Here is a 56,042-nt window from a genome sequence, read left to right as displayed (position 1 = left end):
GGCTGTCGTCCGGCGCCTCACCGGCACCGGCAGCGTCGCCGAGGCGGCCGCGCTGCTCGCCGCCCGTGAGCGGGGCGGGGGCGAGCTCGTCGTGCCCAAGCAGCGCGGGCGGGGCGTGACGGTGGCCGTCGCGCGCTGAGCGCACGCCGGCGCCGTCACCCTGCCGCGTCCAGCAGGATGTCGCGGAGCTCGCCGGGGACGTCGCGCATGAGGTTGTGGGCGGAGTCGAGCTCGTGGACCGACCACGCGGGGTCGTTGCGCAGGCGTGCCAGGGTGCCGACGAACGGTGAGGTCAGCTCGCCCCAGTCCTTCGCGTAGACGTAGACCCGCTTGCCGAAGCACTCGAGTCCGCGGGTGAGCGCGGCGGGCTGCTCGAGGGTCGCGAGCGGGTGGTCGGTGGCCCGCGCGTCGAAGAACGGCAGCGTCGGGACGAGGCCGGTCGGGCGGCCCTCGTCGTACCAGGCGCGCTCGCGGTCGTCGGTCATCGTCCGGGCGGTGTCGCCGTCGCGCGGCACGAAGGCGTCGAGGTAGACCAGCGCGTCGACGCGGTCGGGACGGCGGTCGGCGGCGACGGTCATCGGCAGGCCGCCGTAGCTGTGGCCGGCGAGCACCACCGGCCCGTCGCTCGCGTCGAGGGCCCGGACGACGTCGGTGACGTGGGTCTCGAGGTCGACCGCGGGGTCGGGCGGGGTGGCGGGGTCGCCGACGGAGGTCAGAGTGAGGGCCCGGACCCGGTGGCCCGCGGCGCGCAGGTCGGCGGCGAGGTCGTCGAAGCACCAGCCGCCGTGGCACATCCCGGGCACGAGCACGAAGGTCGTCATGGGACGAGCCTGGCGGGCGGCGAACCATACGTCGAAGACATGCTTCGTCTGTTCGCCAGCAGCATTGCTTCTGGATGTGTCGCGCGTCCGGCGTGCCGCCCGCCTCGGGGCTCACGCGCGGGGTCGGGACGCGCGAGGATGGCGGTCATGAGCGAGCAGCCCCGGTACGGCGCCCCGTCGCCCGCCGACGGGCCGACCACGCCCGGGTCGGGGGCGGTGTCACGGGCCGAGCTGGACGCGGCCCGGGACGGGTCCTCGGTCCGGTCGTCGGCGGGGCCCGTGGACCACCCGACGACACCGGCGGGCGGGGTGCCGGCGGCCGGACCCGTGGAGCACCCGACGGTCCCCGACGGGGCGGCCGCGGCGCGCCCGCGCGTCCGGACGTCGCCGGGACGGACGCGGATCGGGGGCGCCTGGATCGGGCTGATCCTCGGCGCCGTGGTGCTCGTGTTCCTGCTGATCTTCATCCTCCAGAACCTCGACCCGGCGCGCGTCGTGTTCCTGGGTCTGGAGGCGACCCTGCCGCTCGGCATCTGGCTGCTGTTCGCCGCGATCGCCGGGATGCTCCTGCTCGCCATCCCCGGTCTCGGGCGGATGGTGCAGTGGCGTCGGGCGGCCCAGCGCACCGGGAGGACCCGTTGACCACCCCGTCGCTGCGCCTCGCCGGCGCGCCCCTGCCGCTGGTGGGACGCGCCCGGGCCTACGTCTGCGGCATCACGCCCTACGACACGACCCACCTCGGTCACGCCTCGACCTTCGTGTGGGCCGACGTCGCGGCCCGCGTGCTGCGGCGCGTCGGCACCGAGGTGGTGAGCTGCCGCAACGTCACCGACGTCGACGACGTGCTCGACGCCGCGGCCGAGCGGGCGGGGGCGCGGTTCGACAGCTTCGCCGCGGTCGGGCAGTTCCGCTTCGACCACGACATGGCCGCGCTCGGCGTGCGCCCGCCGACCCACGAGCCGCGCGCCCACAACCACGTCGACGGCGTCGTCGCCCTGGCCGCGGCGCTGCTCGAGCGCAGTGCGGCCTACGAGCGGGACGGTGCGGTGCTGTTCCGGGCGTCCGGGCTGCCCGCGGTGGAACCCGCGGGCGACGACACCTCGGCCGAGGCGCCCTGGCCCGACGCCGACGAACCGGCCGACGCCCTCGTCTGGCGCCCGGCCCAGCCCGGCGAGGCGGCCTGGCCGAGCCCGTGGGGCGACGGGCGCCCGGGCTGGCACGCCGAGTGCGCGGCGATGGCGCTCACCGTGCTCGGTCCCGCCGTCGACCTGCACGTCGGCGGCGCCGACCTGCGCCACCCGCACCACACCACCCAGGCCGCAATGGCCGAGGCCGTCACCGGCGTCGCGCCCTTCGCGCGGGCACGCCTACACGTCGGGACGGTGCGCGTCGACGGCGAGAAGATGGCCAAGTCGGCGGGGAACCTGCTGCTCGTCGGCGAGCTGCTCGAGACCCACCCCGCCGCCGCGGTGCGCCTGCTGCTGCTCGACCGCCACTGGGCGGAGCCGTGGGACGTCACCCGCGGCGCCCTCGACGACGCCGCCGCGCGCCTCGAGCGGCTCTACGCCGCCGCGGCGCGCCACGCCGGTGGTGGCGAGGCGGCGAGCGAGGCCGTGCTGGTGCGACTGCTCGACGATCTCGACGTCCCCGGCGCGCTCGACCTCGCGGAGTCCGAGGGCGGCGACGCGGCCCGGACCACGCTCGCGGTGCTCGGGCTGGCCTGAGCTCGCCCACCGCCGGGGTTTGCCGCGGTGCTGGGGTTCTGAGCGAAGGGCACCTTCGTTCGGATAGACCGGCGAGGGGCGCCCCTCGCCGGAATCACGCTGGCCGGCGCTGGGGTTCTGAGCGAAGGGCACCTTGGCTCGGCTAGACCGGGGAGGGGCGCCTTTCGCCGGAATCGGGGCGTCGCTCAGGGAGCGAGGGTGGAGCCCGGTCACCGAGGTTGTGAGCGAAGGGCACCTTCGGTCGGATAGACCGGCGAGGGGCGCCTTCCGCCGGAATCGCTGCGCCTGCGCGGCGGGGCGAGCGGCACGTTCGGCATGATCAACAGGCCGCAAGGCATGCGGTTCGTGCCGGTCGCCGAACTCGCGGAAACTCGTCGAAAGAATCTTGTGGGAGTTGTCCGGAACCGCCTGGGACTGTCGGGGGTCGGGGCTAGATTCGAACACATGGGCGAACGGGTGGGTGGTGTCGAGCGGGAGGTCCTGGACCGCGCTGACGCTGCCGTGCGCGCTCACCGCCGGGGGTACTACCAGCGCCTCGAAGCCATCGCCGAGCTCGACGAGTCGGGTGTGGCCGCCCGGGCCGGGTACCGCACCACCCACGGGCTGATCGCCGATCGCGACCACCTCGGCCAGACGGAGGCGAAACGGTTGGTCGCCGAGGCCCAGGACGTGTGCCCACGCCGGAGCATGGCGGGAGAGCCGTTGCCGGCGCGGTTGCCGGCCACTGGCGACGCGCTGCAGGCGGGGTTGATCGACCCGGGACACGTGAAGATCATCCGGGAGACGATGCGGAAGCTGGCCGGGCTGGCGGGGCTGTCGGGGCGGTCGGGGGTGGCGGCGCCGTCGTTGCCGGATCTGGTGGTGATCGAGGCGTCGCTGGCCCAGGCCGCGCAGGCGATGGCGCCGCACATGCTGGACAAGCTTGCCAAGCAGATCATCGACCGCTGCGACCCGGACGGCGCGGCCCCACCGGAGGGCGGGGCTTCCCGCGACGAGTTGCTGGTGGTGCGCCGCCGGGACGGGTCGTTGGTGTTGAAGGGTGCGATGCACGATCCGATGGATGCCGAGGCGTTCGTCAACGTGATCGCTGTGCTCTCCGCCCCGGCGGGTGCGGAGGATCAGCGTCCGTTGGCGCGGCGGCAGATGGAGGCGTTGCACGAGCTGGTCCGCGACGCCTGCCGCCCCCACGGGCTCGCCACCGAAGCCGGCGGCGGGCAGGCCGACACCACCGCAGACGCCGAAGCCGCCGCCAGCGAGCCCGCCGCGGCTGACGACTCGGGGGAGAGCGACTCGGGCGAGAGCAACGCGGGCGAGAGCAACGCGGGCGAGAGCAACGCGGGCGAGAACGACTCGGGCGAGAGCGACTCGGGCGACGCGAGCGGCGCGAGTGACTCGGGCGAGCGCGAGAGCGCGGGCCCCGGCGCCGAGGCTGCTGGTGACGCTGTCGGTGGTGACGAGCCGTGGGCGTTGATCCCCGAACCCCGCCGCCCCGGGGGCAGTGCACCGGCCCCGGCGAAGCGGGGCTGGCTCTGGGGACCGGGGCGGGCGCTGCTCACGGTCACCATCGACCACCGCTGGCTCTGCGAAGCCCTCGCCGAACAGAACGGCGGGTTCGGGACGTTGGACTCGGGCTACGCCGTCGATGCCGCCACCGTGCGCCGCTGGGCCTGTGACGCCGAGATCGTCCCGGTCGTGCTCGGGTCGAAATCCGAACCGCTGGATGTCGGGCGGCGTCAGCGCACCGCCACCGACGCGATCCGCCGCGCGCTGCACCTCCGGGACGGGGGATGCGCGTTCCCCGGCTGCGACCGCACACCCCGCCGCTGCGAAGCCCACCACGTGCGCGAGTGGTACCGGCACCGCGGTGACACCGCGCTGGAGAACATGGTGCTGCTGTGCCGCTATCACCACCAGCTGCTCCACCACCGGCACTGGACGATGGAGATGATCGACGGCCGGCCCTGGTTCACCCCGCCCTGGATCGTCGACACCGAACAGACACCCCGACCCGGCGGCCGACCCCACGTCCCCCTCTGACGAGCTGCTGCGGGGTGTGCGAAGCGTCGCGGGCGGTGCGTCTCGGGTCGCCGACGCAGCGTGAGTTCTGCCCGGTCGTGGGCGTGGCGCGCCGAACACCTCTCCGCGTGTCATGGCGCGGCGCGCCGCATCTGCTCGGGCGTCCCCCTACCGTGGGCCGCGCGCGCCGTGGGAGGCCCCGTGCCCCGGCGGCGGAGGGGAGGTGGCCTCGTGGGGGTGGGCACCCGATGGTGGCGTCGCACCGACGCCGAGATCGCGCTCGACGAAGCCTGGGGTGGCCCGGACGAGGTGACCCTCGCGCCCGCTCCTCGAGCCTCGCTCGACGACACCGGGCGTGGGACCCGCGAACTCGCCGAGCGCGAGGCTCGTGAGCAGGCCGAACGCGAGGCCCGTGAGCAGGCCGAACGCGAGGCCCGCGAGCAGGCCGAACGCGAGGCCCGTGAGCAGGCCGAACGCGAGGCCCGTGAGCAGGCCGAACGCGAGGCCCGCGAGCAGGCCGAACGCGAGGCCCGTGAGCAGGCCGAACGCGAGGCCCGCGAGCAGGCCGAACGCGAAGCGCGTGAGCAGGCCGAACGCGAAGCACGCGAGCAGGCCGAACGCGAAGCACGCGAGCAGGCCGAACGCGAAGCACGCGAGCAGGCCGAACGCGAAGCACGCGAGCAGGCCGAACGCGAAGCACGCGAACAGGCCGAACGCGAAGCACGCGAACAGGCCGAACGCGAAGCACGCGAACAGGCCGAACGCGAAGCACGCGAACAGGCCGAACGCGAAGCACGCGAACAGGCTGAACGCGACGCCCGGGACAAGGCCGAACGCGACGCCCGGGACAAGGCCGAACGCGAGGCCCGGGTCCAGGAGGCCCGGGAGAAGGCCGAGCAGGACCGGGTGTCGACGCTCCCCGGCGAGGCGGTGTCGCCGTCCGTCGCCCGTGACGCCGCGGCGCGGGAGGAGGCCGCACGGGCCGCGGCGAAGGCCAACCGGAAACGCCGTCGTCGGCGGGTCCTGATGATCTTCCTGGTGGCCATCCTCGCGGTCGCCGCGGTGTGGATCGTCCCGCGACTGATCGCGATGGCGTTGGCGGTGATCACGGCGCTGGGTCTGGGGCCGGCACCGGACACGACGACGAGCGCCCCAGAGACGCCGGTGGCGGCGGCGTCGGCACCCGGCCCGGCCGCCGCGCCCGCGGCCGTGACGCCCCAGGAACTGCCCCGCGGGGGCACGACGATCGCTCCCGACCAGAGGGTGGTCGTGGTCCGCGCGACCCCGGGCGTCCCGGCGGAACAGACGGCCGACCTGGCCGAGACCACCGCGACATCCTTCGGCAGCACCGGGCGGTCGGCCCTCCCGGCGCTCGAGCTGCCGGTCGGCGACCCGGCCGGGGCGGGGGCGGCATGGCAGCAGCTCGCCGTCACCCGCGCGCACCGCCAGCTGCTCGTCCTCGCGGTCCCGGCGGGCACCGCCGACGTCCTCGGCACCCTCGCGCCGTGGGAGCGCCTGCTGCAGGAGCCCGACGTGGGGCTCGCCCTCGACGCCACCTCGCCCCTGCCGCCCGAGGAGCTGGGCGCGGTGACGGGCTGGCTCGCCACGATGGTCCGCTCCGGGAACCTGCCGCAGAAGCTGCTGGTCGTCCCGGGCGCCGCGGCCGGGGCGCCCGCGGAGATCGCGCTGGTGTCGACCGGCGACGCCGCCTCCCCGGTCCTGCGCGGCGTGGTCCTGCCGCCCGGTGGGCCGTCCGCCCGCGAGATCCTCGCGGCCGACCCCGCTCCGGACGTCGTCCTCTACCGCTGACCGGCGCCGTCCGCGCCGTCCGTCCCGAGGACGAGGAGCTCCGCCGCGCCCCTCAGCGCTTCCGCGCAGTGCCACGCCTCCCGCGGGACGTGCAGCACCTCGTGCGCACCGAGCGTCACCGCCGGCCGCCCGTCGACCTCGATCCGCACACAGCCCTCGAGCACGATCACCAGCCGGTCGGCGTCCTCGTAGCGCACCGGGCCGGTGCTGGCGCGCGACGGCAGCGCCATCCGGACCAACGACACGCCGCCGTAGCCGTCGTCCGGCCCGACCACCAGGTGTGAGGCGACCGGGTCGACGTCGAGCCCGTCGTCCGTGATCGACACGGGCTCGGGAGCGGTCGTGCTCATGCGTCTCCTTCCGGACAGCTCGCGCTCACATGAGCAAGACGAACTGGAATCCACCTTCGGCTCACGAGTACAGGGCCCCGAAGCGGCGACGTCAAGAGCCGCCGTCGGACCCGCTACCGTGCTCATATGAGCAGCGCCGTACACAGGGACGACGCCTGGGGTCCGAGCAGGCGACTGCTCGCGGCGACGGCGGCACACCGGTTCCACGTGCTCGGGCGCACCAAGGTGGAGATCGCGCAGGAGCTCGGGATGAGCCGCTTCGCGGTCGCCCGACTGCTCGACGCCGCCCGGGACCAGGGCGTGGTCCGCATCGAGGTCACCGCGGGCGACGACCTCGACCACGCGGCGTCGGAGGAGCTGGCCGCGGCCTACGGCCTCCGCCGCGCCCTGGTGGCGTCACCCGACACAGCACCCGAGACAACACCCGCCCGTCGCCGCGTGGCCGGTCTGGCGGCCGAGCTGCTCACCGAGCTGGTGGGTCCCGACGACGTCCTCGGCCTGGCCTGGTCGCGCACGATCAACGACGCGGTCGACGCCCTGCGCACCCTGCCGCCCTGCACGGTCGTGCAGCTCTGCGGGGCCTACTCGCTGCCGTGGCGCTCGGACACCTCGCCGGAGACGGTCGCGCGGGTCGGTGCCCTCTGCGGCGGGCCGACCTTCCCCATCTACGCCCCGCTCGTGCTGCCCGACGACCGGACCGCACGGACGCTGCGCGCCCAGCCGGGAGTCGCCGACGCGGTCGAGCGGTTCGCGGACCTCACGATCGCGGTCGTCTCGGTCGGGGCGTGGAGCCCCGGGCACTCGACCGTCTTCGACGTCCTCACCGAGGACGAGCGCGCGGCCCTCGGGGAGCGCGGGGTCGTGGGCGAGGTGGTCGCCCTCCCGTTCGACGCCGAGGGTCGCGTGCTCGACGTCGACCTCGCGCGCCGCGTGCTCGCCATCGACGAGGGCGCCCTGCGGGCCGTCGACGAGGTCGTCGTCCTGGTCACGGATCCCGAGCGGGCCGCCGCGGCCGACGCCGTGCTGCGCTCGGGTCTGCCGACCACGCTCGTCACCGACGCCGGGACCGGTGCGGCGATCGCGCGCATCGCCGCCGGGCGCCCGACGGCCTGACCCTCACCCGCCCCACGTGGTGGACCGCCGCGCGACGTCGTGGAGCGCCTCGAGCTCGCCGTACCCGAGCGCCTCGGGCAGCAGCGCGAGCCGGTCGGCCAGCCCGTCGGCGGAGGCACCGAGCACCGTCGGCGGCTCCGGATCGCCGCCCTCGAGCCCGTCGGGCGCCACGACGACCCCGCACACCGCGGGCTCCCGGTGCCGTCCGCGCCCGAGCGTCGTCCGCACGTGCCCGACGGCGGCGCGCAGCTCGTCGGCGAGCGCCGTGCGGTGCCCGCCGACGTGCACGACACCGCGGCGGACCTCCACGCGGCCGGCGCCGGCGGAGCGCGCCACGACCACTCCCGGCGCGCCGAGCAGCAACGTCACGGTGCCGTGCGCGCCGAGTGGCACGTCGGGGATGGCCCGCCACGGCTCGCTCGCCGTGGCGATCCGCGAGAGACGCCGCAGGCCCCGGGGGTGCACGACGGCGTCGACGGCGGCGGCGAGGGCCGGGTCGGCGGGCTGCTGCCGCGACAGGTCCTCCCACCCGAGCCCCAGGAGCTCCGCGAGCGCCCGGTGCCAGCGGGTGTGGCGGTCGCGGTCGTCCTGGTAGGCGATGTTCGCCCCGCACAGCGAGCAGGACCGTCCCTCCCCGAAGCCCCAGTCGTAGGACGGCTCGTCGGTGATCAGCCTGCGGGCCTGCTCCGGGTCCACACCCAGCACGGTAGGCGCAACCCGCTCCACGCCCGTCGTTAGGCTCGGAACATGGCACGAGGGGTCACGCGGATGTCCGGTCTGTTCCTGCGCACGCTGCGCGAGGATCCGGCCGACGCCGAGGTGATCAGCCACCGGCTGCTGGCCCGCGCCGGGTACGTCCGCCGGGTCGCGCCGGGCATCTACTCGTGGCTGCCGCTGGGCATGAAGGTCCTGGGCCGCGTCGAGGCGATCATCCGCGACGAGATGGACGCGATCGGCGCCCAGGAGGTCCACTTCCCGGCCCTGCTGCCCCGCGAGCCCTACGAGGCCACCGGCCGCTGGACCGAGTACGGCCCGGCGCTGTTCCGGCTCAAGGACCGCAAGGGTGCCGACTACCTGCTCGGGCCCACGCACGAGGAGCTGTTCACCCTCATGGTCAAGGGGGAGACCAGCTCCTACCGCGACTTCCCGGTGACGCTCTACCAGATCCAGAACAAGTACCGCGACGAGGAGCGTCCCCGCGCGGGCATCCTGCGCGGCCGCGAGTTCGTCATGAAGGACTCGTACTCGTTCGACCTGACCGACGAGGGCCTCGACGCGTCCTACGCGCGGCACCGCGAGGCCTACCTGCGCATCTTCGCCCGGCTGGGGCTGGAGACGCAGATCGTCTCGGCGATGTCCGGGGCGATGGGCGGGTCGAAGTCCGAGGAGTTCCTCGCGACCGCCGCGTCCGGGGAGGACACCTACGTCCGCTGCCCCGCCTCGGGCTACGCGGCGAACGTCGAGGCCGTCACGACGCCCGCCCCGCCCGACGAGTCGGTCGCCGACAAGCCCGGGGCCGTCGTGTACGACACCCCGGACACCCCGACCATCGAGACGCTGGTCGACCACGTCAACGGGCTCGGGCTGGCGAACGAGAACGGGGCCAGGACGTTCACCGCCGCGGACACCCTGAAGAACGTCATGGTCAAGACCCGGCTGCCCGGTGCCGAGGAGTGGACGCTGCTCGGCGTCGGCGTCCCCGGCGACCGCGAGGTCGACATGAAGCGCCTCGAGGCGTCGGTCGCGCCCGCCGACGTAGCGCTGCTCGAGGACGCGGACTTCGCCGCCAACCCCTTCCTCACCAAGGGCTACATCGGCCCGGTCGGCCTCGCCAAGAACGGCGTGCGCTACCTCGTCGACCCCCGGATCGTCACGGGCACCGCCTGGGTCACCGGGGCCGACGAGCACGGCCGCCACGTCGTCGACCTCGTCGCCGGCCGCGACTTCACCCCCGACGGGACGATCGAGGCCGCCGAGGTGCGCGAGGGCGACCCGTCACCCGACGGCGGTGGCACCCTGGTCGCTGCCCGCGGCATCGAGATGGGGCACATCTTCCAGCTCGGCCGCAAGTACGCCGAGGCGCTCGGGCTCACGGCGCTCGGATCGGACGGCAAGCCCGCGACGGTGACGATGGGTTCCTACGGCGTCGGCGTCACCCGCGCCGTCGCCACGATCGCCGAGCAGCACGCGGACGACAAGGGCCTCGTCTGGCCGGCCGAGGTCGCGCCGTACGCGGTGCACATCGTCGTCGCGGGCAAGGACCCGGCGCAGGCCGAGGTCGCCGCGGGGATCGCCGACGGGATCGCCGCGGCCGGCCTCGAGGTCCTGCTCGACGACCGCAAGGCCTCGCCCGGGGTCAAGTTCGCCGACGCCGAGCTGCTCGGCATGCCCACCACGGTCACCGTCGGCCGCGGCCTCGCGAACGGCGTCGTGGAGGTGACCGACCGCGCGTCGGGCGAGCGCCGCGAGGTGCCCGTGGACGACGTGGTCGGCGAGATCAGCGCAGGACTGCGGCCTTCCTAGCGGATCAGGAACGAGGCCAGCAGGGCCACGATCACGGAGTTGTAGACGAAGGTCAGCAGGGTGTGCAGGTTGACGACCCGCCGCATTGTGGGCGTCGTGATGCTCACGTCGGTCGCCCCGAACGTCGTCGCGACCGCGAGGGCGAAGTACCGGTAGTCGGCGAAGTCGCCGGTGCGCGTGCCGGGGAAGTCGAGGCCGGGCTCGTCGATGTCCCGCTGCGCGTAGTGCACGGCGTAGGCGACGATCGACAGCGCCCAGGAGCTGAACAGGACGCTGAGCGTCAGCGGCGCCAGGACCAGGTCGTCGACGGCGAGGCCGGGGACGTGCGGGAGCAGCAGGGCCGCGGCCAGCGCCACGACGGTGGCCTCCACCGCGAAGGCCGGCCCGCCGCCGATCGCGGAGCGCCGGCGCACCCCCGCCCGATTCGGTGCGTCCCGCGCCCGCATCCGGGCGCGGAACTCCGCGGGGCCGACCCGCCCGAACGTCCGCAGCGTCAGCACGGCGTAGACGACGGCGAAGAGGTCGAAGCCGACGAGGAAGAGGATCGCGCGTGCCGACCAGACGTGCTCGGTCAGGAAGGCGGTGCCGTTCAGGGCGAGGCCCACGGGCAGGGTGAGCACGACGGCGACCACCAGGGCGAGCACCCCGCGACGCGAGTCGCGGCACAGGGGGTGACGGGACGGGGTCACCGTCTCCTCGGTGGGGGTGTCGACCACGGTCAGCGGCCGAGCGTGTCGGCGATCCAGTCGTGGGCGACGCGCTCGAAGCGGAACTGCCCGAGCCCCTCGCAGTGCCCGCCCGCGCCCTCGGCCGCCGTGAACGCGTGGCGGGTCACGGGACCGCCCACCGCGGCCGCGAGCGGCTCGGCCTGGCCGGTCGAGGCGAAGTCGCCCTCGGGCTCCACCACCAGGACCGGGCAGGTGATGCGGTCGGCGAGCCAGGCGAGCGAGAACCCGCTTAGGGCCCGGAAGTAGTCGGTGAGGGTGGTGACGCCGTGGGCGGCCATCCGCCAGCGGAAGTCGTTGCTGCGCTGCGGGTCGGCGAGGAGCGTCCCCGCGAGGTCCGCCTCCAGCGTCGGGTCGTCGTCCTGGAGGCGCTGCCACACCGCGTCGCCGAGGCGCCCGCGCAGGGCCTGGCCGAAGTCGTACTGACCCGGGTCGCAGACCAGCGCGGCGATGCGGGGCTCGCCGGTCACGCCGCGCGGGGCGAGGTAGCCGGCGAAGCTGCGCCCGAGCAGGACGAGTGCCGCGGGGTCGACCCCCGGGCGCCCGACGAGGTCGTCGACCACCGGGCGCAGGACGGCCTCGTAGTCGGGACGCAGCGGCAGGCCGCGCCGGTAGAGCACGCCGCCCTGCCCGGGGCCCTCGACCGACAGGCAGTTCCACCCCTGCTCCAGGGCGCCGAGCGCGGCGTCGAGGTAGCCGGCCTCGGCGGTCGAGTCGTACCCGGCGGGCGCGATCACGGTCGGGCGCGGGACGTCGGGCCCCGCCGGGCGGAACAGGTAGCCGGCCGCGACGACGCCGTCGCGCTCGATCTCCACCGTCTCGACGTGGTGGTCCATCAGTGCCGCGGCGGCGCGGAAGGCGTCGACGTGCGCGGTGTAGGCGTCCTGGAGGTCCTGGCGCGTCAGGTCGTCGCGGGCGAAGAAGAACGACTGCCGGTGGTACTCCGCGGCCCGCAGGTAGCACCGCCGCGCGCTGACGCGGTGGCCCGCGGCCAGGCTGGCGTCGCCCTCGGCGCGCACGGCCTCGGCCGTCGCACGCCACTCCCGCAGCCAGGAGCCGAGGTCGCCGGGGGTGATCCGGCCGGCGGTCGCGCCGACCTCACCGAGGTCGGCCGAGCCGCGCATCGCGGCCGTCATCGAGCGGTTGAGCTGGGCGTCGAACGAGGCGTCGCCGGTGCGCAGGACGGGGCCGGTGTCGCCGGTGAAGGCGACGCCCGGGGTGCTCTTCGTCGAGGTGGTCATCGTCGCTCTCCCGGAGTCGCCACGGCGCGGTCGCCGTGAACATTGTCACGGAGTGCCACGAGAGGCGAGAGCGTCCGGACGAATCAGCGAGATCTTGGGCCGTTCGAGGCTCGTGATCTCCGGGAGAGCGCTACAGGTGGTCAGTTGGACCGTTGACGTCGCTCCAGGCGGATCGACACGCCGAGGACGGCGAGACCCAGCAGCGGCAGGACCGCGCCGACCGCGGCCGGTGCCGACCACCCGAGTCCGGCCGCGAGCACCACACCGCCGAGCGCCGCGCCGACGGCGTTGGCGACGTTGAAGGCCGAGTGGAAGCTCGCGGCCGCGAGCGAGGGGCCCCCGGCCGCGAAGTCGATCAGTCGGCCCATGAGCGCCGGGCCCGCCGACATGCCGACGAAGCCGAGGGCGAACAGCCCGACCGTCGCGGCGACCGCGTTGCTCGCCGCCACCGTGAACGCCACCAGCACGCCGGTGTAGGCGAGCAGGGCGATCGCGATCGTGGCCCGCGGGGCCTTCTCGGCGAAGCGCCCGCCCGCGATGTTGCCGACGGTCATGCCGATGCCCAGCGCGCCGAGCAGCAGCGGCACCGTCGTGGTGGAGACGCCGGCCTGGTTGGTGAGGATCGGGCTGATGTAGCTGTAGACGGCGAACATGCCGCCGAAGCCCGCGGCGATGACGCCGAGGGTCAGCCAGACCTGGGGGCGCCGCAGCGCGGTGAGCTCGGTGGCGAGGCTGCCGCCACGGTCGCCGGGCGGGCTCGGCACGAGCGTCACGACGGCCGCGACCGTGATCAGCGCGATGACCGTCACCGCGACGTACGCGCTGCGCCAGCCGAAGGCGTCGCCCAGCCACGTCGCGGCCGGCACGCCGATGATGTTGGCGACGGTGAGCCCGAGCATCACCGTCGCGAGGGCCCGCGCGCGCCGCTCCGGTGGCACCAGCGCCGCCCCGAGCACCGCGGCGGTGCCGAAGTACGCGCCGTGCGGCAGGCCGGCGAGGAAGCGCAGGCCCACGAACGGCAGGAACGACGGCGCGATCGCCGACAGGGCGTTGGCGACGACGAGGAAGACCGCCAGCGCCACCACGAGCTGCCTGCGCGGCCAGCGCGCGCCGACGAGGGCGATCAGCGGGGCGCCGACGACCACGCCGAGCGCGTAGGCGCTGATGGCGGCGCCGGCGGTGGGCACCGAGACCCCGAGGTCGCTCGCGAACCCCGGCAGCACGCCCATGCTGGCGAACTCCGTGGTGCCGATGGCGAGGCCACCGAGCGACAGGGCGGCGAGGCTGACGCCGGCGGGCACCCGCGAGGAGCGGGCGACCTCGCGGGTCCGGGTCGACGCGGGGGCGTCGGTCGAGGTCGGCGGGGTCACGCGGTCACCTCCTGGGTGAGCCCGGGGGCGATCTCCTGGGCGAGCAGGGTCGGGACGACGTCGGCGAGGGAGTCGACGGGGATGTCGGCCGGCTCGCCGCGCAGGCCGGCGACGGTCGCGCCCGCGGCCCGGCCGGCGGCGACGCCGACGGCGGAGTCCTCGACGACGAGGCAGTCGGTGACGTCGACGGCGAGGAACTCGGCGGCCATGAGGTAGCCGTCGGGGGCGGGCTTGCCGGCGGCGACCATGTCGCGGGGCACGATCACCGGGGCGTCGATCCCGGCCGCGCCGAGGCGGGCGCGGGCGAGGCGGGCGTCGGCGCTCGTCACCACGGCCCACGGCGTGTGCGTGGCGTCGAGGTGCGCGACGAGGTCGTGCGCGCCCGGTGCGGCCACGACGTCGGCGAGGTCGACGTACTCGTGCTCGAGGTGGTCGCGGGTCGCGGCGGCGACCCCGGCCTCGTCGAGGTCGGGACGCATGCGGCGCACGGTGCTCTCGGCGGGGTGCCCGGTCATCGCGGCGAGGACGGCGTCGGGGTCGGCGTCCCAGCGCTGCGCCCACGTGCGCCAGGAGCGCTCGACGGCGGCGTCGGAGTCGACGAGGGTGCCGTCCATGTCCAGGAGCACGGCGGTGAACCCACACGTCGTCGGACGGGCGGGTGCCTGGAGGTGCACGAGGGGTCCTTCCCTGCTGACGGTGGCTATATCCTCGTGGTCCGAGCATAATCAGCCGCATGACGGCGTCAACGGAGACGGGACGTGAGCCCGGTCGCGCCCGCGTCGACCGCTGGCGCACCAAGGCGGAGGTCCTCGCGGAGGTCCGGCGCAGCCCGGGCCTGACCCGCGTCGAGCTCGCCCGGCGTCTCGGGCTGTCCAGCGCGTCGGTCACCGAGACCGTGGCGCGGCTGCGCGAGGGCGGCTGGCTCTGCGAGCACCGCGCGCCCGTGCAGGGCCGCGGCCGCCCGACGACCACGCTCGAGCCGGCGCCCGACGGGCCGCGGGTGGTGGCGGTCGACGTGCGCCACGAGGACTGGCGGGTCGGGCTGGCGGGTCTCGACGGGCAGGTCTCCGGGATCGTCACCGCGCGCCACGACCGCGACCCGCAGCGCGTCGCCACGGCCCTTGCCGCCGCCGTCGGCGACATCGCCGCCGGGCACCGCACGGTCGCGGTCGGCCTCGCGGCGCCGGCGCCGATCTCCGACGACGGGCTGGTGCGCGCCACCGAGCTGGCGTGGGACGCCGTCGACCTCGGTCCGGTGACCGCGGCCCTGGACGAGCGCTGCCCGGACCCCGTGCCGCTGCTCGTCGGCAACGACGCCACCCTCGCCGGCGTCGCCGAGGCACGCACCGGAGCGGCCGCGGGGGCCGGCACCGCGGTCTACCTCACCGTCGAGGTCGGTCTCGGCGGGGCGCTGCTGCTCGACGGCCTGCCGCACCTCGGGGCGCACGGGCAGGCGGGGGAGTACGGCCACCTGCCCTTCGGCGACCCGGCCCGCCCCTGCTCGTGCGGGGCCACCGGCTGCTGGGGCCCGGAGGTCGACGGGCGCGCGCTGGCCCGCCGCCTCGGCGACCCGCCGCCCGGCGACCCCCGCTCCTACGCGCTCGGCGTGCTCGAGCGGGCCGCGGGCGGCGACGCCGCTGCTGTGCACGCCGTGTGCGGGGTCGCCGCGGCGCTGGCCCGGGGCGTCGCCGGGCTGGTGGCTGTCCACGACCCCGACGTGGTCGTGCTGGGCGGGCTCGCCCGGGGGCTGCGGGCGGCGCCGGGCTTCGACGAGGCCTACCGGCGCGGGCTCATGGCCTTCCGTCGCGACGACCCGGTGCCGGTGCGCGACGCCGTGCACGGCGACGACGGGACCCTGCACGGGGCCGCGGCCCTGGCGCTCGACCACGCCACGAGCGCCGAGGGGCTCGCGGAGAGCTGCGAGCCCTGACCACCGCTACCCGCTCTCCTAGCCGCCGAGAAAACTCAGCCGCACCGTCCGGGTCGGGTTGTCGCCGTTGGTGTCGACGAGGCACACCGACTGCCAGGTGCCCAGCGCCAGCCGGCCCCCGATCACCGGCACCGACATCGAGGGCGCCACGAGCGCGGGCAGCACGTGGTCGCGCCCGTGGCCCGGCGAGCCGTGGCGGTGCGACCAGCGTCCGTCGGCGGGCAGCAGCTCGCGCAGCTGGGCGAGCAGGTCCTCGTCGCTGCCCGCGCCGGTCTCGATGATCGCCACCCCGGCCGTCGCGTGGGGCACGAAGACGTGCAGCAGGCCGTCGGGCGATCCGGCGGCACCGACGAAGGCCTCGCAGTCGCGGGTGATGTCCCGGACGGTCTCCCGGTCGCCGGTGCGGACCTCGATCTCCTCGCTGAACACGGGGCCGAGGGTAGGCGCGGGGTCCGACGGTCCAGAATGCCCGTCGTGCACCCCGACTCCGGACAGGGACGTGTGACCGTCGCGGTCGTCACCGGCGCGGGACGGGGGATCGGCGCCGGCCTGGCCGCCGCGCTCTCGGCGCGCGGTCACCACCTCGTCGTCACCGACGTCGACGCCGCCGCCGCGCAGGCCACGGCCGACGCGCTCGACGGGCCCGCGACGCCGATGCCGCTCGACGTCCGCGACCCGTCCGCCCACCGGGCGGTGGCGCTCGCCGCGGCCGACCTGGGCGACGTCGTCGTGTGGGTCAACAACGCCGGCGTCCTCACGACCGCAACCGCCTGGGAGGCCACCGACGCCGAGGTGACGTCGACCTTCGAGATCAACACCCTCGGCGTCGTGCACGGGTGCCGGGCCGCGGTGGACGTGATGCGCCGTGGGGACGTGCTCAACATCGTCTCGCTCTCCGGGCTCGGGCCGACGCCCGGTTTCGCGACCTACGGCGCCAGCAAGGCCGCGGCGCTGAGCTACACCCAGGCGCTCGACATCGAGCTCGCCGCCGCCCGGCGCCCGGTCCGCATCCGGGCGCTGTGCCCGGACGTCGTCGACACCTCCCTGGTCAGCAACGTCGCGCACCGGCCCAGCGCGGCCCTGCTGTTCACCGGCACCCGCCTGCTCTCGGTGGACGAGGTCGTCGACGCGGGGATGGGGATGCTCGGGTCGCACCGGGCGATGCGTACGGTGCCGGGCTGGCGCGCGGCCCTCCAGCGCACCTCGGCGGCGTTGCCGGGGCTCGCCCGGGTCGCCGTGCCGCTGGTGGCCCGCACGGGCGAGCGGCGGCGGTTGTCCCGGTAGCCCGACGACGCACGCGGCAGGACGCGACCCACCCCCCGGGGGTCGTGATCGGAACGTGACCCGTTCGGTTACCGTGAGCGCGGTCCATGTCCCCCGAACGTGGAGGATCGGATGCTGGTGCTGGCCCCCGATCCCCGTCTCGGTATCGCTCCGGAGCGGGTGGCACGCGCGCGCGCCCTGCTCGAGGAGGCCGAGCGCGGCGGCCCGGTCCCCGGTGTCGCCGTGGCGTTGCCGGGCGGACCCGACGGCCCCCTCGACGCGGTCGTCCTGCGTCCCGACGGCGTCCTCGGCCTGGCCCCGCTGCCCGCGGCCGAGCGCGAGGCCGCCCGCGTGTCGGTCGCGGCCGGCGGCGGGCGGGCCCCGGTGCTCGCCGCCTCGACCGCGCAGGACGCGACCGCACACGACCCGACGGCCCAGGACCCGACGGCCCAGGACCCGACAACACAGCGTCCGACGGCGCAGGGCGCGAGCGACGAGCTCGACCGCCTGCTCGGCCTGCCCGACCCGCCGAGCGCCGCACCCCGCCGGGTGCTGCCCAGCCTGCCCGCCGCCGGCGCGGAGGCCGGCGGCGAGGACGACACCCGCGCCGCCCTGACCGCGCCGGTGGGCTCCTTCCGCGTGATCGACGTCGCCGACCTGCGCCGCGTGCTCGTCGCGTTCCGGCTCGGCGACCACCTCCCCGACGAGGCGCGTCTCGCCGAGGTGGGCTTCCTCACCCCGGAGACGCCGGCGCTGCAGGCGGGTGCGTCCCCCGAGACGACGCCGGTCCCGGTGCAGGACGCCGGTGCGGCGGTGCCCGCCGGCACGGCGGAACGCCCGTCGCTCCCGCCGACCGGGCGGCTGCCCGCGTCGGCACCCGAATCGTCCGGGCCGCCGGTCGCCCCGTTCCGGTCCGGGGGCGGCGACTCCCGGGGCGCCGCGGGCGGCATCGGTGGCCTCGCCCGGGCCGGCCGTGCCGCCCGGAAGGCGCGCGGGCGCGCCGGTCGCCTGCCCGACTGGGTGTGGGGCTGGCGCGGACTGACGGTCGCCGCCGTCGCGGCCTTCCTCGTCGCCCTCGGGCTGGCCTTCCTCGTCGGCCGCGCGGCCGACGTCGGCGACCCGCCGGCCGACCCGTCCGCGACGCGCGTCGTCGACGGCGTGACCTACACCCGCCAGGTCGCCACCACCGACACCTCCTGCGAGGGCCACGCCTACAACCAGGCGGCCTCGTTCCTGCGCGAGCGCGGCTGCCTGCACCTCGACCGCTCGCTGTGGTCGGGCAACGCCGAAGGGCAGGAGGTGGTCGTGGCCGTGGCGACCGTGCAGCTGGCCGACACGTCGACGGCGTCGGCCTTCCGCTCGCTCGTCGACAGCAACGGCACCGGCAACGTCTCGGACCTCCTGCGCGAGGGGCGGGGCTACCCCGGCGCCCCGCAGGCGCTGAGCGGCCAGGGCTACGCCTCGGCGCAGCTGGGCGACCGTGTCGTCGTCGCCGAGGCCGACGGCATCGACCCGGACTTCACCGACGGCGACGCCCTCGACCGCATCTCCCGCGCGGGGCTGGCGCTGCGCTGAGGGCCCGCCGCCCGTCGCTCAGGAGGCGGCGCCGTCGCCGGGGAACGCCGGTACCGGTGGTGTCTCCCCGGCGAGCCCGCGCCAGGTGATCGAGGTCGTCGCGGCCGCCGTGACGGCGTCGAGCGCGAGGCGCCGCCACTCCGCGCCCGTGTCGGGCTCGGTGCGCTCCGCGACGGCCCGCCAGGCCGCGGCGACGTCGTCCTCGGCGACCACCGCGAGGGCCGCGGCCGACGCGGCGTCGGTGACGGGGGACGGGGGGCGGTACGCCGCCGCCGCGGTGGGCGGCGTCTCCCCGGAGCGCGCGAGCAGGGCGACGACCGCGTCGCGCCGCTCCCGGTGGGCGAGCGAGGCCGCGGCGACGCCGGCGGCGGTGGACGGCGGCAGGAACGCCGAGACGAGCCCGTAGACCCAGATCGCGGCGTGCTCGGTGCCCAGCGCCGCGAACGCGGCGTCGCGCAGCTCGTCGGACAGCGACGGGGGTGGGGCGGGTGTCGTCACGCGAGCACCGTCGCCTGCCCGGCGCAGCTCGCCGCGATCGAGGTCACCAGGCCGCACCGGTAGGACGCCGTCGTCAGCGCCAGCGCGCCCGCCGCGTCGCGGGCGGTGCCCAGCGAGCCGCGCAGGGCGGAGACCGCCGCGGCCGCGCTCGCCGGCGGGGGTGCGGGCGGGAGCGTCGGTGCCGTCGCGGCGTCGACCGCGGTCGCCCGGTCCGGGCGTGCGCGGCGGACCTCGGCCGCGAGCGCGTCGGCGTGCGCCCGGCGGGCGTCGGCGACCGGGGTGAGCGAGGCGGCCAGCTGCGGGAACGCGGCGGCCGCCGCCGTGGCCGCCGCGGCGTCGGACCGCGCCGCGGCGAGCGGGGCCTCGAGCTCGTCGGGACCGTCGTCGCGCGCGCACCCGGCGGCGACGAGTCCCGTGACGGCGACGATCGCCCCGACACCCCGAAGGACCGTGCGGCGCGGCACGACCCCGCGGGCGTCCTCGTCCGGCGTCACCGCGACATCCCCGACCACGGCGGGCCAGTCTGCCAGCCGCCCGCCCGCCCGGGCGGGCCGCGCCACGCGGCGGGAGCGCGGCGGGGCGAGCGCTAGGCTGGACCACTGCGCGCCGGCGTCCCGGCGCCCGCCAGCACCGCCCAGCCCCGCCCGTCCCGCGTCCCGGTGATCGTCACCCGGGCGCGCCGCACCGGCCGGGGCGGGCCCGCCCGTGAGGAGCCCCGTTGTCCCGTGGGACGTCCGGCGACGGCCAGGCCGCCGACCGCCTGCGCCCGACCGTCGTGGAGATCGTGGAGGCCGCCGGCTTCGTGCTCGACGACCTCGAGGTGCGCCCGGCCGGGCGCCGCCAGGTCGTGCGCGTCGTGGTGGACACCGCCGAGGTCCCCGGTCCGCACGACCCGCCGGCCCCCGGGCCGGATCTCGACGCCGTCGCGGGCGTGAGCCGCGAGCTGTCGCAGGCGTTCGACGCGATGGACGAGGGTGGCGGGCCGGGCGGCACCGACACGCCGGCGGGCGAGTACACGCTCGAGGTCACCACGCCCGGCACCGACCGACCGCTCACCCGCCCGCACCACTGGCGGCGGGCGTGGCTGCGCCGGGCCGCCGTCACGCGCACCGACGGCAGCACGCTCAGCGCGCGCGTCGGTCCGGTCGGCGCCCCGCAGGAGCCCGCCGACGGCAGGGACGGCGGCGTGACGGTGACCCTGGCGGAGGGCACCCCGCGCGGCCCGGTGCTGCACCACGTCCCGCTGGCCGAGGTGGCCCGGGCGGTGGTCGAGGTCGAGTTCAAGCCCGCGCCGCCCTCGGAGGTCGAGGCCCTCGTGGCCGCGGCGACGGGGGAGCAGGACGGACAGCAGGACGGACAGGAGGAACGGTCGTGAAGGTCGACATCGCCGCGCTGCGCGCCATCGAGCGGGACAAGGAGATCCCGTTCGAGACCGTGCTCTCCGCGATCGAGACCGCGCTGCTCACCGCGTACAAGCAGAACGGCGGCGACAACCCCCGCGCCCGCGTCGAGGTCGACCGCAAGAGCGGCGACGTGGCCGTGCTGGTCCCCGAGACGGGCGAGGACGGCGAGGCCGTCGGGGAGTACGACGACACGCCGGAGGGCTTCGGACGCATCGCCGCGGCGACGGCCCGTCAGATCGTGGTGCAGCGGCTGCGCGACGCCGAGCACGAGCGGACCTACGGCGAGTTCTCCGCGAAGGAGGGCGAGGTCGTCGCCGGGGTCGTGCAGCGGGACGCGCGGGCCAACGCCCGCGGCGTGGTCGTCGTCGAGATCGGCTCGATCGAGGGCGTCCTCCCGGCCGCCGAGCAGGTGCCGGGCGAGCGCTACGAGCACGGCGCCCGCATCCGCTGCTACGTCGTCGGGGTCAACCGCGGTCCCCGGGGCGTGCAGGTGACGCTCTCGCGCACCCACCCGAACCTGGTGCGGCGCCTGTTCGCCTTCGAGGTCCCCGAGATCGCGGCGGGCCACGTCGAGATCGTCTCGGTGGCCCGGGAGGCCGGCCACCGCACCAAGATCGCGGTGCGGTCCAAGGTCGCCGGACTCGGGGCCAAGGGCGCGTGCATCGGGCCGATGGGCGCCCGCGTCCGCGGCGTGATGAGCGAGCTCAACGGCGAGAAGATCGACATCATCGACTGGGCCGACGACCCGGCCGAGTACGTCGGCAACGCGCTCTCGCCCTCGAAGGTCGTGTCGGTGACGGTGGTCGACGCGAAGGCCCGCACCGCCCGCGTCGTCGTGCCGGACTTCCAGCTCTCGCTGGCCATCGGCAAGGAGGGCCAGAACGCCCGCCTCGCCGCACGTCTCACCGGGTGGCGGATCGACATTCGCTCGGATGCCGAACCGCCCCCGGCGGTGGAGGAGGAACCCCCCGGCGTCGAGGTCCCCGGTGGCGGGGTCGAGGACCGCTCGAGCGGCGCGGTAGAGTGACCGGTGGCCCGAACCCGCGAGCCCGGTCGTGGGGTGGCGCCGGAACGTGATCGTCACGCAGACGCCCACGGCCCGGTGCGCACCTGTATCGGCTGCCGTTCGCGGGCCTCGGCGTCGGAACTGCTGCGAGTGGTGGCTGCGGACGGGATCGTCGATCCCGACCCGCGGCATCGGAAGCCCGGTCGCGGTGCGTGGGTGCACCCCGACCCGGACTGCCTGCACCGCGCGGAGCGCCGATCGGCGTTCCCCCGGGCGCTACGCGTCCCGGGGCCGCTCGACACCGGAGCCCTGCGCACACTGCTCGCTCCGGACCCCGCCGTTCCACCCACCGGGCACGACAGGCGCGACGACCGTCGCGTGCGTACGAGGAAGCAGGTCGACCCCCATGAGCCAGCCGTGAAGCCCTCACGATGACGGCGCAGGCGTAGACACGAGGTCGCGGGCCCCCGCTGACCTCGAGGATGAGGAGATCAGTGCCAGGTAAGGCCCGGGTGCACGAGCTCGCCAAGGAGCTCGGCGTCACCAGCAAGCAGGTACTCACGCAGCTGGAGTCCCTCGGCGAGTTCGTCAAGTCGGCGTCCTCGACGGTGGAGGCTCCCGTCGCGCGCAAGTTGCGCGACTCCATGGCCGGCGGCAACGGCGGCGGCTCCGGCCGCGGCCCGCGTCCGGGCGCCACGCCCGGCCCGCGCCCCGGCGGTGGACCCCGTCCCGGTCCGTCCGGCTCGTCCGGCGCCCCGCGCCCCGGCGCGACCCCCGGTCCGCGCCCCGGCCCCTCGCAGGGCGGCGGCAACGGTTCGGCGGGCTCGTCCGGCTCGTCCGGTGGCGCCCCGCGTCCCGGGCCGCGCCCCGGCCAGGACCGTCAGGACCGCCAGGACCGTCCGGCGCCCGCGGCGGCGTCCGCCTCGTCAGCCCCGGCGGCCCCGGCCGACGAGCGTCCGGCCCCGTCCGGCGAGCGCCCCGCCCCGCAGGGCCAGCGCCCCGGTGGGTCCGGCTCGTCCGGGGGCGCCCCGCGTCCCGGTGGTGACCGTCCCCGTCCGGGCGGCATCCCCCGTCCCGGCGGCGAGCGTCAGGGCCAGGGCGCCGACCAGCGCCAGGGCGGCGGCCAGGGCGGCCAGGGTGGCGGCCAGGGCGGCGCCCCTCGCCCCGGGCCCCAGCAGCGTCCGGCGGCCGCGGCCGACGGTCAGGGTGGCGGTCAGGGCGGCGACACGTCGACCGTGCCGCCGCGCCCGGCCGCGCCGAAGCCCGGTCCGAAGTCGCCGCGCGTCGGCAACAACCCGTTCGGCGTCGGTTCCGGCGCCCCGCCCCGCCCGCAGCGCCCCCAGCCCGGTCAGGGCCAGGGGCAGGGCCAGGGCGGCCCGCGTCCGCCGCGTGACGGCGACGCGCCCGCGCCCCGCCCGCCGCGTGACGGCGAGCGTCCGGCCGCCGCGTCCGGCGACCGTCCGCCGCGTCCCGGCGGCACCGGCGGCGCGACGCCGGGCAACATGCCCCCGCGTCCGAACCCCGGCATGATGCCGTCCCGCCCGTCCGGTCCGCCCGGACGCGGTGGGCCCGGCGGTCCCGGCGGTGGCCGTGGCGGTCCCGGTGCGGGTCGTGGTGGCCCCGGCGGTCCCGGTGGGGGTCGCGGTGGCCCCGGTGGGGGTCGTGGTGGTCCCGGTGGCGGCGGCGCGCCCGCGGGCGGTGGCTTCCGCCCGGGTGGCGGCGGCGGTCGTCCCGGCGGCCCCGGTGGCCGTGGTCGTGGCGGCGGCGCCGCGGGTGCCTTCGGGCGCCCCGGTGGGCCCGCGCGTCGTGGCCGCAAGTCGAAGCGGCAGAAGCGCCAGGAGTTCGACAACATGCAGGCGCCGTCGGTCGGCGGCGTCCGCCTGCCGAAGGGCAAGGGCGAGACCGTCCGTCTGCCCCGCGGTGCGTCGCTGACCGACTTCGCGGAGAAGATCGACGCGAACCCGGCCTCGCTGGTGCAGGTGCTGTTCCACCTCGGTGAGATGGTCACGGCCACCCAGTCGGTGTCCGACGACGTCCTCGAGCTGCTCGGCGGCGAGATGAACTACGACGTCCAGGTCGTCTCCCCGGAGGAGGAGGACCGCGAGCTGCTCGAGTCGTTCTCGATCAGCTACGGCTCCGACGAGGGCGACGACGAGGACCTCGAGGCCCGCCCGCCGGTCGTCACGATCATGGGTCACGTCGACCACGGCAAGACGCGCCTGCTGGACACCATCCGCAAGACGAAGGTGGCCGAGGGCGAGGCCGGCGGCATCACCCAGCACATCGGCGCCTACCAGGTCGAGACCGAGCTGGAAGGCGTCGAGCGCGCCATCACCTTCATCGACACCCCGGGTCACGAGGCGTTCACCGCCATGCGTGCCCGTGGCGCGAAGTCCACGGACATCGCGGTGATCGTGGTCGCGGCCGACGACGGCGTCATGCCCCAGACGATCGAGGCGATCAACCACGCGCAGGCGGCCGACGTGCCGATCGTGGTGGCGGTCAACAAGATCGACAAGGAGGGCGCCAACCCGGCCAAGATCCGGCAGCAGCTCACCGAGTACAACCTCGTGGCCGAGGAGTTCGGCGGCGACACGATGTTCGTCGACATCTCCGCGCGTCAGAACATCAACATCGAGGGGCTGCTCGAGGCCGTCCTGCTCACCGCGGACGCCTCCCTCGACCTCCGGGCCAACCCGGAGATGGAGGCCCAGGGTGTCGCGATCGAGGCCCACCTCGACCGCGGCCGCGGCCCGGTGGCCACGGTGCTGGTCCAGCGCGGCACGCTGCGCGTCGGCGACTCGGTCGTCGCGGGCGACGCGTCGGGCCGTGTCCGGCGGATGCTCGACGAGTTCGGCGAGGACGTGAAGGAGGCGCTGCCCTCCCGTCCGGTGCAGGTCATCGGGTTCACCTCGGTGCCCGGCGCGGGTGACACGTTCCTCGTCGTCGACGAGGACCGCGTGGCCCGGCAGATCGCCGACCGGCGGCGTGCGCGCGAGCGCAACGCCCAGCTGGCGAGCCGCCGCAAGCGCGTGTCGCTCGAGGACCTCGACGCCGCGCTGAAGGAGACCAACGAGCTCAACCTGATCATCAAGGGTGACAACTCGGGAACCGTCGAGGCTCTCGAGGACGCGCTGATGAAGATCGACGTGGGCGAGGAGGTCCAGCTGCGGGTGCTGCACCGCGGCGTCGGTGCGATCACCGAGGGCGACATCAACCTCGCGATCGCCTCCGACGTCATCGTCCTGGGCTTCAACGTCCGGGCCGAGGGCAAGGCCACGGAGCTGGCCACCCGCGAGGGCATCGACATCCGCTACTACTCGGTCATCTACCAGGCGATCGACGAGATCGAGCAGGCCCTCAAGGGCATGCTCAAGCCGATCTACGAGGAGGTGGAGCTCGGCACCGCGGAGGTGCGCGAGGTCTTCCGCTCCTCGCGTGTCGGCACCATCGCCGGATGCCTGGTCACCGACGGGATCATCCGGCGCAACGCCAAGGCGCGCCTGGTCCGCGACGGTGCGGTCGTCGCCGAGAGCCTCACGGTGAACTCGCTGAAGAGGTTCAAGGACGACGCGACCGAGGTCCGCGACGGCTACGAGTGCGGTCTGACGCTCGGGTCGTTCAACGACATCAAGGTCGACGACAAGATCATGACCTACGAGATGCGGGAGAAGCCGCGCGAGTGAGGTCGTTCGTCGGAGCTCGGGGGCGCTGACGGATGTACGTCGGCGCCCTCGAGCTCGACCTGCTGCTCGGTGCCGTCGGGTCCATCAAGGAGAAGCGCTCCGTGGTGCGGCCCGTCGTCGCCGAGCTCAAGCGGAAGTACGCGGTGTCGGTCGCGGAGGCCGGTCATCTCGACCTGCACCGCCGCGCCCTCATCGGGGTCGCGGCGGTCGCGGCCGACCCCGAGCACGTCACCGACGTGCTCGACCACTGCGAGCGCCTGGTGGCCGCCCACCCCGAGTTCCAGGTGCTCTCCGCGCGGACCCGCTGGCTGGGCCCGCACGACGACGGATCCCTCTCCTACTGAAGGAGCCCCCGCCATGGCCGACGCGCCACGGGCCCGCAGGCTCGCCAAGCGGATCTCCCAGATCGTCGCCTCGACGCTGGAGCACGAGGTCAAGGACCCGCGCCTGGCGATGGTGACGATCACCGACACCCGCGTGACCGCCGACCTCCGCGAGGCCACGGTCTTCTACACCGTCTACGGCGACGACGCCGAGCGCGCCGGCTCGGCCGCCGCCCTCGCCAGCGCCCGCGGCGTGCTGCGCACCGCCGTCGGGCGCCAGACCGGGGTGCGGTTCACGCCGAGCCTCGAGTTCGTCCCGGACGCCGTGCCGGAAGGCGCCGCGCGCCTCGACGAGCTGCTCGAGGGCGTCCGCCGCGCCGACGCGGAGGTCGCGACGCTCGCCGTCGGCGCCTCCTACGCCGGCGAGGCCGACCCGTACCGCAAGCCGCGCGAGGACGACGAGGATCCGGAGGACCTCGACGACGTGCCCGTCGGGGACGAGGAGGAGGAGCCTTCCCCCGACACCGATCACAGCGCGCGGTCGACGGGCTGACCCCGACTCCGTACGGTGACGGCGTCGGGCGCGCAGCTCCGGCGCGACACGAGGGGAGCGCACCCGCGATGGTGGCGGCCGAGAGCCGGGACGTGGCGAGCCGGCCGATCGACCTCGGTGCGGCGGTGGGCCTGCTCACCGGGGCACGTCAGGTGGTGCTGCTCGCCCACGTCAACCCGGACGCCGACGCGCTGGGCAGTGCCCTGGCGCTCGGGCTCGCGCTGCACCGGCGCGGCGCGCAGGTCCAGGTGTCGTTCGGCGCGCCCGAGCACCCCGCCGAGTCGCTGCGTGACCTCGACGTCGCGGGGCTCGTCGTCCCCCACCACCGCGTGGTGCACCGGCCCGAGCTCCTCGTCGTGCTCGACACCGGCAGCGTCGACCGTCTGGGCACCCTCGCCGACCGCGCCGAGACGGCGGGCACGACGCTGGTGATCGACCACCACATCTCGAACTCCGGGTTCGGGACCTTCTACTACGTCGACCCGGCGGCCGAGGCGACCGCCGTGATGGTGCTGCACCTGCTCGACGCCATGGGCGCCCCCGTCGACCTCCCGACGGCCCGTTGCCTCTACGCGGGGCTCGTCACCGACACCCGCAACTTCCGCGCGGCGTCCCCCGACACCCACGCGATGGCGGCGCGGCTGCTCGTCGCGGGCGTCGACGCGGAGGCCGTCACGCGCCCGCTGCTCGACACCCACCCGTTCTCGTGGCTCTCGATGCTCTCGGCGGTGCTCGCCACCGCCCGCCTCGAGGTCGACGAGGCCCGCGGCCTCGGGCTCGTGCACGCCGTGATCGCCCGCGACCACATCGACGTGGGGCGCCAGGAGGAGATCGAGAGCGTCATCGACGTCCTGCGCACCACGGCGGAGGCGGAGGTGGCGGTGGTGCTCAAGCAGGTCGGCGACCGGCGCTGGACGGCGAACATGCGCTCGAAAGGGCGCCTCGACGTCGCCGCGGCGGCCTCGGCCCTCGGCGGCGGGGGACACCGCCACGCCTCGGGCTTCACGGTCGACGGCGACGCCCCGGCGATCCTCGACCGCGTCCGCCACGCCCTCGCCGACGCGCCCCTGCTGGGGTGAGCGTGTGTCAGCGGCGTGGCGCTGCAGACATTGAGTGTCCGTAATGCCACGCACTCGATTCCGGCGCACGCGCGCCGGCGCCCGTCCCGACGACGACGACCCCGGCGCGCGGCGGGTCCTCGCGCTCGCGTCGTCGGCGCTCGTCGTCCTCGTCGCCGAGCCGCTCTACCTGCTGGTCGACACCGCGGTCGTGGGGCACCTGGGCGCGGTGCCGCTGGCCGGGCTGGCGGTCGGCGGGGTGGTGCTCGCCCAGATCGCCGGCCTCGGGACGTTCCTCGCCTACGGCACCACGGCGCGCGCCGCCCGCCACCACGGCGCCGGCGACCGGGCCGCCGCCGTCCGCGAGGGCGTCGCCGCGACGTGGATCGCCCTCGGTGCCGGGGCGGTCGTCATCGCGACCCTGTGGCTCCTCGCGCCCTGGCTCGCCGACCTGCTCGGCGGCGGGGGAGAGGTCGCCGACGCCGCCACCGGCTGGCTGCGCATCGCCGTCTGGGGCGCGCCGGGCATCCTCGTCGCCCTCGCCGGCCACGGCTGGATGCGCGGCGTGCAGGACACGCGCCGACCGATCGTCGTGGTGCTCGCCGGCAACGGGCTCTCGGCGATCGTGTGCCCGCTGCTCGTCTACGGCGTCGGGCCCTTCCCCGAGCTGGGCCTCGAGGGCTCGGCCTGGGCGAACGTGGGCGCCCAGGCCGTCGTCGGCCTCCTGTTCGTCGGCGCGCTCGTCCGCGAACGGGTCTCGCTGCGCCCGGTCCCCGCGGACATGCGCGCCCAGTTCGGCCTCGGGCGTGACCTCCTGCTGCGCAGCGCCGCGTTCCAGGCGTGCTTCCTCTCGGCGACCGCGGTCGCCGCGCGCTTCGGGGCGGAGTCGGTGGCCGCCCACCAGATCGTCCTGCAGCTCTGGACGTTCATGGTCACCGTGCTGGACGCGTTGGCGATCGCCGCGCAGTCGCTGGTGGGGGCGGCGCTGGGCGCGGCGTCGGTCGGCACGGCGCGGCGGGTGAGCGGGCGGGTCACCCGCTACGGCCTCGTGCTGGGTGCCGTCGCCGGTGTCGTGTTCGCGGTGACCGCCGGCGTCCTGCCCGCGGTCTTCACCCCCGACGCGGCCGTGCGCGACGTCGTCCCCCAGGCGTGGTGGTTCTTCGTCGCGCTCCAGCCGGTCGCGGCCTACGTGTTCGCGCTCGACGGGGTCCTGCTCGGCGCCGGCGACGCGGCGTACCTGCGGCGGATCACCGTCGGCTCGGCGGTGGCCGTGTTCCTGCCGACCATCTGGCTCTCGCTGGTCTTCGGCTGGGGCCTCGTCGGCATCTGGGCGGGGCTCACGCTCTTCATCGTCGCCCGCGCCGTCGCGGTGGGCCTGCGCGTGCGCGGGGACGCCTGGGCGGTCACGGGCACCTGAGGAAGGTCGGAGGAAACCCGGAGGACAGCCCCGGCGGCACTGCGAAGGTCGTCCCCGTGACCAGCACGGACCCGTGGGTGGCGATCCTGGTGTTCCGCTCGACCAGCGACGCCCCGGACTACGAGACGCACTACCGCGAGGACCTCGCCGACGTGCGCGCGGGCGACGAGGCCGGCGCCCGGCAGGCCGCGCTCGCCCACGCCCGGGCGCAGGAGGGAGCTGTCGTGAACCAGTTCGGCGAGACGATCGAGCTCTCGCTCGTGCGCGTCGTCGACGTCGCCCCCGCCCTGGGCCCCCTGGAGTCGGGCGGCGACCTCTACGCCCGGCACTTCCGCGATCTCGACGCCTACCGCCGCTTCGAGCCCTTGATGGCGAGCACGCCCTGATCACCCGGAGCCGCCGCCGACGCCGTGCGAGCGGCACGTTCCGCATGATCATCGGGCCGGTCGGCCTGCGCAACGCGCCTCTCGTGCGCCGGGTCCTCGGTGAGGCCTGACTGTCGGGGGTCCCTGCTTCCCTGACGTCATGGAGTGGGACGCGCAGGCGGCGGGGTGGCTCGAGGACGCGCTGGCGCGGCTGCGCGCGAGCGGGCTCGCCGGTCTGGTCGAGCGCACCGTCGCGCGCGTGTGGGAGGCGAACGTCGACCGGTTCGATCCCGTGGTCGCGGGCGACACCGCGACGTCGCTGGGCATCACGGCGTCGGAGAACATCCGCACGCTGCTCCTGCGCGAGGACCGGCACGCCTGGGCCGAGCGGGGCGTGCTGCTCACCTCGCGGCAGCAGGCCCTGGTCCTGGTGGTCGACGGGCTCGAGGTGCTGATCATGAAGGCCGGCGCGCTCGACTGGGAGGGGACGCGCTGGGATCTCGCCAGCGACGTGCGCCGGTCCGCCGCCGAGGACAACGCGAAGCACTACGAACCCGACGTCGAGCACCAGAGCGGCCAGACGTGGTGGCCCCGCCTGGTGTCTGCCGCCGACGACCGCCCCGAGGAGCTCCGCCATCTCGTGCTCGTCTGGACCGGCGACCCCGTCACCGCCGTCACCAGCGGCTGGCTGGGTGTGCCCTACGCGGGTCCGGCGGGCAGCACGCCGTGGCTCGCGGTCACCCCGGTCTGGCGGCACGGCGCCGACGACGTGCCACGGCCCCCTGAGCCGTTGATCGCCGTCCCCCGGGCGCGTCCCCCGTCCGACCCGGTCCTGCGGAGCCGGGCGTGACGCCGTCAGCCCGCGACGACCGGGCGGCGCAGGTCGGCGGCGGGGAACGGGGGCAGCTCGTCGACCCGCAGCGACGCGCGCCCGGCCGCCCGCCAGGCCCGGGCGACGAGGTCGGCGTCCTGCTCGGTGACGAGGTTGCCCATCACGCGCAGGGCCACGGTCATCAGCGCGCGCGAGCGCATGCCCACCGGCCCGGCGAGGGGCAGCAGGCGCGGCATGGTCAGCAGCGTGGCCAGGCGCCGGGCGATCGAGAACGCCGAGCCGTAGTGGCGGCGCAGGGTCGCGGGCCAGGCGAGGGACAGGTCGTCGTCGGTGTCCAGCAGGCCCGCGACGGTCCGCCCGCTCTCCAGGCCGTAGTCGATGCCCTCGCCGTTGAGCGGGTTGACGAGCCCGGCGGCGTCGCCGACGAGCGCCCAGTTGCGCCCCGCGACGCCCGAGACGGCGCCGCCCATCGGCAGCAGCGCCGAGGCGACGTCGCGCACCTCGCCCTCGAGCTGCCAGTCGTCGCGGCGCTGGTCGGCGTAGTGCGCGATCAGCGACCGCAGCCGCACGTTCGCGGGCCGCGACTCGGTGGCCAGGGTGCCGACGCCGATGTTGACGTGCCCGTCGTGCAGGGGGAACACCCAGCCGTAGCCGGAGAGCACCTCGTTCTCGGTGCCCCGCAGCTCCAGGTGCGACGAGATCCACTCGTCGTCGTGGCGGCCCGAGCGCACGTAGCCGCGGGCCGCGACGCCGTACGCGGTCTCGCGGTGCCACTCCCGCCCGAGCACCCGGCCCAGCGTCGAGCGCGCCCCGTCGGCGACGACGAGGCGGCGGCACCCGATGGTCGTGGACTCCCCGTCGGCCGTGGTGAACACGACCCCGGTGACCTCGTCCCCGGAGCGCTCGACGTCCACCGCGCGAGCGCCCTCCACCGGTCGGGCCCCCTTCTCCAGGGCGACCGTGCGGATGCGGGCGTCCAGCTCGGTCCGCGCGACCGCTCCGCCGTGGGCAGGCAGGGACCCGCCGGGCCAGGGGAGCTCCAGCAGCTGGCCGAACCCGGCGGCCCGCAGGCCCCGGTTCGTCCCGCGGCCGCGGACCCACGCGCCGAGGCCGAGGTGCTCGAGCTCCGCGATCGCGCGGGGCGTCAGGCCGTCGCCGCAGGCCTTGTCGCGGGGGAAGACGGCGGCGTCGGCGAGGACGACGTCGTGGCCGGCGTCGGCGGCCCACGCCGCGGCGGCCGACCCGGCGGGGCCGGCGCCCACGACGAGGACGTCGGTGCGCGTCGGGATGGTCACCTCTCCAGCATGCCTGCCGGGACGGTGCGGGGCGGGGTGGGAGAGGCGGGCATCATGGTCCGCCGTGTCGGGACGTGGTGAGCGGCGCGAACCCCCGCCGCCGGGGCTGCTGGTGGTCGACAAGCCCGCGGGGTGGACCTCGCACGACGTGGTGGGGCGCGCGCGGCGCCTGATGGGCACGCGCAAGGTCGGGCACGCCGGCACGCTCGACCCGATGGCCACCGGCGTGCTGGTGCTGGGCATCGAGCGGGCGACGAAGCTGCTCGGCCACCTCGCCCTCGACACCAAGAGCTACCTCGCGACCATCCGACTCGGCCTCGCGACCGGCACGGACGACGCCGAGGGGGAGCCCCTCGGTGAGCCGGTCGACACCGCCCACCTCGCCGACGAGGCGATCACCGACGGCGTCGCCGCGCTCACCGGCGACATCGCCCAGGTCCCGAGCAGCGTCTCGGCGATCAAGGTCGACGGCCGCCGCGCCTACGAGCGCGCCCGGGCCGGGGAGGACGTGCGGCTGGAGGCGCGCCCGGTCACCGTCGGGCGCTTCGACGTCCTCGCGACGCGCACCGAGGGCCCCTTCCGGGACCTCGACGTCCTCGTCGACTGCTCGTCGGGCACCTACGTGCGCGCCCTGGCCCGCGACCTCGGCGCCGGGCTGGGCGTCGGCGGGCACCTCACCGCGCTGCGCCGCACCCGGGTCGGGCCGTTCACGCTCGCCCACGCCCGCACGCTCGAGGTCCTCGCCGACGAGGCGGGGAAGGCCGGCCGGGCGTCGCTCTCGCTCGACCTCGACACGGCCGTGGCCACCGCCTTCCCCCGCCGCGACGCCGACGCCGACGAGGCGGCCGGCCTCGCCCACGGCCGCCCCCTGGCCGCCGCGGGGGCCACCGGCACCGTCGGGGTCTTCGGCCCCGACGGCCACGTCGTCGGGCTCGTCGCCGACGACCGGGGCGCCGCGCGCCCGGTCCTCGTCCTGGCGCCCGCCTGACCCCCGGACCTGATCACCCCCTCCGACACGGCGTGCCCGCGGGCACCGGCCGTAGGCTCCGCGCCGTGCAACGCTGGCGGGGACTCGACGGTGTGCCGCCGGGCTGGGGTCGGTGCGTCGTCACGATCGGTGTGTTCGACGGCGTGCACCGCGGTCACCAGCAGCTCATCGCCCGGGCGGTCGCCCACGGACGCGAGCTCGGCCTGCCCACGGTGCTGATCACCTTCGACCCGCACCCGGCCTCGGTGCTGCGCCCGGGCACACACCCGGCCCGGTTGACGACGCTGACCCGCCGCGCCGAGCTCGTCGCCGAGCTGGGCGTCGACGCCTTCTGGGTGTTGCCGTTCACCACCGACCTCGCCCGGGTCGCGCCCGACGAGTTCGTCCACGAGCTGCTCGTGGACCGCCTGCACGCGGCGATGGTCGTCGTCGGGCGCAACTTCACGTTCGGCTACAAGGCGGCGGGCGACGTCGCCGAGCTCGAACGCCTCGGGCAGCGCTTCGGCTTCGCCGCCGAGGGCGTGGACCTCGTCACCGAGCCCCTGGGCGCCGCCGCCAGCAGCTCCACGGTCACGTTCTCCTCGACCTACATCCGCGCGAGCATCGCGGCCGGCGACGTCCGCGCGGCCGCCGAGGCCCTGGGGCGCCCGCACCGGCTCGAGGGCGTCGTCGTCCGCGGCGACCAGCGTGGCCGCGAGCTGGGCTACCCGACGGCCAACGTCGACTGCGGCGAGCACGCGGCGATCCCCGCCGACGGGGTGTACGCGTGCTGGTTCCACCACCGCGGCGAGGTCCGGCCCGCCGCGACGTCGGTGGGCACCAACCCGACGTTCTCCGGGCGGCAGCGCACGGTCGAGGCGTACGTCCTCGATGCCGACGAGGACCTCTACGGCGCGCGGGTGGGCGTCGACTTCGTGGAGCGGCTGCGCGGGATGGACCGCTTCGACGGGATCGAGGAGCTCATCGCGGCGATGGACGACGACGTCGCGCGCACCCGCGAGGTCCTCGGTCTCTGACGGCCTCGGACTTGCCCCGAACGGCCACCACCGCGCCGCTCCGGCTGCGACGCTCGCCGCGTGGGCCGATCGGAGAGCGCGGAGACGGTGCGCCGCAACCGCGAGCTGCAGCGCCGCTTCTACGGCGAGCCGCTGGGCGACCGGCTGCGCCGGCTCCTGGGCGCGCTCGACGTCTCGCAGGCGGCGCTGGCCGGGGCGCTGGGGGTCAGCTCGCCGATGCTCTCGCAGCTCATGAGCGGCCGCCGCGTCAAGATCGGGACGCCCGCGGTGTTCGGCCGGCTGCTGATGCTGGAGCAGGCGGTGGCCCAGCGGCCGGTCGCCGAGCCCGCCGACCCTGTCGACCCCGCCTATGTGGAGGGCCTGCTCGCCGAGGTCCGGGCCGCCGAACCACGCGCCCCGAGCTCGTACGACGTGCTCCGGACGGTCGCCGGGCCCGAGGAGCTGGCCCGGGCCGCGGACACCCTGGACCGCGGCTTCCCGTCGCTCGCGGGCCTCCTGCGGCAGGCGGCGAGCGTCGAGTCGCCCCGGCCGGGCCGCTGACGGGGGCGTCGGACCCGTCGGTACACTGGGAGTTGTTTCGCCTGGCTGCGGTCCGTGGTGGCCGGGCGGCGGGTGGTCCTCCTCGCGATCGGCCCCCGCGAGTGCGTCGTCCGTATCCTTCCCCGCCGACGGGGTGAGGAAGGTCGGCGCCCAATGCTCACGGCACCGACTCACAGCAGACTGGAGCACCACCCCGTGGCACTGACCACCGAGCAGAAGAAGGCGACCCTCACCGAGTACGGGGTCCACGAGACGGACACCGGGTCGCCCGAGGCGCAGGTCGCGCTGCTCACGCAGCGCATCGTGCGGCTCACCGAGCACCTGAAGATGCACAAGCACGACCACCACTCCCGCCGCGGACTGCTGCTGCTGGTGGGCCGTCGTCGTCGCCTGCTGAAGTACGTCGCCTCCGTCGACGTCGCCCGCTACCGCTCGCTCATCGAGCGGCTGGGGCTGCGTCGCTGAGCCTCCGGACGGAGCACCCCTGAACCCCGCGCACCCACCGCGCCGACCGGCCGAGACGCCGGCCGGCGCGGTGGCGTGCGCAGAACCCTTATCCGGCCCCGCCGCCACCCGCCACGTCACCGGGCTGCCCGCGCGTCGTCCGGTCCTCGGTAGTGGCCCTGGGACGACAGAGCACTCCTCTGGGCGTCCCCGGGCTTCGATCGAAGACCGGCCGCGTGGCGTGACCGCCGTGGTCGGGGTGCGGTAGGGCCCCGCAGAGGAGAACCCCCGCATGACCGACACAGACTCGGGTGTCCACGAGACCACCGCGGTCCTGGACAACGGTGCCCACGGCACCCGCACCGTCCGCTTCGAGACGGGCCGTCTGGCCCGCCAGGCGGCCGGCGCCGTCGTCGCCTACCTGGACGACGACACGATGCTGCTCTCCGCGACGACCGCGTCGAAGCGGCCGAAGGACAACTTCGACTTCTTCCCGCTCACGGTCGACGTCGAGGAGCGCATGTACGCCGCGGGCCGGATCCCCGGCTCGTTCTTCCGGCGCGAGGGCCGCCCGTCGACGGACGCGATCCTCACCTGCCGGCTCATCGACCGCCCGCTGCGCCCGACCTTCACCGGCGGCCTGCGCAACGAGGTCCAGGTCGTCATCACGGTCCAGAGCCTGGACCCGAAGGACCCCTACGACGTCCTCGCGATCAACGCCGCCTCGGCGTCGACGCAGATCTCGGGCCTGCCGTTCGACGGCCCGATCGGGGCCACCCGCGTGGCGCTCATCAACGGGCAGTGGGTCGCGTTCCCGACCTGGGAGCAGCTCGAGAGCGCCGTCTTCGACATGGTCATCGCCGGCTCGGTGACCGCCGACGGCTCCGACGTCGCCATCGCGATGGTCGAGGCCGAAGCCACCGACCACGCGTGGAAGCTCATCGGCGAGGGCGCCCAGGCGCCCACCGAGGAGATCGTCGCGCAGGGCATGGAGGCGGCCAAACCGTTCATCCGCACCCTCTGCGAGGCGCAGAAGGAGCTCTACACCGCGACCGGTGTGACGACGAAGGACTACCCGACCTTCCCGGCGTACCAGGACGACGTGTACTCGGCGGTCGAGAGCGCGGTCGGCTCCGACCTCGACGACACCTTCTCGATCACCGGCAAGCAGGACCGCGACGAGGCCCAGGACGCCATCAAGGACCGCCTGGTCACCGAGCTGTCCGGCAAGTTCGAGGGCCGCGAGAAGGAGATCGGCGAGGCGTTCCGCTCGCTGACCAAGAAGACGGTCCGCCAGCGGATCCTCTCCGACGGCTTCCGCATCGACGGCCGCGGCACCACGGACATCCGTCCGCTGGCGGCCGAGGTCGAGGTGATCCCGCGGGCCCACGGCTCGGCCCTGTTCGAGCGCGGCGAGACCCAGATCCTGGGCGTCACCACGCTGAACATGCTGCGCATGGAGCAGTCGATCGACTCCCTCACCCCGGAGACGACGAAGCGCTACATGCACCACTACAACTTCCCGCCGTTCTCCACCGGCGAGACCGGTCGCGTGGGCTCGCCGAAGCGCCGCGAGATCGGCCACGGCGCGCTGGCCGAGCGGGCGCTCGTGCCCGTCCTGCCGACGCGCGAGGAGTTCCCCTACGCGATCCGCCAGGTCTCCGAGGCGCTGGGCTCCAACGGCTCGACCTCGATGGGCTCGGTCTGCGCCTCGACGATGTCGCTGCTCAACGCCGGTGTGCCGCTCAAGGCGCCGGTGGCCGGCATCGCCATGGGCCTCGTCTCCGGCGAGGTCGACGGCAAGGAGACCTTCGTCGCGCTCACCGACATCCTCGGCGCCGAGGACGCGTTCGGTGACATGGACTTCAAGGTCGCCGGCACGAAGGACTTCGTGACGGCCCTGCAGCTCGACACCAAGCTCGACGGCATCCCGTCCGAGGTGCTCGGCCGGGCGCTGACCCAGGCCCGCGGGGCCCGCCTCGCGATCCTCGACGTCATGGCCGAGGCCATCGACGCGCCCGACGAGATGAGCGAGTTCGCGCCGCGGATCACGACGGTGAAGGTCCCGGTCGACAAGATCGGCGAGGTCATCGGGCCGAAGGGCAAGATGATCAACTCGATCACCGAGGAGACCGGCGCCGACATCTCCATCGAGGACGACGGCACGATCTACGTCGGTGCGGCCGACGGGCCGAGCGCCCAGGCCGCGATCGACAGGATCAACGCCATCGCCAACCCGCAGCTGCCGAAGATCGGGGAGCGCTTCCTCGGCACGGTCGTCAAGACCGCGGCGTTCGGCGCGTTCGTCTCGCTGCTGCCGGGCCGCGACGGCCTCGTCCACATCTCGAAGCTGGGCGGCGGCAAGCGCATCGGCAAGGTCGAGGACGTCGTCAACGTCGGCGACAAGCTGCGCGTCGAGATCACCGACATCGACAACCGCGGCAAGATCAGCCTCATCCCGGTCAAGGAGGAGGACGCGGCCGCCGAGGCCGCCGAGACCCCCGCCACCGACGGGGCCGCCGAGACCGCCGCTCCCGCCACCTCCGGCGCGGTCACCGGCGCCATCGGGGGTTCGTCCTCCGCGTGACGGCTCCGTCCACCACGGCGACCGCCGCGACGACCCACCCCGCCCCCGGGGTCGCACGTTCCGTGCTCCCCGGGGGTCTGCGGGTGGTCACCGAGCACGTCGCCGGCGCCCGCTCGGCGTCGGTGGGGCTGTGGGTCGAGGTCGGCTCGCGCGACGAGCCGGCCCTCGGACCCGCCACGCACGGTGCCGCGCACTTCCTCGAGCACCTGCTGTTCAAGGGCACGCGGCGCCGCTCGGCCCGGGCGATCGCGGAGGAGATCGACGCCGTCGGCGGCGACCTCAACGCCTTCACGGGCAAGGAGCACACCTGCTTCTACGCCCACGTCCTCGACCGCGACATGCCGCTCGCGGTCGACGTGCTCGGCGACGTGGTGCTCGACGCCGTGATGGCCGGTGCGGACGTCGAGCTCGAGCGCGACGTCGTGCTCTCCGAGATCGCCGGACGCGACGAGGACCCCGAGGACCTGCTCGCCGACGACTTCGACGCGATGATCTTCGGGGCGCACCCGCTCGGCCTGCCGGTGATCGGCACGGAGGAGTCGGTGACGGGCATGACCCGCGACCGGCTCGCCGACTTCCACGCCCGTCACTACGTCCCGTCCCGCTCGGTGCTCGCCGTGGCCGGCAACGTCGCGCACGCCGACGTGCTGGCCGCGGTGGCCGAGGCGTACGGGTCCCGGCTGGACGGGCCGGTCGCGCCGTGGCACCGGGTGGTCGGCGCCGCCCCCGCGGTCCCGGCGGACCGCCTCTCGGTGCGCGACGAGGACACCGAGCAGGCCCACCTCATGCTCGGCGTCCCCTCGCTGGCCCGCGCCGACGAGCGGTGGCCCGCGCTGCAGGTGCTCTCCACCGTGCTCGGCGGCGGGATGAGCTCGCGGCTGTTCCAGCAGGTCCGCGAGCAGCGGGGCCTGGCGTACTCGGTGTACTCGTCGACCACGGGCTACGCCGACACCGGCACCCTCGCGGTCTACGTCGGGTGCGCCCCGGAGCGTCTCGGCGCCGCCGCGACGGTCGTCCGCGACGAGCTCGGCGACCTCGCCGCCCACGGCATCACCGACGCCGAGCTCACCCGCGCGCGGGGCCAGCTGCGCGGCGAGCTGGTGCTGGGCCTCGAGGACACCTCGTCCCGGATGACGCGCCTCGGGCGCCGCGAGCTCGACCACGGCGGGCTCGACCGGGCCACCGACCTCACGACCACGCTCGAGCGTATCGACGCCGTCGGGGCCGACGACGTGGCGGCGCTGGCGTCGTCGCTGCTCACCGGGCCCCGCACGGCCGCCGTCGTCGGCCCCTACGGTGACGTCGACGAGCTGCCGGACGAGGTGCGGGAGATGATCTCCGAGTGATCACGGTGGGGGTGCTCGGCGCGCACGGGCGCATGGGCTCCGAGGCGTGCGCCGCGGTCGAGGGCGCGGAGGATCTCGAGCTCGTCGCGTCGGTTGACATCGGCGACGATCGCGAGGCCCTGCGTGCCGCCGACGTCGTCGTCGACTTCACCCACCCCTCCGCGGTGGCGGACAACCTGCGCTGGTGCGTCGACGCGGGTCGGCACGTCGTCGTCGGCACGAGCGGCGTGGGCCACGAGCTGCTGGACGAGGTCCGGGGGCGCCTGCAGCCCGGTCAGGGCGTGCTCGTCGTGCCGAACTTCGGTATCGGCGCGGTGCTGATGATGCGTTTCGCGGCGCAGGCGGCCCGGTTCTTCGACTCGGTCGAGGTCGTCGAGCTGCACCACCCCCGCAAGGCCGACGCCCCCTCGGGCACGGCGACGCGCACGGCGCAGATGATCGCCGCGGCCCGCGCCGAGGCCGGCCTCGGGCCGGGTCCGGACGCGACCACCCACGACCCCGACGGCGCCCGCGGCGCCACGGTCGACGGCATCCCCGTGCACGCGGTGCGCATGGCGGGTCTGGTCGCGCACCAGGAGGTCCTGCTGGGCACCGAGGGCGAGACGTTCACGATCCGCCACGACTCGCTGCACCGCAGCTCGTTCATGCCGGGCGTGCTGCTGGCGTGCCGGAAGGTCGCGGAGCACCCGGGCCTGACGGTGGGTCTCGACGCCTTCCTGGACCTCGACTGAGTTGTCGCGCAAGGAGATGCGGTAGTCAGCGCTCCTGCGTCGCGCTCCCTACCGACCTCCGCGCGGTGGGGCCTGGTCGATCCAGGGCCGCAGGTAGTCGTGGTCGACCTTCCCGGGGTCGATCAACGTGATCATCCGGCGCACCCGCTCCGCGGCGTCCTTGGTGAGGCGGAAGTCCTCGTCGCGCGACATCCGGTCCTCCGGGCCGAAGGTGCGGGCGGCGGCCACGATCTGCGGGACGGCCGCCCGGACCTCGTCGGCGTCGTCGGCGGCGAGGGACGGATCGAGCCCGGCGCCCTCGAGCCGGGCGCCGACGTCGGCGAGCTGTGCGGCGAGCCAGCCCCACGGGTCGGCCGTGAGCTCGGTCGAGAAGACGCGGTCGGAGGGCTCGTCACCGTCGAAGAACGGGTGGAAGTGGGCCGCCGACCACGCGTCGGCGGGCCGGTCGAGCCGGTTGAACAGGTCGGCGCGCCAGAACGCCTCGTCGACGACGGTGCGCTGCGCGGCCGACTCGCTGCCCCGGTGCTCCTGCGGGGTGAGCAGGCGCAGCTCGACGCGGGCGCCGTGCTCCATCACCGCCTCGGGGGAGATCTCGAACCAGCGGCGCACGACGACCGCGACGCGGGTGAAGCCGTAGACGATCAGCATGAACGCTCCTCAGGACAGCAGCGGGAGATCCAGGTCGTCGAGCGAGGGTTCCGGGCGGAACTCCAGGTCGAGCGTGCCCGCCACCCGGATCTCGCGCAGCGGCCGCCCGCCGGCGTCGAGGGTGCGCACCGTGCCGTCGGGATCCCAGCCGGCCCGCTCGTAGAAGCGGCGCGAGGCGGCGTCGCGCTCCGGTACCCACGCGATCGCGCGCGTCGCCCCGCCGGCCCGCAGACCGCCGGCCGCCTCGACCAGCAGGCGCCCTCCGTGCCCGCGGCGACCCCAGCGGGGCTCCACGAGCAGCGCCGCCACCGCCGCCACGGAGGCGGCGTCCTCCGGGACGGCGCCCGCGGCGTCGACGAGGTCGTCGGGCGACGCCGGCCCGGCGGCACAGAAGCCGACCAGCGCGTCGCCCTCGGTCGCGACCCACACGGCGCCCGCGGCGATCGGGCCGGCCCACCCCGCGGCGACCGCGTCGGCGTCGAACCCCTCCACCGCGCCGGGCGGGAGCAGGTCGGCGTAGGCGGAGGTCCACACCGTGCGCTGGACGTGCGCGACGGCCGCGGCGTCCTCGGCGGCGGCGAGGCGGACGGAGGCGAGCGCCATGCCGCAGAGCCTAGGGATCCGGATCACGACACGATGCGGACCGGGGGCAGTCTCGCCAGGATCGGGGGCATGACGGCGACCGACGACATGCTGGCGGCCAACAAGAGCTTCGCGGCGGGCTTCGACAGGTCCGGGCTGCCCGGGCCGCCCTCGCGCGGGGTGGCCGTCGTGGCCTGCATGGACGCCCGCCTCGACGTCTACCGCGTGCTGGGCCTCGGCGACGGCGAGGCGCACGTCATCCGCAACGCGGGCGGCGTCGTCACCGACGACGTCCTGCGCTCGCTCGCCGTCAGCCAGCGCAAGCTGCAGACCCGCGAGGTGGTGCTGCTGCACCACACGAAGTGCGGGATGGCGACCTTCACCGACGACGACTTCGTCGCCGAGCTCGAGGCCGAGACCGGGCAGAAGCCGTCCTGGCTGCCCGGGACGTTCCCGGACACCGAGCAGGACGTCCGCGACTCGCTCGCCGCCGTGCGCTCCAGCCCGTTCCTGGTGCACACCGACGCCGTGCGCGGGTTCGTCTACGACGTCGACAGTGGAGCGCTGACCGAGGTCGCATGACCCTCGAGATCACCGCCGAGCTGGACGTCCCGCACCGCCCGGACCTCGACCCGATCGGTCGCCAGCTCGACGCGCTCGCGCCCGTCGCCGCCCGCTTCCTCGTGCCCGACAACGCGACGGGGCGCGCGGCGGTGGCCGGGCTGGTCGTGGCCGCCGAGGTCCGCCGGCGCGGGCACGAGGTGGTGGCGGTGCTCAACGCGCGCGACCGCAACACCCTCGGCCTGCGCCGCGACCTGCTGGGCCTGCTCGCCCTCGGCGTGCACGAGGTGCTGCTGCTGCGCGGCGACCGGCCCGACCAGCTCGCCGAGGACGGCCCGCTGACGGTCGGCGCGATGCTGCGGGAGGCCCGGGCGTTCGCGGCGGAGCAGGAGGTCGACCTCCGGATCGGGGTGGTCGCGGCGCCCGGCCGCGACCTGCCGGCGTGGAAGCGCGACGCCGACGTCGTGTGGCTCGCGCCGACGTTCTCCCTGGCGGCGGTCAGCGACTGGCGCGCGCGGCACGCGGACCTGGTGCCGCCCGTCCGCGCCGGCGTCCTCGTGCCGACCGGCCCGCGCATGGCCCGCGGTGTCGCCGAGGGCATGGACCTCGACCTGCCGGACCACCTCGTCGAGGCGCTGGAGGACGACGCGGACGCCGGCGTCGACCCGGCCGTCGAGCACGCTCTCGCCCTGCGCGACGCGGGCGTCGACGGCATCCACCTCGTCCCGGTGAGCCGCTACCGCGAGGTCGCCGCGCGGCTCGCCGGGCTCGTCTGAGCGGCCTCGGTCAGCAGGTCGGCCTCGGCGCGCAGGCCGTCGGCGAGCACGTCGAGGTCCGGGACGAGACCCGGGTCGACGCACACGCCGAACGTGAGCACGTCGACCATCGATGCCGCGGTGACCCGCAGCGCGTGGTGGAACCCGATCTCGGCGAGGGGCCACGTCGCGCGGACCCGGCGGCCGAGCACCGCGACCGGCGTCCGGGGGCCGGGCACGTTCGACACGCTGACGGTGAACGCGCGGGCGGTCGCCCGGAGGCGATCGCACACGCGGCGCAGGGGCGGTGACACCGCGGCCACGCGGTGCAGCAGGTCGTCGAGGAGCGCGGCGTCGCGGGCGTCCTTGCGGGCCGTCGTCAGCGCGTGCACGGCGCGCAGGCGCTCGAGCGGGTCGGTGACGTGCAGCGGCAGCGGGAGGTCGAACGCCGAGTCGCGGTTGCCCGCGGACGGGTCCTCGCGCGGCAGGCTCACCGGCACGCGGACGCGCAGATCGGTCACCGTGCCCGCGTGGTGGTCGACCCAGCGACGCAGCGCACCGGCCAGCACGGCGAGGAACGCGTCGTTGACGGTCGCCCCGGCCGCGCGGGCGACCGCGTGCAGCGCGGCGAGGTCGGTGTCGACGAACGCGACACCGCGCCGGGTCGAGATCTCGCCGTCGAACGGCGAGTGCGCGCGGCCGACGGTGAACTCGCGCGCGATGACGCCGGCGAGGTGGGCCCGGCGGCGTTCGTGGTCGGCGTGGACCGTGGCGGGTGCCGGCGCGGGGGGCTCGTCGTCGTAGAGCACGGTGTGCGACAGGCGCGTCATCGTCGCGCCGTCGGCGAGGGCGTGGTGGACCCGCCAGAGCAGGGCGGTGCCGCCGTCCGCGAGCGGGGCCACGTCCATCGACCACAGGGGGCGGGACCGGTCGAGGTGCTGGGCGAACCGTGCGGCCACCAGCGCGCACAGCGCGTCGTGGCCGTAGGGGCCGTCCGGACCCTCCGGGCCGTCGACGACGTGCTGCGCGAGGTCCAGGTCCGCGGCGGGCGTCCACGCGGGCCCCTCGGGGAGCTCGGTGAGCCGGTAGCGCAGCTCGGGCGCGACCGGCAGGCGCGCGGCGATCCGGGCGCGGACCTCGGCGGCGGTCACGGGCGGGCCGTCGAGGATCGCCCCGTGCAGGACGTGGCCGACGACGGTGGCGCACTCGAGGTCGAGGATGGCGCGGTCCTCGGTGCTCAGCGGGATCGGCGGCACGCTCACAGGTAGCCCAACGTCGTGGCCTGGGCGGTGAGCTCGTCGCGGAAGCTCGGGTGCGCGATCGCGATGAGGCGCCGGGTGCGCTCGGCGATCGTCGCGCCGCGTAGCTCGGCGACCCCGTACTCGGTGACGACGTGGTCGACGATGTTCTTGAAGGTCGTCACCGCGGCACCCGGCTGCAGCTGCGGGACGATCCGCGAGACGGTGTCGTCGTGGGTCGCGGCGTGCAGCACGATGAACGCGGCGCCGTGCTCGGACATGATCGCGCCGCGCGCGTAGTCGGGCTGGCCGCCCGAGGACGAGAAGTACGAGCTGCCCAGCGACTCCGAGGCGCACTGCCCGAGGAAGTCGACCTCGAGGGTCGCGTTGACCGCGCGGAAGTGCGGCTCGCGGGCGACGTTCCACGGGTCGTTGGTGTAGTCGACGGGGTGGAACTCGACGCCGGGGTTGTCGGCGACGAAGTCGTAGAGGCGCTGCGTGCCCAGGCTCGCCGTCGTGATGATCTTGCCGCGGTGGGTGGCCTTGCGGGTCCCGGTGATGACGCCCGCCTCGACGAGGTCGACGAAGCCGGTGCCGAAGACCTCGGTGTGCACGCCCAGCTCGCGGTGGTCGCCGAGGGCGGCCAGCACCATGTCCGGGACCGCCCCGATCCCGATCTGCAGGGTCGCGCCGTCGGGGATGCGCTCGGCGACGAACCCGGCGATCGCCCGGTCGCGGTCGGTCACCCCGGGGCTCGGCGGCACCACCAGGGGACGGTCGGCCTCGCACCAGCCGACGACGTCGCTGACGTGGAGCTGGTTGCCGCCGAAGGTGCGCGGCATCTGCGCGTTGACCTCGACGAAGAACGGCACCTCGCCGATGAACGCCGCGGTGTAGGTGGCGTCGGTGCCGAGCGAGAAGTAGCCGTGCCGGTCCGGCGGTGACACCGAGGCGATCACGAGGTCCGGGGCGGCGGCCCGGCGCAGCAGGCGCGGGACGTCGCTGAAGTTGTTCGGGACGAGGTCGCAGTGCCCGGCGCGGAAGGCGTCGCGGGTCGCGGGGGAGAGGAACCACGACACGTGGCGCAGCCCCGGCACCTTGCCCTCGATCGAGGGGCGCTGGCGCGGGGCGAGCATCTGGTGCAGCCGCACGCCGTCGAGGCGGTCGCCCGCGGCCTCGAGGGCGTCCAGCACCGTCGCGGGCTCACCGTTGAACGAGTTGACGACGATCTGGCTGCCCGGACCGATGTGGTCGAGCACCGCGCCGGCGGGCCGGCGGGCGGCGGTGATCATGTCCGGGACGGAGGGGGCCACAGACGGGATCCTGGGCCAGCGGCGACGCCCTGACCAGCACGATCGCCGTCCGCGCCCGGCCCGTCACTCCCGGTCTATGCGGGTCGCGGCAGGGGGAGCGCCACGGGTTCGTCGTCGGCGAGACGGGCCTGCCCGGCCGGGTGCTCCACGAGCGCGAGCACCCGCGACGCCATGAACCGCGCGGTGCGCACCGGCGTCCCGCCGCGCGTCACCTCGCTGACCTCGACCACGCCGCGGCCGTGCGCGATGTCCACGCGCCGCCCGGCCCTGGTCGCCTCGACCTCCCACGTCCGCGTCGCGCCACCGGCGTCGACGACGATCTCCACACGGTCCCCGACCATGGGTCCTCCTCACGCTGTTCTCCCAGGTCAACGCCGGTGCGCGCCGGTTTCTTCCGCGCTCTCCCGAGGTTGTCGGGGGTCTGGGGCAGGATCGGGACGTGGACACCATGTCGGCGGCGCAGGCCCGGCGCGCGGCCGTGGCCGCGCAGGGGTTCGGCGGCGCGGCGCGGCGCGGGCAGCCGGCGCGGCGCACGCTCGCGGCGGAGGTCGAGCGGCTGGGGCTGCTCCAGCTCGACTCGGTCAACGTCGCGGTGCGGGCGCACTACGCGCCGCTGTTCTCCCGCCTCGGCCCCTACGACCGCGACACCCTCGACGCGCTCGCCTGGCCGCAGACGCCGGCGCAGGCCCGGCGCCGCACGATGGTGGAGTTCTGGGTCCACGAGGCCAGCCTGCTGCCGATCGACGCGTGGCCGCTGTTCCGCTGGCGGATGCGCGACAACGCGGCGCGGGAGAGCCGCTGGCTCGGCAGCGCGCTGGAGCACCGGGCCGACGTCCTCGACGCCGTCACCGCCGCGATCGCCGAGCACGGTCCGCTCGAGGCCGGCGGGGTCGAGCGCGTGCTGGGCGACGGGGGCGACCGGAGGGCGCGGGCGTACGGCGGGTGGTGGCAGCGTTCGGACATCAAGGTCGCCTGCGAGCACCTCTTCGCGATCGGCGAGCTCACCACGGGCACGCGGCGGGGCTTCCGGCGCGCCTACGAGCTCACCGAGCGGGTGCTCCCGCCCGAGGTCCACGCCCGCGATCCGGCCCGCGACGAGTCGATGCGCGAGCTGATCCGCCGCGCCGCAGAGGTGTACGGCGTCGCCACCGAGCCCGACCTCCGCGACTACCACCGGCTCCCGCCGACGGAGAGCCAGGCGGCGGTGGCGGAGCTGGTCGACGCCGGGGAGCTGGTGCCGGTCCAGGTCGAGGGCTGGTCCGCGCCCGCCTACCGGACGCCGGACCTCCGCGTCCCGCGCCGGATCGCCGGGCGCGCGCTGCTGGCGCCGTTCGACCCGCTGATCTGGTTCCGGGCCCGCACGCTGCGCCTGTTCGACTTCCACTACCGCATCGGCATCTACACGCCCGCCGAGAAGCGCACCCACGGCTACTACGTCTTCCCGTTCCTGCTCGACGGGCGGCTGGTCGCCCGCGTCGACCTCAAGGCCGACCGCGCCCTGGGCGTGCTGCGGGTGCCGGGCGCGTTCCTGGAGGACGGTGCCGGTCATCCCGGCGAGCCGCGGGTGGCCGCGGAGCTCGCCGCGGAGCTCGCGACGATGGCCGCGTGGCTCGGCCTCGAGGGCGTGCTGGTCGACGGCGGCGGGGACCTCGCGGCGGCGCTGGCTCAGGCGGTCAAGGTCGGGGGGTGGACGTAGCGCACCCCGGGCGGCAGCAGCCCGGTGCGTGAGGTGCGGGCGAGCACGGCGAGCAGGTCCTCGCGGAAGGCCTGGGCGGCGCGGGTGGGGGCGACGTCGGTGCGGTGGGCGAGCGAGATGGTGCGGTGGCTCCACGCGCCGCCGTCGAGGCGGGTGGCGCGCAGGGACGGGTGCCCGGCCAGCACGAGGCTCGGGACGATCGCCACGCCGAGGCCGCGCTCGACCATGCGCAGCAGGGCGTCCATCTCCCCGCCCTCGACGGCGATCCGCGGCGTCACGCCGGCGGCTGCGCAGGCCGCGAGCGTCACCTCCCGCAGCTCGTAGCCGGGCCGGTTGACGACGAGCGGGTGGTGGGCGAGCTCGGCGATGCCGATGTGCTCGCCGAGGTCGGGACCGCTGCGCGCCGCGACCACCACGAGCTCCTCGCGCAGCACCGGGGTCAGCGCGAGGTCGCCGCCCGGGTCGGTCCGGTCGATGACGAGCGCGACGTCCAGCTGGCCGCGCTGGAGGTCGGCGACGAGGTCCTGCGAGCCGCCCTCGGAGACCTGGATCGCGATACCCGGGTAGCGGCCGTGGAAGACCTCCAGCACGTCGGCGACCACGCTCACGCACAGGCTGGGCGTCGCACCGAGCCGCAGGCGTCCCCGGCGCAGCCCGGCGAGCTCGGCGATCTCCATCCGCGCCGTCTCGGAGTCGGCGACGATCCGCCGCGCGAGGGGGAGCAGGGCCTCGCCCGCCGCCGTCGGTGTGACGTTGTCGTGACCGCGCGTGAGCAAGGTCTCGCCCAGGTCGTCCTCGAGACTGCGGATCTGTTTGCTCAGCGTGGGCTGGGCGACGCGGCACAGCGCCGCTGCCTGCGTGAATCGGCCGGTGTCCACCACAGCGAGGAAGTAGCTGAGCTGTTTGATGGTCATCGCCATAGCTTCACGCTATGGCATGACCGTGTTGCATGCATTAGCGCTCCGGGTGTCGCCGACTTACCGTCCTCACGTGGTCATCACCCCGCAGCGCAACATCGTGTCGAGGACGTGGGGCACCTCCGTCGGCAAGAAGTCGGTCATGGCCGTGACCGGGGGCATCTTCCTGCTCTACGTCACCGCCCACATGATCGGGAACCTGAAGATCTTCTTCGGGATCCAGGCCTTCGACGCCTACTCGCAGCACCTGCGCGAGATCGGCGAGGCGATCTTCGGGTACGAGGGCGTGCTCTGGATCATCCGCCTCGTCCTCACGGTCAGCGTCGTGCTGCACATGTGGGCGGCGTTCTCGCTCTGGTCGCGGGCGAGGAAGGCGCGACCGATCGGGTACCAGCACCGGCAGAGCTGGCAGGGCAGCTACGCGGCCCGCACGATGCGCTGGGGCGGGGTGATCATCGCGCTGTTCGTGATCTGGCACATCCTCGACCTCACGACGGGGACGGTGAACCCCCTCGGGGGTGACGAGAGCGCCTACATGAAGCTCGTCGCGAGCTTCGACCGCTGGTACGTGGCGCTGTTCTACGTGCTCGCCGTCGTCGCGCTGGGCTTCCACATCCGGCACGGCCTCTGGTCGGCCATCCAGACGTTCGGCCAGAACAGCGCGCTCAAGCAGAACGCGCTCAAGACCTTCTCCTTCGTCGTGGCGGCGGTGATCACCATCGGTTTCGCGATCGTGCCGCTGTCCGTGATGTTCGGTTTGGTGGGATGACACATGTCTGAGCTGCAGCAGGAGCCCACGGCCACCCAGGGCGAGGGCCGCTACGTCGTCGGCGACCCGATCGGCGACTCGCGCGCCCCGGACAGCCCGATCGGCGACCGGTGGAGCGACCGCAAGTTCTCCGCGCGCCTGGTCAACCCGGCGAACCGCCGCAAGATGAGCGTCATCGTCGTCGGCACCGGGCTGGCCGGTGGCGCCGCCGCAGCGACGTTGGGCGAGGCCGGCTACCACGTCAAGTCGTTCTGCTTCCAGGACAGCCCGCGGCGCGCGCACTCGATCGCCGCCCAGGGCGGGATCAACGCCGCCAAGAACTACCGCTACGACGGCGACTCGGTCCACCGGCTGTTCTACGACACGATCAAGGGCGGCGACTTCCGCTCCCGCGAGTCGAACGTCCACCGCCTGGCCGAGGTCAGCCTCAACATCATCGACCAGTGCGTGGCGCAGGGCGTGCCGTTCGCCCGCGAGTACTCGGGCCTGCTCGACACGCGCTCGTTCGGCGGCACCCAGGTCTCCCGCACGTTCTACGCCCGCGGACAGACGGGCCAGCAGCTGCTGCTCGGCGCCTACCAGGCCCTCGAGCGCCAGGTCGCCGCCGGCACCGTCGAGATGCACCCGCGCACCGAGATGCTCGACCTCATCGTCGTCGACGGGCGGGCGCGCGGGATCGTCACGCGCAACCTGTTCACCGGCGAGATCGACACGCACCTCGCTGACGTCGTCATCCTCTGCTCGGGCGGCTACGGCAACGTCTTCTACCTGTCGACGAACGCCAAGGGCTCGAACGTCACGGCCGCGTGGCGGGCGCACAAGCGGGGCGCGCTGTTCGCGAACCCCTGCTACACCCAGATCCACCCGACGTGCATCCCGGTGTCCGGCGAGTACCAGTCGAAGCTGACGCTGATGTCGGAGTCGCTGCGCAACGACGGCCGCGTGTGGGTGCCGAAGGAGCGCGGCGACGACCGTCCGCCGAACGAGATCCCGGAGGACGAGCGGGACTACTACCTCGAGCGCCAGTACCCGGCGTTCGGCAACCTGGTCCCGCGCGACATCGCCTCGCGCGCCGCGAAGAACATGTGCGACGCGGAGCACGGTGTCGGCCCCGGCGGGCTGGGCGTCTACCTGGACTTCTCCGACGCCATCGAGCGGCTGGGCCGGTCGGCGGTCGAGGCGAAGTACGGGAACCTGTTCGAGATGTACCAGCGCATCACCGGGGACGACCCCTACGAGGTCCCGATGCGCATCTACCCGGCGATCCACTATACGATGGGCGGGCTGTGGGTCGACTACGACCTGCGCTCGACCATCCCGGGCCTGTTCGTCGGCGGCGAGGCCAACTTCTCCGACCACGGGGCCAACCGCCTCGGCGCGTCGGCGCTGATGCAGGGCCTCTCCGACGGCTACTTCGTGCTGCCGACGACCGTCGCCGACTACCTCGCCGACGCGCCGTTCGACCCCGTCCCCGAGGACCACCCCGACGTCCGCGAGGCCGTCGAGTCGACCCGCGAGCGCATCGACAAGCTGCTCTCGGCGAACGGGCACCGCACCGTCGACTCGTTCCACCGCGAGCTCGGCCAGCTCGTGTGGGACCAGTGCGGCATGGCCCGCAGCAAGGAGGGCCTGGAGAAGGCCCTCGACCGGATCCCCTCGCTGCGCGAGGAGTTCTGGCGCGACGTGAAGATCGTCGGCACGGGCGACGGGTTCAACCAGTCGCTCGAGAAGGCCGGCCGGGTCGCCGACTTCATGGAGCTCGCCGAACTCATGTGCCTCGACGCGCTGCACCGCGAGGAGTCGTGCGGCGGGCACTTCCGCGTCGAGCACCAGACCGAGGACGGCGAGGCCGAGCGCGACGACGACAACTTCTCGTACGTCGCGGCCTGGGAGTACGGCGGGGACCACCAGCGCCCCGTGCTCCACAAGGAGGACCTCGAGTTCTCCTACGTCCACCCGAGCCAGCGCAGCTACAAGTAGTGGAGTCACCACAGTGAAGCTCACCCTGCGCATCTGGCGTCAGGCGTCGCCCGACGCCAAGGGCAAGATGCAGAAGTACACCCTCGACGACGTCGAGCCGGACATGTCGTTCCTCGAGATGCTCGATGTGCTCAACGAGAAGCTCATGCTCGACGACAAGGACCCGGTGTCGTTCGACCACGACTGCCGCGAGGGCATCTGCGGCTCGTGCGCGATGGTCATCAACGGCACCGCGCACGGCCCGCAGAAGAACACCACCACGTGCCAGCTCCACATGCGGCACTTCAACGACGGCGACACGATCGACATCGAGCCGTGGCGGGCGCGGGCGTTCCCGGTCATCAAGGACCTCGTCACCGACCGGAGCGCCTTCGACGAGATCATCAAGGCCGGCGGCTACATCTCGGTCAACACCGGCTCGGCGCCCGAGGCGCACGCGATCCCGGTGGACAAGGTCTCGGCGGACGACGCGTTCGACGCCGCCACCTGCATCGGCTGCGGCGCCTGCGTGGCGGCGTGCCCGAACGGCAGCTCGATGCTGTTCACCGCCGCGAAGGTGACCCACCTGGGCCTGCTCCCGCAGGGCCAGCCCGAGCGGGCGACGCGGGCGATGAACATGCTCGCCAAGCAGGACGAGCTCGACTTCGGTGGCTGCACCAACGTCGGCGCCTGCCACGAGGTGTGCCCGAAGGGCATCCCGCTGGCCTCGATCGCGCAGCTCAACCACGACGTGCTCGGCGCGACCCTCACCGGGGCGCGCTCGGACTAGGGCTCGCCCCCTCGTTCCGACCGAAGGGCCCCTTCGCTCGACTAGAGCGGCGAGGGGCGCCGTTCGCCGGAACCCGGCGCCCCGGACCGTGATGAGCGAAGGGCCCCTTCGGTCGAACTAGTCGACCGAAGGGGCCCTTCGCTCGGCATCGGGGCGCGGGGCCCGGGGTTCACGACGCCGCGGTCAGCGCCGGGGTGCCGGCCGTCGCGACGGTGACGTCGCCTGCCCCGGTGCGGGCGCGGATGCTCAGCGGATCGCCCGTCGGTGCCTCCGGACGGTCCGCGCGCACCGGCAGCTCGCTGCGCACCCGTCCGACGGCGGCGTTCAGGGCGACCCGGGCGTCGACGCCCGCGTGCACGCCGATCCGCAGCGAGCCCACGCCGGTGCCGAGCTCGAGGTCGCCGGACAGGGCGTCGGTCACCGCGACGTCCCCGGCGGCCGCGCGGACGGCGACGTCGGCGCGGACCTCGCCGAGCCGGATGCGCCCGGCCCCGGTGGTGATCTCGGCGGGCGCGAGGACGTGGTCGACGCGCACGCCCCCGGCGCCGCCGGTCATGCGCAGCGGGCCCGCGAGCCGGTCGATCCGAACCTCGCCGGCACCGCAGCGCAGCTCCGTGCGCCCGGTGACCTCGTCGAGCCGGATCTCCCCGGTGCCGTGCACCGACACCTCGTCGGCGCGCCCCTCGACGTACAGGCGGGCGGCGCCGGCGCGCAGGCGCAGGGTGCTGTCCTGCGGCGCCCGCACGGTGACGGCGAGCGGGATGCCCCGCAGTGCGAGGTCGCGCGGCCCCCGCACGGTGATGCGCCGGGTGTCGGCGTCCCACTCGAGGGTGGTGGCGGCGACGGCCGCGGCGGCGCGCTCCTCCGGCGACAGGGGCGTGCGGTCGGCCCCGAGGAAGCCGAGCAGCCCGGAGAGTCCGCGCACCCAGCCGGGCGGCGCGTCGGGGTCGGCCTCGACCCTGGCGCCGACGGACGCCTCCGGCGTGGGGTCGAGGTGCACGCGCACCGTCCCGGCGTCGATCGCGAGGTCGAGGGTCACCGGCTCGGACCCGCTGTCGGTGACCTCCCGCGACGGGGCGCTCATCCGCGTACCCAGCCCGAGACGTCCCCGCCGCCCTCGTCGCCCTCGTCCTTGCGCGGGGCGTCCTTCGGGGCGTCCTTCGGGGCGTCGTCACCCGAGGACGGGGAGGACGGCGTGGACGGGGACGACGGCCGGCCCTGGTCCCAGCCCTTGCGCCAGTTCTCGTCCCAGTTCTTGTCCCCGCTCTCGTCGCCGTGGCCCCAGGGCCCGCCGCGGTGGCCGCCGTACTGGCCCTTGAGGGCGCCCTGGACGGCCTGGCCGATCCAGGAGTTCAGCGACATCCCCTGGGAGGCGGCCGCCTTCTCGGCCTGGCCCTTGATCTGGTCGACGAGGCGCAGGGTCATGCGCGAGATGTCGCCGACGTCCGGGCCGCCCTGGCCGCCGAATCCCTGGCCCCCGAAGCCCTGACCCCCGAAGCCGGGGAAGCCGGGCGGGGGCGGCGGGGTGTGGCGGTGGTTGCCGGGGCCGCCGCCGGGGGTGCCGGCGAACGGCGACGAGGACGGGCCGGCGAAGAACCCGTCCTCGGCGTTCGGGTCCCGGTCGACGACGACCTGCACCTCGCGCCCGGACAGGCGCAGGGAGACGGTGCGGTCGCCGAGCTGCTCGGACACCTCACCGGCGAGGTCGGAGAGGGCGTTCATGAGCGCCAGCCGGACGGCGGGCTCGAGGGCGGCGGCGAGCGAGGAGCCCGCCCGGGTCGTGGCCTCGTCGCCGACGGCGGCGGCCGCGGCGAGGTCGTCACGCAGGGAGGCGACGTACGGTGTCAGGTCCATGACACCACTGTGACACCACAAGCGCGTGATCGCCACCATCGTGGTGTCAGTGTGCTGTCAGCGAACCCCGCGGAGGGCAACTTGTACCGTGGGGCCGTGCCGGAGACCGTGCAGCCCGAGGTCACGCTGATCGCGAAGACCGAGTTCTTCGCGCCGCCCGGGGTCCCCTGGGAGACCGACGTCGACGGGGGTCAGGCGCTCGCCGAGTTCGCCGGCCGCGCCTGCTACCAGTCGTGGAGCAAGCCGAACCCGGCGACGGCGACCAACGCGGGCTACCTGCGCCACATCCTCGAGGTCGGGCACCTCTCGGTGCTCGAGCACGGCTCGGTGAGCTTCTACCTGACCGGCATCTCGCGCAGCCTCACCCACGAGCTGATCCGCCACCGGCACTTCTCGTACTCCCAGCTCTCGCAGCGCTACGTCCCGGAGAAGGACGCGGCGATGGTGGAGCCGGACGTCATCGCCGACGACCCCGAGCTGCACCAGATGTTCGCCGAGGCCAGCGCCGCGGCCCTCGCGTCCTACGAGAAGCTCCTCGCCGGTCTCGAGGAGCGCTTCGCCGACGAACCCAACCGCACGCTGCGGCGCAAGCAGGCCCGCCAGGCCGCCCGCGCCGTGCTGCCCAACGCCACCGAGACCCGGATCGTCGTCACCGGCAACTACCGGGCCTGGCGCCACTTCATCGCGATGCGCGCGAGCGAGCACGCGGACGTCGAGATCCGCGACCTCGCGATCGCGTGCCTGAAGGTGCTCCAGGCCGAGGTGCCCAACGTGTTCGCCGACTTCGAGATCCGCCGCCTGCCGAGCGGTTCCGAGGTCGCCGCCAGCCCGTTCGTCGCCGAGGGCTGAGCCGGGCGGCGTCCGGGTAGGAGGACCCCATGAGTTCCGCCCAGATCGCCGACGCCGAGCGTCGCGATCTCGCCGACCTGCTCCTGCGGCTCGGCCCCGATCAGCCGACGCTCTGCGGCGGCTGGACCACGCGCGACCTGCTCGCGCACCTGATCACCCGCGAGCGCCGTCCCGACGCCGCGCCCGGCATCCTGCTCCCGCCGCTGGCGAGCTGGACCGAGCACGTGCAGGCCTCGATCGCCCGCGGCGACTTCGGCGAGCTCGTGGGCACACTGCGGTCGGGCCCGCCGTTCTGGAGCCCGTTGGCGCTGCCGCCGCTGCGCGCCGTCGACGTCCAGGAGTTCTTCATCCACCACGAGGACGTCCGCCGCGCCCAGGCCGGGTGGTCGCCACGTCCTCCGGACGAGGCGCGCGACCGCACGATCTGGCGCATGGTGGGGCTGCTCGGCCGGCTGACCTACCGCTCGAGCCCGGTCGCGGTGACCCTGCGGCGGCCGGACGGCGAGGAGCACGCGGTGCGCTCCGGACCGCGCACCGTGATCCTCACCGGCGAGCCCGGTGAGCTGCTGCTGCACGCGGCCGGGCGCGACGAGTGCGTCGTGCACCCCGAGGGCGAGCCCGACGACGTCGACACCGTGATGGCGCTCGACAGGGGCCTGTAGATGGTCGACTGGGTCCAGGACGAGCCCCTCCCGCCCGCGACCGACGCCGACGTCCGCGCGCACGAGGACGCCCTGCGGGTCGACCTGCCGGGCGACTTCCTCGCCGTGGCGCGGCGCCTCCAGGGAGCACGGCCGGTGCCGGCCGCCGTCGACCTCGCCGGCGGTGCCCGCACCGCGGTGGCCCGGCTCCTGCACTTCGCGGAGGGCTTCGGCAACATCGTGACCCGCCGCTTCCCGGTGGAGGAGGTGCTGGACAAGGGCGTGATCCCGTTCGCGGAGGACGTCGGGGGCGACCTGTTCTGCTTCTCCTACCGGATCGACTTCGACGCGCCCCCCGTCGTGTTCTGGGACGTCGACGGCGGCGCCGCGCTCCTGGCGCCGAGCTTCACCGCCTTCGTCGACCTGTTGCACGAGTGACGGGCGCGGCCTGGTCCGGCACCCGCCGGATCCCGCGCGGTACCGTCCCACTCGAGGGGCCAGGAGCGGGCCGCCCGCCCACCCGGCGTCGACGCGAGCTCCGCCGGACGCCCCGTGACCAGGAGGAACCGATTCCCACCCGAACCACGCCCACCGGGACGACCCGATGAGCCGCTCCACCGCCCGCCGCTCCGAGCAGGGCCAGCAACGGGGGCACCAGCAGGGCCAGCAGCAGGACCAGCACGGGGACCACGACTGCGCCCGCGGCTCCGGCGTGCCGACCCAGTCGGTCCCGGGCTCCGAGGGCACGCCGCCCCCGACGCCGGACGGCGCGCTGCGCGTCGTCGCCCTCGGGGGCATCGGCGAGATCGGGCGCAACATGACCGTGCTCGAGTACGGCGGGCGCCTGCTGATCGTCGACTGCGGTGTGCTCTTCCCGTCCGAGGACTCGCCCGGTGTCGACCTGATCCTGCCCGACTTCCGGGCCGTCGAGGACCGCCTCGACGACGTCGACGCGCTGGTGCTCACCCACGGGCACGAGGACCACATCGGCGCGGTGCCGTTCCTGCTGCGTCAGAAGCCCGACCTGCTGGTCGTCGGGTCGCGGTTCACGCTCGCGCTCGTCGAGGCCAAGTGCCGGGAGCACCGCCTCACCCCGCACCTGCTCGAGGTCCGCGAGGGGGAGCGCAACCACCACGGCACGTTCGACTGCGAGTTCTTCGCGGTCAACCACTCGATCCCCGACGCGCTGGCCGTCGCGATCCGCACCCCGGGCGGCACCGTGCTGCACACCGGCGACATCAAGCTCGACCAGCTGCCCCTCGACGGCCGTCTCACCGACCTCGCGGGCTTCTCCCGCCTCGGCGACGAGGGCGTCGACCTGCTGCTCGTCGACTCGACGAACGCCGAGGTCCCCGGCTTCGTCACCCCGGAGCGCGACATCGCGCCGGTGATCGACGACGTGTTCCGCAAGGCACCGAGCCGCCTGATCGTCGCGTGCTTCGCGAGCCACGTGCACCGCGTCCAGCAGATCCTCGACGCGGCGTCGAAGCACGGCCGCAAGGTCTGCTTCACGGGCCGCTCGATGGTCCGCAACATGGGCATCGCGACCGACCTCGGCCTGCTGCACGTGCCCGAGGGGCTGCTCGTCGACCTCGACGACGCGCTGGCGATGCCCGAGAAGGACGTCGTGCTCGTGTCGACCGGTTCCCAGGGCGAGCCGCTCTCGGCGCTCGGGCGGATGGCGCGCGGCGACCACCGCCAGATCACGATCACGCCGGGCGACACCGTCGTGCTGCTCTCGAGCCTCATCCCGGGCAACGAGACCGCCGTCTTCGCGGTGATCAACGGGCTGACCCGGCTCGGCGCCGAGGTCGTGCACTCCGGGGTCGCGCGCGTGCACGTGTCCGGTCACGCGTCGGCGGGAGAGCTGCTCTTCCTCTACAACGCGCTGCGGCCGCGCAACGTCATGCCCGTCCACGGCGAGTGGCGTCACCTGCGGGCCAACGCCGAGATCGCCCGCCGCACCGGGGTGGAGAACGTCGTCATCGCCGAGGACGGGGTGGTGGTCGACCTCGTCGACGGCCGCGCCGCCATCAGCGGCCGGGTCGAGGTCGGGCACGTCTACGTCGACGGCAACCAGGTCGGCGACGTCGGCGAGTCGACGCTCTCGGACCGCACGGTGCTCGGCGAGGGCGGCTTCATCGCGATCACCGTCGCGGTCGAGGCGAGCACGGGGCGCGCGCTGTCCGCGCCCCGGATCTCCGGTCGTGGCTTCTCCGACGACCCCAAGGCGCTCGAGAACGTCGTCGCGCTGGTCGAGATGGAGCTCTCGCGCACCGAGGCCGAGGGCATCACCGACACCCACCGCATCGCCCAGGCGGTCCGGCGGGTCGTCGGCAAGTGGGTGGGGGAGACCTACCGCCGCCGGCCCATGATCGTGCCGACGGTGCTGCCCGTCTGACGGAGGAGCCGGCTGAGGCACGGGTGTCTCAGCGTGGCGGCCACGCTGGCGTCCAACGTCAGGAAAGACGCCACGATCACGACGGTCCCTGACGCGACCGACGCTGACGTGGTTGTCGCTGTTTGTCGCGGCTGTCGCCGACGTGCGGTAGACTCGAACACGTGAGCGAACAGGTGGGTGCGGCGGAGCGGGCTATGCTTGCCCGTACCCGCGCCCGGTTCGCGGCCCGGGGGGTGGAGCACTATCGGCTGCTCGAGGATGTGGCCGAGCTCGACCGGGCCGGGGTGGCCGACCGGACCGGGGACCGGCTGGTCGAGCGGCTGGTGGAGAACCTCGCCCGCTGCGACCGCCGGGAGGCGACCCGGCTGGTCGAGGAGGCCCGCGACCTCACCCCCCGGGTCGCGGTCAGCGGCGAGGCGCTGCCGCCGCGGCTGCCGCACACCGCGGCCGCCCTGGCCGACGGCGCGGTCGGTGAGGCGCACGTCCTCATCATCCGGCGGACCATGGCCCGCATCGCCGCC

57 protein-coding genes (1 of these 57 running past the window's edge) are annotated in these 56,042 nt (G+C 74.9%); 38 read left to right on the top strand and 19 right to left on the bottom strand.

What is annotated here, in order from left to right; all coding sequences use genetic code 11:
- Window positions 1–139: the end of a cobalamin biosynthesis protein gene (locus WCD41_RS26035; protein ID WP_337718022.1), read on the top strand. 194 nt of this gene lie to the left of the window's left edge; only the last 139 of its 333 coding nucleotides appear in the window; its start codon lies off the left edge, out of view; the stop codon is at window positions 137–139.
- Between the two features lie 16 nt (window positions 140–155).
- Here WCD41_RS26035 and WCD41_RS26030 read toward each other — a convergent pair whose 3' ends face one another.
- The gene (locus WCD41_RS26030; protein ID WP_337718020.1) at window positions 156–821 is read right to left on the bottom strand and encodes an alpha/beta fold hydrolase; all 666 of its coding nucleotides are present in this window, start codon (window positions 819–821) and stop codon (window positions 156–158) included.
- Window positions 822–968: 147 nt separating this feature from the next.
- Between WCD41_RS26030 and WCD41_RS26025 the strand changes: the two genes are divergently transcribed.
- The 4 genes from WCD41_RS26025 (at window position 969) to WCD41_RS26010 (ending at window position 6,370) form a co-directional block, all read left to right on the top strand.
- Complete coding sequence (locus WCD41_RS26025) at window positions 969–1,463, top strand: LapA family protein (RefSeq protein ID WP_337718018.1); 495 nt, start codon at window positions 969–971, stop codon at window positions 1,461–1,463.
- Complete coding sequence (locus WCD41_RS26020) at window positions 1,460–2,545, top strand: cysteine--tRNA ligase (protein WP_337718016.1); 1,086 nt, start codon at window positions 1,460–1,462, stop codon at window positions 2,543–2,545. Before WCD41_RS26025 ends, WCD41_RS26020 begins: the two co-directional genes overlap by 4 nt.
- A gap of 315 nt (window positions 2,546–2,860) precedes the next feature.
- Window positions 2,861–4,582 carry a DUF222 domain-containing protein gene (locus tag WCD41_RS26015; protein WP_337718015.1) on the top strand — a complete coding sequence of 574 codons (1,722 nt, stop codon included), beginning with the start codon at window positions 2,861–2,863 and terminating at the stop codon, window positions 4,580–4,582.
- Window positions 4,583–4,792: 210 nt separating this feature from the next.
- On the top strand, window positions 4,793–6,370 hold the full coding sequence (locus tag WCD41_RS26010) for a cell envelope integrity protein TolA (protein WP_337718013.1): 1,578 nt from the start codon (window positions 4,793–4,795) through the stop codon (window positions 6,368–6,370).
- Here the strand turns inward: WCD41_RS26010 and WCD41_RS26005 are convergent.
- Complete coding sequence (locus tag WCD41_RS26005; RefSeq protein ID WP_337718011.1) at window positions 6,361–6,720, bottom strand: cupin domain-containing protein; 360 nt, start codon at window positions 6,718–6,720, stop codon at window positions 6,361–6,363. The genes WCD41_RS26010 and WCD41_RS26005 overlap by 10 nt on opposite strands.
- Window positions 6,721–6,846: 126 nt before the next feature.
- Between WCD41_RS26005 and WCD41_RS26000 the strand changes: the two genes are divergently transcribed.
- Window positions 6,847–7,833, top strand: a complete 987-nt coding sequence (locus tag WCD41_RS26000; protein ID WP_337718008.1) for a sugar-binding transcriptional regulator — start codon at window positions 6,847–6,849, stop codon at window positions 7,831–7,833.
- Window positions 7,834–7,836: 3 nt separating this feature from the next.
- On the opposite strand, the gene WCD41_RS25995 is transcribed toward WCD41_RS26000, so the two are convergent.
- Window positions 7,837–8,529, bottom strand: a complete 693-nt coding sequence (locus WCD41_RS25995; RefSeq protein WP_337718005.1) for a hypothetical protein — start codon at window positions 8,527–8,529, stop codon at window positions 7,837–7,839.
- Between the two features lie 51 nt (window positions 8,530–8,580).
- On the opposite strand from WCD41_RS25995, the gene WCD41_RS25990 reads away from it, so the two are divergent.
- Window positions 8,581–10,356 carry a proline--tRNA ligase gene (locus WCD41_RS25990; protein WP_337718003.1) on the top strand — a complete coding sequence of 592 codons (1,776 nt, stop codon included), beginning with the start codon at window positions 8,581–8,583 and terminating at the stop codon, window positions 10,354–10,356.
- Here WCD41_RS25990 and WCD41_RS25985 read toward each other — a convergent pair.
- From WCD41_RS25985 to WCD41_RS25970, 4 genes are all read right to left on the bottom strand, one after another.
- Complete coding sequence (locus WCD41_RS25985) at window positions 10,353–11,072, bottom strand: DUF1345 domain-containing protein (protein ID WP_337718001.1); 720 nt, start codon at window positions 11,070–11,072, stop codon at window positions 10,353–10,355. The two genes, WCD41_RS25990 and WCD41_RS25985, sit on opposite strands and share 4 nt — an antisense overlap.
- A gap of 2 nt (window positions 11,073–11,074) precedes the next feature.
- A complete protein-coding gene (locus WCD41_RS25980; protein ID WP_337717999.1) occupies window positions 11,075–12,322 on the bottom strand; it encodes an alpha/beta hydrolase family protein in 1,248 nt (415 codons plus the stop codon).
- 140 nt (window positions 12,323–12,462) lie between these two features.
- Window positions 12,463–13,692: an MFS transporter gene (locus WCD41_RS25975; RefSeq protein WP_337717997.1), complete on the bottom strand. Its 1,230-nt coding sequence runs from the start codon at window positions 13,690–13,692 to the stop codon at window positions 12,463–12,465.
- Window positions 13,689–14,366, bottom strand: coding sequence for an HAD-IA family hydrolase (locus WCD41_RS25970; RefSeq protein WP_337717993.1), 678 nt, complete (start codon window positions 14,364–14,366; stop codon window positions 13,689–13,691). Before WCD41_RS25970 ends, WCD41_RS25975 begins: the two co-directional genes overlap by 4 nt.
- 59 nt (window positions 14,367–14,425) lie before the next feature.
- On the opposite strand from WCD41_RS25970, the gene WCD41_RS25965 reads away from it, so the two are divergent.
- A complete protein-coding gene (locus WCD41_RS25965; protein ID WP_337717991.1) occupies window positions 14,426–15,622 on the top strand; it encodes an ROK family transcriptional regulator in 1,197 nt (398 codons plus the stop codon).
- 18 nt (window positions 15,623–15,640) lie between these two features.
- On the opposite strand, the gene WCD41_RS25960 is transcribed toward WCD41_RS25965, so the two are convergent.
- Complete coding sequence (locus WCD41_RS25960; RefSeq protein ID WP_337717988.1) at window positions 15,641–16,051, bottom strand: secondary thiamine-phosphate synthase enzyme YjbQ; 411 nt, start codon at window positions 16,049–16,051, stop codon at window positions 15,641–15,643.
- A gap of 72 nt (window positions 16,052–16,123) precedes the next feature.
- On the opposite strand from WCD41_RS25960, the gene WCD41_RS25955 reads away from it, so the two are divergent.
- Both WCD41_RS25955 and WCD41_RS25950 read left to right on the top strand, forming a co-directional pair.
- Window positions 16,124–16,906 carry an SDR family NAD(P)-dependent oxidoreductase gene (locus tag WCD41_RS25955; protein WP_337717986.1) on the top strand — a complete coding sequence of 261 codons (783 nt, stop codon included), beginning with the start codon at window positions 16,124–16,126 and terminating at the stop codon, window positions 16,904–16,906.
- A gap of 111 nt (window positions 16,907–17,017) precedes the next feature.
- Window positions 17,018–18,460: a hypothetical protein gene (locus tag WCD41_RS25950; RefSeq protein ID WP_337717985.1), complete on the top strand. Its 1,443-nt coding sequence runs from the start codon at window positions 17,018–17,020 to the stop codon at window positions 18,458–18,460.
- 18 nt (window positions 18,461–18,478) lie between these two features.
- On the opposite strand, the gene WCD41_RS25945 is transcribed toward WCD41_RS25950, so the two are convergent.
- Both WCD41_RS25945 and WCD41_RS25940 read right to left on the bottom strand, forming a co-directional pair.
- Window positions 18,479–18,958 (bottom strand): ferritin-like domain-containing protein, encoded by a 480-nt coding sequence (locus tag WCD41_RS25945; RefSeq protein WP_337717982.1) that lies wholly within the window; start codon window positions 18,956–18,958, stop codon window positions 18,479–18,481.
- Window positions 18,955–19,470, bottom strand: coding sequence for a hypothetical protein (locus WCD41_RS25940; protein ID WP_337717980.1), 516 nt, complete (start codon window positions 19,468–19,470; stop codon window positions 18,955–18,957). The genes WCD41_RS25945 and WCD41_RS25940 overlap by 4 nt, the downstream gene beginning before the upstream one ends.
- 206 nt (window positions 19,471–19,676) lie before the next feature.
- Here WCD41_RS25940 and rimP point away from each other — a divergent pair, with 206 nt between their 5' ends.
- From rimP to WCD41_RS25890, 10 genes are all read left to right on the top strand, one after another.
- Window positions 19,677–20,333 (top strand): ribosome maturation factor RimP, encoded by a 657-nt coding sequence (gene rimP, locus WCD41_RS25935; RefSeq protein ID WP_337717978.1) that lies wholly within the window; start codon window positions 19,677–19,679, stop codon window positions 20,331–20,333.
- Window positions 20,330–21,388: a transcription termination factor NusA gene (gene nusA / locus WCD41_RS25930; protein ID WP_337717976.1), complete on the top strand. Its 1,059-nt coding sequence runs from the start codon at window positions 20,330–20,332 to the stop codon at window positions 21,386–21,388. The genes rimP and nusA overlap by 4 nt, the downstream gene beginning before the upstream one ends.
- A 3-nt stretch (window positions 21,389–21,391) precedes the next feature.
- Window positions 21,392–21,802 (top strand): YlxR family protein, encoded by a 411-nt coding sequence (locus tag WCD41_RS25925; protein ID WP_373695202.1) that lies wholly within the window; start codon window positions 21,392–21,394, stop codon window positions 21,800–21,802.
- A 59-nt stretch (window positions 21,803–21,861) separates the two neighbouring features.
- Window positions 21,862–25,053: a translation initiation factor IF-2 gene (gene infB / locus WCD41_RS25920; protein WP_337717971.1), complete on the top strand. Its 3,192-nt coding sequence runs from the start codon at window positions 21,862–21,864 to the stop codon at window positions 25,051–25,053.
- Between the two features lie 32 nt (window positions 25,054–25,085).
- The gene (locus tag WCD41_RS25915; protein WP_337717969.1) at window positions 25,086–25,397 is read left to right on the top strand and encodes a DUF503 domain-containing protein; all 312 of its coding nucleotides are present in this window, start codon (window positions 25,086–25,088) and stop codon (window positions 25,395–25,397) included.
- A gap of 13 nt (window positions 25,398–25,410) precedes the next feature.
- Window positions 25,411–25,929, top strand: coding sequence for a 30S ribosome-binding factor RbfA (gene rbfA, locus WCD41_RS25910; RefSeq protein WP_337717967.1), 519 nt, complete (start codon window positions 25,411–25,413; stop codon window positions 25,927–25,929).
- Between the two features lie 68 nt (window positions 25,930–25,997).
- On the top strand, window positions 25,998–27,008 hold the full coding sequence (locus WCD41_RS25905; RefSeq protein ID WP_337717965.1) for a DHH family phosphoesterase: 1,011 nt from the start codon (window positions 25,998–26,000) through the stop codon (window positions 27,006–27,008).
- Window positions 27,009–27,051: 43 nt separating this feature from the next.
- Window positions 27,052–28,404 carry an MATE family efflux transporter gene (locus tag WCD41_RS25900; protein WP_337717963.1) on the top strand — a complete coding sequence of 451 codons (1,353 nt, stop codon included), beginning with the start codon at window positions 27,052–27,054 and terminating at the stop codon, window positions 28,402–28,404.
- Between the two features lie 56 nt (window positions 28,405–28,460).
- Window positions 28,461–28,790: a DUF4288 domain-containing protein gene (locus WCD41_RS25895; RefSeq protein WP_337717961.1), complete on the top strand. Its 330-nt coding sequence runs from the start codon at window positions 28,461–28,463 to the stop codon at window positions 28,788–28,790.
- A gap of 139 nt (window positions 28,791–28,929) precedes the next feature.
- Window positions 28,930–29,619: a hypothetical protein gene (locus WCD41_RS25890; protein WP_337717959.1), complete on the top strand. Its 690-nt coding sequence runs from the start codon at window positions 28,930–28,932 to the stop codon at window positions 29,617–29,619.
- Between the two features lie 5 nt (window positions 29,620–29,624).
- On the opposite strand, the gene WCD41_RS25885 is transcribed toward WCD41_RS25890, so the two are convergent.
- Window positions 29,625–30,896, bottom strand: a complete 1,272-nt coding sequence (locus WCD41_RS25885; RefSeq protein ID WP_337717957.1) for a geranylgeranyl reductase family protein — start codon at window positions 30,894–30,896, stop codon at window positions 29,625–29,627.
- Between the two features lie 64 nt (window positions 30,897–30,960).
- Between WCD41_RS25885 and truB the strand changes: the two genes are divergently transcribed.
- From truB to dapB, 7 genes are all read left to right on the top strand, one after another.
- Window positions 30,961–31,884 (top strand): tRNA pseudouridine(55) synthase TruB, encoded by a 924-nt coding sequence (gene truB / locus WCD41_RS25880; protein ID WP_337717955.1) that lies wholly within the window; start codon window positions 30,961–30,963, stop codon window positions 31,882–31,884.
- Window positions 31,885–31,949: 65 nt separating this feature from the next.
- Window positions 31,950–32,900: a bifunctional riboflavin kinase/FAD synthetase gene (locus WCD41_RS25875; RefSeq protein WP_337717954.1), complete on the top strand. Its 951-nt coding sequence runs from the start codon at window positions 31,950–31,952 to the stop codon at window positions 32,898–32,900.
- A 60-nt stretch (window positions 32,901–32,960) separates the two neighbouring features.
- Entirely contained in the window at window positions 32,961–33,440 is a 480-nt protein-coding gene (locus WCD41_RS25870) for a helix-turn-helix domain-containing protein (RefSeq protein ID WP_337717952.1), read from the top strand.
- 195 nt (window positions 33,441–33,635) lie between these two features.
- Entirely contained in the window at window positions 33,636–33,905 is a 270-nt protein-coding gene (gene rpsO / locus WCD41_RS25865; protein WP_133824989.1) for a 30S ribosomal protein S15, read from the top strand.
- A 271-nt stretch (window positions 33,906–34,176) separates the two neighbouring features.
- Window positions 34,177–36,471: a polyribonucleotide nucleotidyltransferase gene (locus WCD41_RS25860; RefSeq protein WP_337717949.1), complete on the top strand. Its 2,295-nt coding sequence runs from the start codon at window positions 34,177–34,179 to the stop codon at window positions 36,469–36,471.
- Window positions 36,468–37,817, top strand: a complete 1,350-nt coding sequence (locus WCD41_RS25855; RefSeq protein ID WP_337717948.1) for a M16 family metallopeptidase — start codon at window positions 36,468–36,470, stop codon at window positions 37,815–37,817. Before WCD41_RS25860 ends, WCD41_RS25855 begins: the two co-directional genes overlap by 4 nt.
- A complete protein-coding gene (gene dapB / locus WCD41_RS25850) occupies window positions 37,814–38,548 on the top strand; it encodes a 4-hydroxy-tetrahydrodipicolinate reductase (RefSeq protein WP_337717945.1) in 735 nt (244 codons plus the stop codon). The genes WCD41_RS25855 and dapB overlap by 4 nt, the downstream gene beginning before the upstream one ends.
- Before the next feature lie 48 nt (window positions 38,549–38,596).
- Here the strand turns inward: dapB and WCD41_RS25845 are convergent, their stop codons facing one another.
- Both WCD41_RS25845 and WCD41_RS25840 read right to left on the bottom strand, forming a co-directional pair.
- Window positions 38,597–39,196 carry a hypothetical protein gene (locus WCD41_RS25845; RefSeq protein ID WP_337717943.1) on the bottom strand — a complete coding sequence of 200 codons (600 nt, stop codon included), beginning with the start codon at window positions 39,194–39,196 and terminating at the stop codon, window positions 38,597–38,599.
- Window positions 39,197–39,205: 9 nt separating this feature from the next.
- Window positions 39,206–39,799 (bottom strand): GNAT family N-acetyltransferase, encoded by a 594-nt coding sequence (locus tag WCD41_RS25840; protein WP_337717941.1) that lies wholly within the window; start codon window positions 39,797–39,799, stop codon window positions 39,206–39,208.
- Window positions 39,800–39,868: 69 nt separating this feature from the next.
- Between WCD41_RS25840 and WCD41_RS25835 the strand changes: the two genes are divergently transcribed.
- Entirely contained in the window at window positions 39,869–40,360 is a 492-nt protein-coding gene (locus tag WCD41_RS25835; protein ID WP_337717939.1) for a beta-class carbonic anhydrase, read from the top strand.
- Window positions 40,357–41,115, top strand: a complete 759-nt coding sequence (locus WCD41_RS25830) for a hypothetical protein (protein WP_337717937.1) — start codon at window positions 40,357–40,359, stop codon at window positions 41,113–41,115. The genes WCD41_RS25835 and WCD41_RS25830 overlap by 4 nt, the downstream gene beginning before the upstream one ends.
- On the opposite strand, the gene WCD41_RS25825 is transcribed toward WCD41_RS25830, so the two are convergent.
- From WCD41_RS25825 to WCD41_RS25815, 3 genes are all read right to left on the bottom strand, one after another.
- Entirely contained in the window at window positions 41,076–42,356 is a 1,281-nt protein-coding gene (locus WCD41_RS25825) for a wax ester/triacylglycerol synthase domain-containing protein (RefSeq protein ID WP_337717935.1), read from the bottom strand. The two genes, WCD41_RS25830 and WCD41_RS25825, sit on opposite strands and share 40 nt — an antisense overlap.
- Entirely contained in the window at window positions 42,353–43,645 is a 1,293-nt protein-coding gene (locus WCD41_RS25820) for an acetyl-CoA hydrolase/transferase family protein (protein ID WP_337717933.1), read from the bottom strand. The genes WCD41_RS25825 and WCD41_RS25820 overlap by 4 nt, the downstream gene beginning before the upstream one ends.
- 74 nt (window positions 43,646–43,719) lie before the next feature.
- Complete coding sequence (locus WCD41_RS25815) at window positions 43,720–43,986, bottom strand: DUF8836 family protein (RefSeq protein WP_337717931.1); 267 nt, start codon at window positions 43,984–43,986, stop codon at window positions 43,720–43,722.
- 107 nt (window positions 43,987–44,093) lie between these two features.
- On the opposite strand from WCD41_RS25815, the gene WCD41_RS25810 reads away from it, so the two are divergent.
- Complete coding sequence (locus WCD41_RS25810; protein ID WP_337718204.1) at window positions 44,094–45,341, top strand: winged helix-turn-helix domain-containing protein; 1,248 nt, start codon at window positions 44,094–44,096, stop codon at window positions 45,339–45,341.
- Here WCD41_RS25810 and WCD41_RS25805 read toward each other — a convergent pair.
- Entirely contained in the window at window positions 45,311–46,255 is a 945-nt protein-coding gene (locus WCD41_RS25805; protein WP_337717929.1) for a LysR family transcriptional regulator, read from the bottom strand. The genes WCD41_RS25810 and WCD41_RS25805 overlap by 31 nt on opposite strands.
- 76 nt (window positions 46,256–46,331) lie before the next feature.
- Between WCD41_RS25805 and WCD41_RS25800 the strand changes: the two genes are divergently transcribed.
- From WCD41_RS25800 to WCD41_RS25790, 3 genes are read left to right on the top strand one after another with little or no spacing between them, the layout of a single operon-like run.
- Entirely contained in the window at window positions 46,332–47,027 is a 696-nt protein-coding gene (locus WCD41_RS25800; protein WP_337717927.1) for a succinate dehydrogenase cytochrome b subunit, read from the top strand.
- A gap of 3 nt (window positions 47,028–47,030) precedes the next feature.
- The gene (locus tag WCD41_RS25795) at window positions 47,031–49,007 is read left to right on the top strand and encodes a fumarate reductase/succinate dehydrogenase flavoprotein subunit (protein WP_337717925.1); all 1,977 of its coding nucleotides are present in this window, start codon (window positions 47,031–47,033) and stop codon (window positions 49,005–49,007) included.
- Between the two features lie 13 nt (window positions 49,008–49,020).
- The gene (locus WCD41_RS25790) at window positions 49,021–49,776 is read left to right on the top strand and encodes a succinate dehydrogenase/fumarate reductase iron-sulfur subunit (protein ID WP_337717923.1); all 756 of its coding nucleotides are present in this window, start codon (window positions 49,021–49,023) and stop codon (window positions 49,774–49,776) included.
- 169 nt (window positions 49,777–49,945) lie between these two features.
- Here WCD41_RS25790 and WCD41_RS25785 read toward each other — a convergent pair whose 3' ends face one another.
- Window positions 49,946–50,860 carry a DUF4097 family beta strand repeat-containing protein gene (locus WCD41_RS25785; RefSeq protein WP_337717921.1) on the bottom strand — a complete coding sequence of 305 codons (915 nt, stop codon included), beginning with the start codon at window positions 50,858–50,860 and terminating at the stop codon, window positions 49,946–49,948.
- A complete protein-coding gene (locus WCD41_RS25780; RefSeq protein ID WP_337717919.1) occupies window positions 50,857–51,630 on the bottom strand; it encodes a toxin-antitoxin system HicB family antitoxin in 774 nt (257 codons plus the stop codon). Before WCD41_RS25780 ends, WCD41_RS25785 begins: the two co-directional genes overlap by 4 nt.
- A 96-nt stretch (window positions 51,631–51,726) precedes the next feature.
- Here WCD41_RS25780 and thyX point away from each other — a divergent pair, with 96 nt between their 5' ends.
- From thyX to WCD41_RS25755, 5 genes are all read left to right on the top strand, one after another.
- On the top strand, window positions 51,727–52,479 hold the full coding sequence (gene thyX, locus WCD41_RS25775; RefSeq protein ID WP_337717917.1) for an FAD-dependent thymidylate synthase: 753 nt from the start codon (window positions 51,727–51,729) through the stop codon (window positions 52,477–52,479).
- 29 nt (window positions 52,480–52,508) lie between these two features.
- On the top strand, window positions 52,509–53,141 hold the full coding sequence (locus tag WCD41_RS25770; protein WP_337717915.1) for a TIGR03085 family metal-binding protein: 633 nt from the start codon (window positions 52,509–52,511) through the stop codon (window positions 53,139–53,141).
- Window positions 53,142–53,558: an SMI1/KNR4 family protein gene (locus WCD41_RS25765; protein WP_337717913.1), complete on the top strand. Its 417-nt coding sequence runs from the start codon at window positions 53,142–53,144 to the stop codon at window positions 53,556–53,558.
- A 166-nt stretch (window positions 53,559–53,724) separates the two neighbouring features.
- The gene (locus tag WCD41_RS25760; protein WP_337717911.1) at window positions 53,725–55,521 is read left to right on the top strand and encodes a ribonuclease J; all 1,797 of its coding nucleotides are present in this window, start codon (window positions 53,725–53,727) and stop codon (window positions 55,519–55,521) included.
- A 161-nt stretch (window positions 55,522–55,682) separates the two neighbouring features.
- A partial coding sequence (locus WCD41_RS25755) for a DUF222 domain-containing protein (RefSeq protein WP_337717909.1) occupies window positions 55,683–56,042 on the top strand: 360 nt, incomplete at its 3' end.

The organism is Actinomycetospora aeridis (genome assembly GCF_037400275.1).
Lineage (GTDB): Bacteria > Actinomycetota > Actinomycetes > Mycobacteriales > Pseudonocardiaceae > Actinomycetospora > Actinomycetospora aeridis.
This window is presented reverse-complemented; position numbering and strand designations above follow the sequence as displayed.

What these genes read in the sequence shown, in the direction of transcription:
- WCD41_RS25780 (WP_337717919.1), bottom strand. Translation starts at nt 51,630, where the DNA reads ATGGACCTGACACCGTACGTCGCCTCCCTGCGTGACGACCTCGCCGCG.
- WCD41_RS26005 (WP_337718011.1), bottom strand. Translation starts at nt 6,720, where the DNA reads ATGAGCACGACCGCTCCCGAGCCCGTGTCGATCACGGACGACGGGCTC.
- WCD41_RS26015 (WP_337718015.1), top strand. Translation starts at nt 2,861, where the DNA reads ATGATCAACAGGCCGCAAGGCATGCGGTTCGTGCCGGTCGCCGAACTC.
- WCD41_RS25805 (WP_337717929.1), bottom strand. Translation starts at nt 46,255, where the DNA reads ATGACCATCAAACAGCTCAGCTACTTCCTCGCTGTGGTGGACACCGGC.
- WCD41_RS25950 (WP_337717985.1), top strand. Translation starts at nt 17,018, where the DNA reads ATGCTGGTGCTGGCCCCCGATCCCCGTCTCGGTATCGCTCCGGAGCGG.
- WCD41_RS25810 (WP_337718204.1), top strand. Translation starts at nt 44,094, where the DNA reads ATGTCGGCGGCGCAGGCCCGGCGCGCGGCCGTGGCCGCGCAGGGGTTC.
- rbfA (WP_337717967.1), top strand. Translation starts at nt 25,411, where the DNA reads ATGGCCGACGCGCCACGGGCCCGCAGGCTCGCCAAGCGGATCTCCCAG.
- WCD41_RS25840 (WP_337717941.1), bottom strand. Translation starts at nt 39,799, where the DNA reads ATGGCGCTCGCCTCCGTCCGCCTCGCCGCCGCCGAGGACGCCGCGGCC.
- WCD41_RS25815 (WP_337717931.1), bottom strand. Translation starts at nt 43,986, where the DNA reads ATGGTCGGGGACCGTGTGGAGATCGTCGTCGACGCCGGTGGCGCGACG.
- WCD41_RS25765 (WP_337717913.1), top strand. Translation starts at nt 53,142, where the DNA reads ATGGTCGACTGGGTCCAGGACGAGCCCCTCCCGCCCGCGACCGACGCC.
- WCD41_RS25980 (WP_337717999.1), bottom strand. Translation starts at nt 12,322, where the DNA reads ATGACCACCTCGACGAAGAGCACCCCGGGCGTCGCCTTCACCGGCGAC.
- WCD41_RS25760 (WP_337717911.1), top strand. Translation starts at nt 53,725, where the DNA reads ATGAGCCGCTCCACCGCCCGCCGCTCCGAGCAGGGCCAGCAACGGGGG.
- WCD41_RS25830 (WP_337717937.1), top strand. Translation starts at nt 40,357, where the DNA reads ATGACCCTCGAGATCACCGCCGAGCTGGACGTCCCGCACCGCCCGGAC.
- WCD41_RS25965 (WP_337717991.1), top strand. Translation starts at nt 14,426, where the DNA reads ATGACGGCGTCAACGGAGACGGGACGTGAGCCCGGTCGCGCCCGCGTC.
- WCD41_RS25770 (WP_337717915.1), top strand. Translation starts at nt 52,509, where the DNA reads ATGAGTTCCGCCCAGATCGCCGACGCCGAGCGTCGCGATCTCGCCGAC.
- WCD41_RS25990 (WP_337718003.1), top strand. Translation starts at nt 8,581, where the DNA reads ATGGCACGAGGGGTCACGCGGATGTCCGGTCTGTTCCTGCGCACGCTG.
- WCD41_RS25845 (WP_337717943.1), bottom strand. Translation starts at nt 39,196, where the DNA reads ATGCTGATCGTCTACGGCTTCACCCGCGTCGCGGTCGTCGTGCGCCGC.
- WCD41_RS26000 (WP_337718008.1), top strand. Translation starts at nt 6,847, where the DNA reads ATGAGCAGCGCCGTACACAGGGACGACGCCTGGGGTCCGAGCAGGCGA.
- WCD41_RS25905 (WP_337717965.1), top strand. Translation starts at nt 25,998, where the DNA reads ATGGTGGCGGCCGAGAGCCGGGACGTGGCGAGCCGGCCGATCGACCTC.
- WCD41_RS26030 (WP_337718020.1), bottom strand. Translation starts at nt 821, where the DNA reads ATGACGACCTTCGTGCTCGTGCCCGGGATGTGCCACGGCGGCTGGTGC.
- WCD41_RS25915 (WP_337717969.1), top strand. Translation starts at nt 25,086, where the DNA reads ATGTACGTCGGCGCCCTCGAGCTCGACCTGCTGCTCGGTGCCGTCGGG.
- WCD41_RS25900 (WP_337717963.1), top strand. Translation starts at nt 27,052, where the DNA reads ATGCCACGCACTCGATTCCGGCGCACGCGCGCCGGCGCCCGTCCCGAC.
- WCD41_RS25795 (WP_337717925.1), top strand. Translation starts at nt 47,031, where the DNA reads ATGTCTGAGCTGCAGCAGGAGCCCACGGCCACCCAGGGCGAGGGCCGC.
- WCD41_RS25835 (WP_337717939.1), top strand. Translation starts at nt 39,869, where the DNA reads ATGACGGCGACCGACGACATGCTGGCGGCCAACAAGAGCTTCGCGGCG.
- WCD41_RS25890 (WP_337717959.1), top strand. Translation starts at nt 28,930, where the DNA reads ATGGAGTGGGACGCGCAGGCGGCGGGGTGGCTCGAGGACGCGCTGGCG.
- WCD41_RS26025 (WP_337718018.1), top strand. Translation starts at nt 969, where the DNA reads ATGAGCGAGCAGCCCCGGTACGGCGCCCCGTCGCCCGCCGACGGGCCG.
- WCD41_RS25860 (WP_337717949.1), top strand. Translation starts at nt 34,177, where the DNA reads ATGACCGACACAGACTCGGGTGTCCACGAGACCACCGCGGTCCTGGAC.
- WCD41_RS25785 (WP_337717921.1), bottom strand. Translation starts at nt 50,860, where the DNA reads ATGAGCGCCCCGTCGCGGGAGGTCACCGACAGCGGGTCCGAGCCGGTG.